At 51.1% G+C, this 55,365-nt stretch carries 57 protein-coding genes and 3 pseudogenes (1 of these 60 only partly in view); 24 read left to right on the plus strand and 36 right to left on the minus strand.

Annotated features, from left to right (window positions below; translation table 11 throughout):
* Positions 1-184: 184 nt before the first annotated feature.
* Positions 185-997 (minus strand): cytochrome C assembly family protein, encoded by an 813-nt coding sequence (gene ccsA, locus HMPREF3139_RS05790; protein ID WP_070461213.1) that lies wholly within the window; start codon positions 995-997, stop codon positions 185-187.
* A gap of 181 nt (positions 998-1,178) precedes the next feature.
* Between ccsA and ffh the strand changes: the two genes are divergently transcribed.
* Entirely contained in the window at positions 1,179-2,549 is a 1,371-nt protein-coding gene (ffh, locus tag HMPREF3139_RS05795) for a signal recognition particle protein (protein ID WP_003684000.1), read from the plus strand.
* A gap of 100 nt (positions 2,550-2,649) precedes the next feature.
* Here the strand turns inward: ffh and HMPREF3139_RS05800 are convergent, their stop codons facing one another.
* The 14 genes and pseudogenes from HMPREF3139_RS05800 to HMPREF3139_RS05865 all read right to left on the minus strand — a co-directional run bounded on the left by HMPREF3139_RS05800 (position 2,650) and on the right by HMPREF3139_RS05865 (position 14,219).
* Positions 2,650-2,949 (minus strand): hypothetical protein, encoded by a 300-nt coding sequence (locus tag HMPREF3139_RS05800; protein ID WP_004520276.1) that lies wholly within the window; start codon positions 2,947-2,949, stop codon positions 2,650-2,652.
* Positions 2,950-3,090: 141 nt separating this feature from the next.
* A pseudogene (locus HMPREF3139_RS05805) lies at positions 3,091-3,785 on the minus strand (thiol:disulfide interchange protein DsbA/DsbL).
* Positions 3,786-3,955: 170 nt separating this feature from the next.
* On the minus strand, positions 3,956-6,064 hold the full coding sequence (locus HMPREF3139_RS05810; protein WP_070461218.1) for a TonB-dependent receptor: 2,109 nt from the start codon (positions 6,062-6,064) through the stop codon (positions 3,956-3,958).
* Positions 6,065-6,229: 165 nt separating this feature from the next.
* Positions 6,230-6,763, minus strand: a complete 534-nt coding sequence (locus HMPREF3139_RS05815; protein ID WP_070461220.1) for an alpha/beta hydrolase — start codon at positions 6,761-6,763, stop codon at positions 6,230-6,232.
* A gap of 10 nt (positions 6,764-6,773) precedes the next feature.
* A complete protein-coding gene (locus HMPREF3139_RS05820; RefSeq protein WP_049330844.1) occupies positions 6,774-7,118 on the minus strand; it encodes a hypothetical protein in 345 nt (114 codons plus the stop codon).
* On the minus strand, positions 7,105-7,884 hold the full coding sequence (locus HMPREF3139_RS05825; RefSeq protein ID WP_070461221.1) for an exodeoxyribonuclease III: 780 nt from the start codon (positions 7,882-7,884) through the stop codon (positions 7,105-7,107). Before HMPREF3139_RS05825 ends, HMPREF3139_RS05820 begins: the two co-directional genes overlap by 14 nt.
* Before the next feature lie 44 nt (positions 7,885-7,928).
* Complete coding sequence (argA, locus tag HMPREF3139_RS05830; RefSeq protein WP_070461223.1) at positions 7,929-9,242, minus strand: amino-acid N-acetyltransferase; 1,314 nt, start codon at positions 9,240-9,242, stop codon at positions 7,929-7,931.
* Positions 9,239-9,634 carry an MJ0042-type zinc finger domain-containing protein gene (locus HMPREF3139_RS05835; RefSeq protein WP_070461225.1) on the minus strand — a complete coding sequence of 132 codons (396 nt, stop codon included), beginning with the start codon at positions 9,632-9,634 and terminating at the stop codon, positions 9,239-9,241. The genes argA and HMPREF3139_RS05835 overlap by 4 nt, the downstream gene beginning before the upstream one ends.
* A 98-nt stretch (positions 9,635-9,732) precedes the next feature.
* A complete protein-coding gene (gene pyrE / locus HMPREF3139_RS05840) occupies positions 9,733-10,374 on the minus strand; it encodes an orotate phosphoribosyltransferase (protein ID WP_003682682.1) in 642 nt (213 codons plus the stop codon).
* Between the two features lie 145 nt (positions 10,375-10,519).
* Positions 10,520-10,990 (minus strand): 23S rRNA (pseudouridine(1915)-N(3))-methyltransferase RlmH, encoded by a 471-nt coding sequence (rlmH, locus tag HMPREF3139_RS05845; RefSeq protein WP_036493712.1) that lies wholly within the window; start codon positions 10,988-10,990, stop codon positions 10,520-10,522.
* Positions 10,991-11,152: 162 nt separating this feature from the next.
* Positions 11,153-11,872 carry a UMP kinase gene (pyrH, locus tag HMPREF3139_RS05850; protein WP_003708812.1) on the minus strand — a complete coding sequence of 240 codons (720 nt, stop codon included), beginning with the start codon at positions 11,870-11,872 and terminating at the stop codon, positions 11,153-11,155.
* 219 nt (positions 11,873-12,091) lie between these two features.
* A complete protein-coding gene (tsf, locus tag HMPREF3139_RS05855) occupies positions 12,092-12,946 on the minus strand; it encodes a translation elongation factor Ts (RefSeq protein WP_070461228.1) in 855 nt (284 codons plus the stop codon).
* Positions 12,947-13,069: 123 nt separating this feature from the next.
* Positions 13,070-13,799: pseudogene (gene rpsB / locus HMPREF3139_RS05860) on the minus strand (30S ribosomal protein S2).
* A gap of 177 nt (positions 13,800-13,976) precedes the next feature.
* Positions 13,977-14,219 carry a hypothetical protein gene (locus HMPREF3139_RS05865; protein WP_070461230.1) on the minus strand — a complete coding sequence of 81 codons (243 nt, stop codon included), beginning with the start codon at positions 14,217-14,219 and terminating at the stop codon, positions 13,977-13,979.
* Positions 14,220-14,297: 78 nt separating this feature from the next.
* Here HMPREF3139_RS05865 and HMPREF3139_RS05870 point away from each other — a divergent pair, with 78 nt between their 5' ends.
* A complete protein-coding gene (locus HMPREF3139_RS05870) occupies positions 14,298-14,891 on the plus strand; it encodes a 5-formyltetrahydrofolate cyclo-ligase (protein WP_070461231.1) in 594 nt (197 codons plus the stop codon).
* 74 nt (positions 14,892-14,965) lie between these two features.
* Here HMPREF3139_RS05870 and HMPREF3139_RS05875 read toward each other — a convergent pair whose 3' ends face one another.
* From HMPREF3139_RS05875 to amgK, 3 genes are all read right to left on the minus strand, one after another.
* Positions 14,966-16,411, minus strand: a complete 1,446-nt coding sequence (locus tag HMPREF3139_RS05875) for a KAP family P-loop NTPase fold protein (RefSeq protein ID WP_070461232.1) — start codon at positions 16,409-16,411, stop codon at positions 14,966-14,968.
* 140 nt (positions 16,412-16,551) lie between these two features.
* Positions 16,552-18,447 (minus strand): tRNA uridine-5-carboxymethylaminomethyl(34) synthesis enzyme MnmG, encoded by a 1,896-nt coding sequence (gene mnmG, locus HMPREF3139_RS05880; protein WP_070461233.1) that lies wholly within the window; start codon positions 18,445-18,447, stop codon positions 16,552-16,554.
* 84 nt (positions 18,448-18,531) lie between these two features.
* Entirely contained in the window at positions 18,532-19,536 is a 1,005-nt protein-coding gene (gene amgK, locus HMPREF3139_RS05885) for an N-acetylmuramate/N-acetylglucosamine kinase AmgK (RefSeq protein ID WP_004520257.1), read from the minus strand.
* A gap of 69 nt (positions 19,537-19,605) precedes the next feature.
* Between amgK and HMPREF3139_RS05890 the strand changes: the two genes are divergently transcribed.
* The 3 genes from HMPREF3139_RS05890 (at position 19,606) to HMPREF3139_RS05900 (ending at position 23,907) form a co-directional block, all read left to right on the plus strand.
* Entirely contained in the window at positions 19,606-22,005 is a 2,400-nt protein-coding gene (locus HMPREF3139_RS05890; protein WP_349267091.1) for an LPS-assembly protein LptD, read from the plus strand.
* The gene (locus tag HMPREF3139_RS05895) at positions 22,002-22,991 is read left to right on the plus strand and encodes a peptidylprolyl isomerase (protein ID WP_070461235.1); all 990 of its coding nucleotides are present in this window, start codon (positions 22,002-22,004) and stop codon (positions 22,989-22,991) included. The genes HMPREF3139_RS05890 and HMPREF3139_RS05895 overlap by 4 nt, the downstream gene beginning before the upstream one ends.
* A gap of 106 nt (positions 22,992-23,097) precedes the next feature.
* Positions 23,098-23,907, plus strand: a complete 810-nt coding sequence (locus HMPREF3139_RS05900) for an alpha/beta hydrolase (protein ID WP_070461236.1) — start codon at positions 23,098-23,100, stop codon at positions 23,905-23,907.
* 257 nt (positions 23,908-24,164) lie between these two features.
* Here the strand turns inward: HMPREF3139_RS05900 and HMPREF3139_RS05905 are convergent, their stop codons facing one another.
* Together HMPREF3139_RS05905 and rsmI are read right to left on the minus strand one after the other, a co-directional pair.
* Positions 24,165-24,785, minus strand: a complete 621-nt coding sequence (locus HMPREF3139_RS05905; RefSeq protein ID WP_070461237.1) for a DUF1269 domain-containing protein — start codon at positions 24,783-24,785, stop codon at positions 24,165-24,167.
* Positions 24,786-25,002: 217 nt separating this feature from the next.
* Positions 25,003-25,890: a 16S rRNA (cytidine(1402)-2'-O)-methyltransferase gene (rsmI, locus tag HMPREF3139_RS05910; RefSeq protein ID WP_070461238.1), complete on the minus strand. Its 888-nt coding sequence runs from the start codon at positions 25,888-25,890 to the stop codon at positions 25,003-25,005.
* A gap of 65 nt (positions 25,891-25,955) precedes the next feature.
* Here rsmI and HMPREF3139_RS05915 point away from each other — a divergent pair, with 65 nt between their 5' ends.
* The 6 genes from HMPREF3139_RS05915 to HMPREF3139_RS05940 all read left to right on the plus strand — a co-directional run bounded on the left by HMPREF3139_RS05915 (position 25,956) and on the right by HMPREF3139_RS05940 (position 29,800).
* Positions 25,956-26,303: a YraN family protein gene (locus HMPREF3139_RS05915; RefSeq protein ID WP_070461239.1), complete on the plus strand. Its 348-nt coding sequence runs from the start codon at positions 25,956-25,958 to the stop codon at positions 26,301-26,303.
* Between the two features lie 4 nt (positions 26,304-26,307).
* Entirely contained in the window at positions 26,308-26,901 is a 594-nt protein-coding gene (locus tag HMPREF3139_RS05920) for a phosphoheptose isomerase (RefSeq protein ID WP_003680645.1), read from the plus strand.
* Between the two features lie 73 nt (positions 26,902-26,974).
* Positions 26,975-27,586 carry a BON domain-containing protein gene (locus HMPREF3139_RS05925; protein ID WP_070461240.1) on the plus strand — a complete coding sequence of 204 codons (612 nt, stop codon included), beginning with the start codon at positions 26,975-26,977 and terminating at the stop codon, positions 27,584-27,586.
* A gap of 67 nt (positions 27,587-27,653) precedes the next feature.
* Positions 27,654-28,259, plus strand: a complete 606-nt coding sequence (locus HMPREF3139_RS05930) for a hypothetical protein (protein ID WP_070461241.1) — start codon at positions 27,654-27,656, stop codon at positions 28,257-28,259.
* Positions 28,260-28,322: 63 nt separating this feature from the next.
* Positions 28,323-29,102 carry a type I methionyl aminopeptidase gene (gene map / locus HMPREF3139_RS05935; protein WP_070461242.1) on the plus strand — a complete coding sequence of 260 codons (780 nt, stop codon included), beginning with the start codon at positions 28,323-28,325 and terminating at the stop codon, positions 29,100-29,102.
* Positions 29,103-29,506: 404 nt separating this feature from the next.
* Positions 29,507-29,800, plus strand: a complete 294-nt coding sequence (locus HMPREF3139_RS05940; protein WP_003684039.1) for a helix-turn-helix domain-containing protein — start codon at positions 29,507-29,509, stop codon at positions 29,798-29,800.
* A 94-nt stretch (positions 29,801-29,894) separates the two neighbouring features.
* Here HMPREF3139_RS05940 and HMPREF3139_RS05945 read toward each other — a convergent pair whose 3' ends face one another.
* From HMPREF3139_RS05945 to HMPREF3139_RS05955, 3 genes are read right to left on the minus strand one after another with little or no spacing between them, the layout of a single operon-like run.
* Positions 29,895-30,845: a YheT family hydrolase gene (locus tag HMPREF3139_RS05945; RefSeq protein ID WP_063076203.1), complete on the minus strand. Its 951-nt coding sequence runs from the start codon at positions 30,843-30,845 to the stop codon at positions 29,895-29,897.
* A 12-nt stretch (positions 30,846-30,857) separates the two neighbouring features.
* Positions 30,858-31,484 (minus strand): phosphatase PAP2 family protein, encoded by a 627-nt coding sequence (locus HMPREF3139_RS05950; protein ID WP_070461243.1) that lies wholly within the window; start codon positions 31,482-31,484, stop codon positions 30,858-30,860.
* Positions 31,484-32,296, minus strand: a complete 813-nt coding sequence (locus HMPREF3139_RS05955) for a competence/damage-inducible protein A (protein WP_070461244.1) — start codon at positions 32,294-32,296, stop codon at positions 31,484-31,486. The genes HMPREF3139_RS05950 and HMPREF3139_RS05955 overlap by 1 nt, the downstream gene beginning before the upstream one ends.
* A gap of 186 nt (positions 32,297-32,482) precedes the next feature.
* On the opposite strand from HMPREF3139_RS05955, the gene HMPREF3139_RS05960 reads away from it, so the two are divergent.
* From HMPREF3139_RS05960 to HMPREF3139_RS05990, 8 genes are all read left to right on the plus strand, one after another.
* Positions 32,483-32,944, plus strand: a complete 462-nt coding sequence (locus HMPREF3139_RS05960) for a hypothetical protein (protein ID WP_004467569.1) — start codon at positions 32,483-32,485, stop codon at positions 32,942-32,944.
* A gap of 144 nt (positions 32,945-33,088) precedes the next feature.
* Positions 33,089-33,205: a hemolysin D gene (locus HMPREF3139_RS10620; protein WP_083290052.1), complete on the plus strand. Its 117-nt coding sequence runs from the start codon at positions 33,089-33,091 to the stop codon at positions 33,203-33,205.
* Positions 33,206-33,214: 9 nt separating this feature from the next.
* Positions 33,215-33,601, plus strand: a complete 387-nt coding sequence (locus HMPREF3139_RS05965) for a hypothetical protein (protein ID WP_070461245.1) — start codon at positions 33,215-33,217, stop codon at positions 33,599-33,601.
* 126 nt (positions 33,602-33,727) lie between these two features.
* The gene (gene argG, locus HMPREF3139_RS05970; protein ID WP_070461246.1) at positions 33,728-35,071 is read left to right on the plus strand and encodes an argininosuccinate synthase; all 1,344 of its coding nucleotides are present in this window, start codon (positions 33,728-33,730) and stop codon (positions 35,069-35,071) included.
* Positions 35,072-35,114: 43 nt separating this feature from the next.
* Positions 35,115-35,330, plus strand: coding sequence for a DUF4177 domain-containing protein (locus HMPREF3139_RS05975; RefSeq protein WP_036493650.1), 216 nt, complete (start codon positions 35,115-35,117; stop codon positions 35,328-35,330).
* Complete coding sequence (locus HMPREF3139_RS05980; RefSeq protein ID WP_070461247.1) at positions 35,323-35,538, plus strand: hypothetical protein; 216 nt, start codon at positions 35,323-35,325, stop codon at positions 35,536-35,538. The genes HMPREF3139_RS05975 and HMPREF3139_RS05980 overlap by 8 nt, the downstream gene beginning before the upstream one ends.
* 120 nt (positions 35,539-35,658) lie before the next feature.
* Positions 35,659-36,108: a DUF3290 domain-containing protein gene (locus HMPREF3139_RS05985; protein ID WP_036493644.1), complete on the plus strand. Its 450-nt coding sequence runs from the start codon at positions 35,659-35,661 to the stop codon at positions 36,106-36,108.
* A 14-nt stretch (positions 36,109-36,122) separates the two neighbouring features.
* On the plus strand, positions 36,123-36,755 hold the full coding sequence (locus tag HMPREF3139_RS05990; RefSeq protein WP_070461248.1) for a DUF421 domain-containing protein: 633 nt from the start codon (positions 36,123-36,125) through the stop codon (positions 36,753-36,755).
* Between the two features lie 72 nt (positions 36,756-36,827).
* Here HMPREF3139_RS05990 and HMPREF3139_RS05995 read toward each other — a convergent pair whose 3' ends face one another.
* From HMPREF3139_RS05995 to HMPREF3139_RS06005, 3 genes are all read right to left on the minus strand, one after another.
* A complete protein-coding gene (locus HMPREF3139_RS05995) occupies positions 36,828-37,199 on the minus strand; it encodes a DUF488 domain-containing protein (RefSeq protein WP_070461249.1) in 372 nt (123 codons plus the stop codon).
* 64 nt (positions 37,200-37,263) lie between these two features.
* Positions 37,264-38,046: an indole-3-glycerol phosphate synthase TrpC gene (trpC, locus tag HMPREF3139_RS06000; protein ID WP_070461250.1), complete on the minus strand. Its 783-nt coding sequence runs from the start codon at positions 38,044-38,046 to the stop codon at positions 37,264-37,266.
* A 141-nt stretch (positions 38,047-38,187) separates the two neighbouring features.
* On the minus strand, positions 38,188-39,660 hold the full coding sequence (locus tag HMPREF3139_RS06005) for a malate:quinone oxidoreductase (protein ID WP_070461251.1): 1,473 nt from the start codon (positions 39,658-39,660) through the stop codon (positions 38,188-38,190).
* Between the two features lie 432 nt (positions 39,661-40,092).
* On the opposite strand from HMPREF3139_RS06005, the gene HMPREF3139_RS06010 reads away from it, so the two are divergent.
* The 3 genes from HMPREF3139_RS06010 to HMPREF3139_RS06020 all read left to right on the plus strand — a co-directional run bounded on the left by HMPREF3139_RS06010 (position 40,093) and on the right by HMPREF3139_RS06020 (position 42,137).
* On the plus strand, positions 40,093-40,587 hold the full coding sequence (locus HMPREF3139_RS06010) for a hypothetical protein (protein ID WP_070461252.1): 495 nt from the start codon (positions 40,093-40,095) through the stop codon (positions 40,585-40,587).
* An 82-nt stretch (positions 40,588-40,669) separates the two neighbouring features.
* Positions 40,670-41,299, plus strand: coding sequence for a 16S rRNA (guanine(527)-N(7))-methyltransferase RsmG (gene rsmG / locus HMPREF3139_RS06015; protein WP_036493627.1), 630 nt, complete (start codon positions 40,670-40,672; stop codon positions 41,297-41,299).
* A gap of 67 nt (positions 41,300-41,366) precedes the next feature.
* Positions 41,367-42,137: a ParA family protein gene (locus tag HMPREF3139_RS06020; protein WP_070461253.1), complete on the plus strand. Its 771-nt coding sequence runs from the start codon at positions 41,367-41,369 to the stop codon at positions 42,135-42,137.
* 283 nt (positions 42,138-42,420) lie between these two features.
* Here HMPREF3139_RS06020 and HMPREF3139_RS06025 read toward each other — a convergent pair.
* From HMPREF3139_RS06025 to HMPREF3139_RS06065, 9 genes and pseudogenes are all read right to left on the minus strand, one after another.
* Positions 42,421-42,654 (minus strand): annotated as a pseudogene (locus HMPREF3139_RS06025) (DNA-formamidopyrimidine glycosylase family protein); the annotation flags it as partial.
* Positions 42,655-42,748: 94 nt separating this feature from the next.
* Positions 42,749-43,657: a retron St85 family RNA-directed DNA polymerase gene (locus HMPREF3139_RS06030; RefSeq protein WP_070461255.1), complete on the minus strand. Its 909-nt coding sequence runs from the start codon at positions 43,655-43,657 to the stop codon at positions 42,749-42,751.
* Between the two features lies 1 nt (position 43,658).
* Positions 43,659-44,513, minus strand: a complete 855-nt coding sequence (locus HMPREF3139_RS06035) for a retron St85 family effector protein (protein WP_070461256.1) — start codon at positions 44,511-44,513, stop codon at positions 43,659-43,661.
* A 211-nt stretch (positions 44,514-44,724) separates the two neighbouring features.
* Complete coding sequence (locus tag HMPREF3139_RS06040; protein WP_070461288.1) at positions 44,725-47,829, minus strand: DUF3418 domain-containing protein; 3,105 nt, start codon at positions 47,827-47,829, stop codon at positions 44,725-44,727.
* Between the two features lie 101 nt (positions 47,830-47,930).
* On the minus strand, positions 47,931-49,508 hold the full coding sequence (gene lpt3, locus HMPREF3139_RS06045) for a lipooligosaccharide phosphoethanolamine transferase (protein ID WP_141743136.1): 1,578 nt from the start codon (positions 49,506-49,508) through the stop codon (positions 47,931-47,933).
* Between the two features lie 138 nt (positions 49,509-49,646).
* Positions 49,647-51,041, minus strand: a complete 1,395-nt coding sequence (hrpA, locus tag HMPREF3139_RS06050; RefSeq protein ID WP_083290053.1) for an ATP-dependent RNA helicase HrpA — start codon at positions 51,039-51,041, stop codon at positions 49,647-49,649.
* 108 nt (positions 51,042-51,149) lie between these two features.
* Positions 51,150-51,536 carry a ribosome silencing factor gene (rsfS, locus tag HMPREF3139_RS06055; RefSeq protein WP_002246503.1) on the minus strand — a complete coding sequence of 129 codons (387 nt, stop codon included), beginning with the start codon at positions 51,534-51,536 and terminating at the stop codon, positions 51,150-51,152.
* Between the two features lie 58 nt (positions 51,537-51,594).
* Complete coding sequence (gene nadD, locus HMPREF3139_RS06060) at positions 51,595-52,200, minus strand: nicotinate-nucleotide adenylyltransferase (RefSeq protein ID WP_070461257.1); 606 nt, start codon at positions 52,198-52,200, stop codon at positions 51,595-51,597.
* An 18-nt stretch (positions 52,201-52,218) separates the two neighbouring features.
* The gene (locus tag HMPREF3139_RS06065) at positions 52,219-52,803 is read right to left on the minus strand and encodes a beta-class carbonic anhydrase (RefSeq protein WP_070461258.1); all 585 of its coding nucleotides are present in this window, start codon (positions 52,801-52,803) and stop codon (positions 52,219-52,221) included.
* Positions 52,804-52,926: 123 nt separating this feature from the next.
* Between HMPREF3139_RS06065 and HMPREF3139_RS06070 the strand changes: the two genes are divergently transcribed.
* Both HMPREF3139_RS06070 and HMPREF3139_RS06075 read left to right on the plus strand, forming a co-directional pair.
* Entirely contained in the window at positions 52,927-53,817 is an 891-nt protein-coding gene (locus HMPREF3139_RS06070; RefSeq protein ID WP_070461259.1) for an NUDIX hydrolase, read from the plus strand.
* A 15-nt stretch (positions 53,818-53,832) separates the two neighbouring features.
* The gene (locus HMPREF3139_RS06075; protein ID WP_070461260.1) at positions 53,833-54,774 is read left to right on the plus strand and encodes an ABC transporter ATP-binding protein; all 942 of its coding nucleotides are present in this window, start codon (positions 53,833-53,835) and stop codon (positions 54,772-54,774) included.
* A gap of 191 nt (positions 54,775-54,965) precedes the next feature.
* Here the strand turns inward: HMPREF3139_RS06075 and HMPREF3139_RS06080 are convergent, their stop codons facing one another.
* On the minus strand, positions 54,966-55,365 hold the 3' end of the coding sequence (locus HMPREF3139_RS06080; protein WP_225905462.1) for an AIPR family protein. 1,109 nt of this gene lie beyond the right edge of the window; 400 of the gene's 1,509 nt are visible here — the last part of the coding sequence; the start codon falls outside the window, past its right edge — the gene reads right to left on this strand; it ends in the stop codon at positions 54,966-54,968.

Consider the following 55,365-nt stretch of genomic DNA (forward strand, 5'->3'; position numbering starts at 1 on the left):
ACAAAACCAGTCAACACCTTTCGCAAAATTATTTCTAGAAATTTAATCACCGCCCTGTTTTAACAGGGTTTTTATTTTATAAAAAAACTCCAGCAACCTTTCTACACTATCCATACATACAAAAAAATACAAAACAAAGGCCGTCTGATATGCTCTTTCAGACGGCCTTTTTTATGATTTCTATTTATCCAATACGTTGAAGGACAATTTCTAGGACAAATTTACTGCCCACATAGGCAAAAATCAGACTGACAAATCCGACAATAGTCCAAACGGCGGCTTTTTTGCCGCGCCATGCGGTCATGCTGTGTTTCAACAATAATGCGCCATAAATCAGCCACGACATAATACTGAAGATGGTTTTATGCGTGAAGGTCATCGGCTTGCCGAAAATGGTTTCTGCAAAAAACGTACCGCTGATTACAGAATAGGTCAATAAAACGAAACCTGCCCACATACCTTGGAACATAAGTTTTTCCAAACTCAATAATGGCGGCAAGAAGCTGACCAATGCGGAAAAACGGCGTTTGTGCAGATTGCGGTCGAGCAAAAGGATCAGGATGGCAAATAAGGTAACGATGCCAAATAGTCCGTATGCGAGCAATGATGATGCGATGTGCGACAGCGGCAATAAGTCTACGATTTGACGACCTGAAAAATCCCCTGGGAAGAGGAAACCCAATAATAAGGTCAATGCGGCGCAGGGATACAATAAGAGTTGCACTCCGCGCAGACAATAAAAGAAGCTGCCCAAGCAGTACATCATCAGCATCAGCCAGACTATCAGACTGAGCGAATAGCCAAAACCGGTAATCAATACCCTATCCTGCAATACTGGGAACATCAATGCTGCGCCATGTACCAATAATGCGCCGCTCAAAATCAGCAGCTCGGTTTTCAGCGGGTAAGACTTATTATTGTGCTTTTTATGTTGCAACCAGGAAAATGCGCCCAATCCGGCATACACCAGCATAAGGCAGATTAAGACAATCGGCATAAATATCTTTCTCAATAGACATGTGAACACTTGACAGACACCCGGCAGGGTTTCAGACGGCCTTGGTGTCGTGTTTGTGTTCTTGAAGCATAACTTCGGACTATCGTGTAAAATAATCCGAATTTTATTTTAACAAAGAATGCCCTGTATTGGGCAGCTATTCTCATTATCAAGGATAAGTATGTTAGACAACCTGACCAACCGCTTCAGCAAGGTACTTAAAAATATTCGCGGCCAATCAACGCTGACCGAAGACAATATTAAAGAAGCCTTGCGCGAGGTTCGTCTTGCCCTGCTGGAAGCCGACGTTGCATTGCCCGTCGTTAAAGAATTCGTCAACACAGTCAAAGAACAGGCCCTTGGCCAAGAAGTCGTCGGCAGCCTGACGCCTGACCAAGCCTTTATTGGTGTGGTTAACCAAGCCTTAGTCGAATTGATGGGCAAGGAAAACAAAACGCTGGATTTGTCGGTTTCACCGCCTGCCATTGTTTTAATGGCCGGTTTGCAGGGTGCCGGTAAGACAACAACCGTCGGCAAACTCGCCCGCCTGCTGAAAAACGATCAGAAGAAAAAAGTCTTAGTGGTATCTGCCGACGTTTACCGCCCTGCCGCGATTGAACAGCTGCGTCTGTTGGCCGAACAGGTCGGCGTGGACTTTTTCCCATCCGATACCAACCAAAAACCGGTTGAGATTGCAACTGCCGCCGTCGATTACGCCAAAAAACATTTTTACGATGTCTTGATGGTCGATACCGCCGGCCGTTTGGCAATCGATGAAGAGATGATGAACGAAATCAAAGCGCTTCATGCTGCGGTCAACCCGGTTGAAACTTTATTCGTCATCGATGCCATGTTGGGTCAGGATGCGGTGAACACTGCTCAGGCATTTAATGAAGCCCTGCCGCTGACCGGCGTCGTATTGACCAAGATGGACGGCGATTCGCGCGGCGGTGCGGCATTGTCCGTACGCCATGTGACTGGCAAACCGATTAAATTTATCGGTGTCGGCGAGAAAATCAACGGCCTCGAGCCTTTCCATCCCGACCGTCTTGCCAGCCGTATCCTCGGCATGGGCGACGTATTGACCCTGATTGAAGATGTTCAAAAAGGCATTGATGAAGAAGCCGCCGCCAAAATGGCGAAAAAGCTGCAAAAAGGCAAAGGCTTCGACCTCAACGACTTTAAAGAACAAATCCAGCAGATGCGCAATATGGGCGGCTTGGAAAACCTGATGTCGAAAATGCCGGGCGAACTGGGTCAAATATCGAAACAAATCCCCGAAGGCACGGCTGAAAAAGCGATGGGCAAAGTGGAAGCCATCATCAACTCGATGACCCCTAAAGAACGCGCCAACCCCGCCCTGCTCAAAGCCAGCCGCAAACGCCGTATTGCAATGGGTGCGGGTACGACCGTGCAGGAAGTGAACAAATTGCTCAAACAGTTTGAACAAATGCAACAAATGATGAAAATGTTCAGCGGCAACGGTTTGGGCAAACTGATGCGTTTGGCCAAAGGCATGAAGGGAATGAAAGGCATGTTCCCGGGTTTGTAAGCTAATTTGACAGAAAACGCCGTCTGAAAAGTTTCAGACGGCGTTTTTTTTACTCTAGCAAGAATTACTGTTCACATAATAACTATGAAATCTATTCCTTTTAAGAATTTTCATAGCGTATCGTTGCCTCTTCCAGCATTTCCCATTGGCCACCACTACCATGGTAGGTTTCGGCACCAAGCCTGAAAACGGCATTGCAGTGCGTACATTGAAAATAATGCACCACGAAATCGTTCCAACCATATATGTCACGATTACCCTGAGAATCTGTATGGGTAATGTAACCGCTGTTAGCGATGGTTTTGGCAACATCAAGGCTGGGACCATAAACTTTGTCGTAGGCTGGGGTAATATCGATAAGCGTGCCGTCTGCTAAACGATCAGAGGCTCGCAGTAACATTTGCGATAATTCTCTCGGAACCCTAATACGAACGGTAGGTTGCAGGTCAGAACAGTAATCACACATTGTTTGGATCTTTCAGCATAGTAAAGGAAAACGAAGTGGAAGGAGCGCGAAATCCTTGCTCATTCAATCCTCAACTTATTGCGGTTTTTTCTGCTCTTCGCGTACTTTGTCCACCAACTGGTCAATCGTGGTCATGCCGGACTGCCAGTCTTTAAATTCAACTTGGTATTTGCCGCCGACGATCACGGTCGGTGTGCCGCTGATTTGGAATTTATTGGTCAATTCTTCCATTTGAGCCGCACGCGCTTGGCTTTCAGGCGCTTCAAATGCAGCCAATACTTTTTTGCCGTCAAACGCTGTTTGTTCGGACAGCCATTTTTTCAGGGTATCGGTATCGGCCAAGTTGATTTTTTGGTTAACCATCGCATCGAAAATATGGCTGTTGGCTTTATCTGATTCACCGGCCATTTCCACTGCGGCCGCCAAACGTGCCAAAGGTTTCATTTCATCACCCCACACGACATGCTCCCGGCGCATATAGGTATCGTCTTAAACGTTTTGATGTGTTCGCTCAAAACCGGCTCCAAATGGGCGCAATGCGGGCAGAAGTAGCCGAAGAATTCCAATACTTCGATTTTGCCGGCCTGCTGTTGCGGAATCGGGTTGGACAAGACGGTGTAATTGACACCTTCGGTCAATGCGGCAGGGGCTGCCGGGGCGGATGTGCTGCTTTGGGCGCTGTCTGCCGGAACACTGGTTTCCGCCTGTTTGCCGCAAGCAGCCAGTGCCAACAGGGTCAATGAAGTCAAGGCTAAGGTTTTCAGTTTCATAGGTATCTCTTTACATTCAAATCAATGGGCGGATTTTATGGCATTTTGTTGGAGGTGTGTTCGATTTGAGTGAAAAAATGTGTTTAGTTTTATTTCAACCTTTATAAAAGGCCGTCTGAAATATGGCTTAGATCATAGCCTTATTTTCAGACGGCCTTTGCCTGGTTTCATCAGAAACGGTAATTTACCCGGGCGGTATAGCCGCGCGGATTACCCGGCATGGCGTCCGAACGCCAATATTTTTGATTGAGCAGATTGGCTGCGGCAAAGGTAACGTTGACGTTTTTATGGTTCCAGCCGAGCATGGCATCAACTCGGGCAAAACCGGGAAGCGTGGTCACTTCTTTGTTTCTTGAATCGTAGCCGTAGCGTTTGCCCGTACCGGTTACGCCGATTTCGCCGTAGAGGTTTTCGGTTGGCGTGTAACGGAAGAACAGGTTGCCGGTAACGTTGCTGGTATTGTCCAAATGAATGCCCACTCGGTCGGGATTTTCCTTGTCTTCAACCACTTTTGCCTGCATCACGCCCAACGATCCGCGCAGGTAGAGTTTTTTGGGGATGATTTGTCCGATGGCTGACAGCTCCACGCCGCGCGAACGGTGTTTGCCGCCGACAGCCCAAGTGTAGGGATCATTTTGCGCGTCGGGACGGTAGCGGATATTGAAGCGTTCGATTTGGTAGGCGGACAATGTGGTGCTGAGGCGGTCGTCCAGCCAACTGCTTTTGACACCGGTTTCGTATTGGCGGGTGTACTCAGGGTCGGCGTTGAACACGGCGGAAGACGACGTATCGATGCTCAAATAGCCGCGTCCGCCATAAGGTGCGAAGCCTTTGTTATACGAGGCGTAGAGCGTGTGGGCGGGCGTTACGTTCCACACTGCGCCGATGTTGGGGCTGAATGAGTGACCGCTGTATTGGCGGCTGCTACCGGTGAGTTTGTTTTCTGAATTGAAGGTGTACTTGTCGTAACGGCCGCCGAGGACGAATTTCAAATCGGGCGTGGCGGAGAAGATGTTTTGCACAAAGATGCCGTAGGAGTCGGCTTTGTGGCGGTTTTGGGTGAGGACGGGCTGCAATCTACCCGAAGCCGGCCAGCTTGCGCGGTCGTAAGGGTCGATGGAGGCAGTAAAGGCGCGGCTGTAACCCAATGTCGGGTTGCGGTGTTCGCGGCTGTAATCCATGCCTACGGTCAGGTGGTTTTCAAAACGGCCGATGTTGTAGTCGCCGTTGAGCGTGAAATTGGACGACAGGGTTTTGTTGTCGGTTTGCTGCCAGGCGTAGTTGCGTTTGATTCGGCTGCCGTTTTCGCTGCCTGCATGAAAATGGTCGAAATCCTGCGCCGCCGTGCGGTGGGCAAGCTGCCATTGGGCGCGCCATTTGTCATTGAAGGCGTATTCAAGGTCGGAACGCCAAACTTGCAGCTTGTCTTTCACAAAATCGTTCGGGTGGGCAAAACCCATGCGGTAAGGCAGTCCGAAGCGGTCGTACACGGACTTGGTCGGGCTGCGGTCGGGCGTGCGCTCCACATTGTCGTAGGTGTATTGCCCCGTCCATTTCAAGCCGTTGTCGAGTTTGACGGTAATGCTGGGCGAAACCATGACGTTTTTGCTGTCTATGCCGCTGCGGAACGAATTGGCGCGCCCGACTTCGCCGGTAAGGCGGATGGCGACGTTTTTGTTCAGCACTTCGTTGATGTCCATATTCAAGCTGCGGTTTGCCCACGAGCCGTAAACCGCTCCGATGTTGCGGCTTTGTTTGAAGTTGGCGTATTTGCTGACCATGTTGATGACGCCACCGCCGTTGGTGCGGCCGTAAAGCACGGAAGACGGGCCTTTCAGAATTTCCACGCGCTCGATGTTGGCGGTGCTGCGGCGGACCTGCCCGCTTTCGCGTACGCCGTCGCGGTAAATATCGGATGCATCAGCTTGAAAACCGCGCAGGAAAATGCTTTCGCCGCGCATATCGTAGGCAGCGTCGATGCCGGCGTTGCCTTCGAGGATGGAACTCAAATCGTTCGTGCCGTAGTTTTTGTTTTTCTGGATGTTGAGCGTATCGACAGTTTGTGGCGTTTCCTTAATGAGCTGGCCGTTGCGGGTAACGGCGGCTTCGTCGTAGTTGATGTAGCCTTTGAGTACGCTGGTGTCGGACTGTCCGACCACGGAAACAGTGGGCAGGGTGGCGGTGTAATGTTCACCATTATCCTGCGTATCGGCGGCAGCAACAGGGAAGGAAGCGATAATCAGCGTGGGTAATAAAGCTAAATGAAATGGTATTTGCATTTTATACTCAATTTAACGAAACAACCGAATTATATTGCCCCATAAAAGAAATGAGAATAGTTTCTTTTAATTATATTTAACATGATATTTGCAAACAAAGGCCGTCTGAAACACATATCGGTTTCAGACGGCCTTCGTTTATTAATATTAATAGATACTGCTACACTACTTACTCAACAACATTTCCTGCATCAGCTTCATGCCCCATTGCCAGCCTCCGAGCGCGCCGTTTAACCGGCCGGAATGCGGCGATTGAAGCAGGCGCGCCTGCCAGCGGTCGGCCTGTTCTTGCGCCCAATCGCGTGGCGTACCGTTTGTTTCGGCGATGACCAACGCCGTACGGCAAGGGCAACGGACGCGTTGGAACGTATGGATTTCGTCTTCGGGAAAAGCCTCGGGACTCGGCGAGACCAAAATAATATTGGTCAGGCGTTTTTGCGTCAGGATGTCGGCTTGATACAGCCATGCCAAAAATGCGGACACACCAACACCATGAGCCACGACGGCAATATTTCTGCTGACGATATGGTCGAAGGCCGTCTGAATAGCGTGTTGCCATTCGGAAATGGTTTGCCGACTATCGGCTTCGGCAGTTTGAACAATCGGATAGCTGACCGCCCAGCGGTCTATCCACATTTCCGCTTCATCTGCATCGCGTATCAGAAACAGTGCCATTTCTTCGAGTTCGAAGCTCTGCATTTCAGACGGCCTATTTGAGCAAGTCGTTGAGTGTAAACGCAATCAGCAATGCGGCAGGCACGCTGAGGATGGCACAAGTCGCCAGGCAAAGTACGATGTTGGCAATCAGCCGCCAGCCCTTCCAAGCAAAGCACTTGGCCGCAATCAGCAGGCAAGGCAGTGAAAACAGCAGCCACACCAACGCCCATGTCGGATTGGCCTTGGTCGGCGCAACCCAGCCGGACATCCGCGCCAGCATAAACACCGCCCACACCAGCATAGGCAGCACAAATGCCGCTACGACCCACGCTGCGCCTACGCCGGTTTTGCCGTTTATATTCCAATCATATTTACCAAAAACCTTATTCGGCAACATAGTCATACTCCACAACTAAAGGGGCGTGATCCGAGAATTTCTCGTCTTTATAAACATGTGCGGAAACGGCTTTGGCGGCCAACTCCGGCGTAACCATCTGATAATCGATGCGCCACCCGACATCTTTCGCATACGCTTGTCCGCGGTTGCTCCACCAGGTATAGCCCGGCACATCGGGATAAAGTGTGCGCCACATATCCGTCCAACCGAGCTTGTGGATGACTTTGCCTATCCATTCGCGCTCTTCAGGCAAGAAGCCCGAATTTTTCTGATTGCCCTTCCAGTTTTTCAAGTCGATGTTTTGGTGGGCAATGTTCCAGTCACCGCAGACGACGATGTCGCGCCCTTCGTTTTTCATGGCTTCGAGCATGGGATAGAACGCGTCCAAAAAGCGGTATTTCACTTGTTGGCGCTCTTCCGCACTGCTGCCGCTGGGCAGATACAGCGAAATTACCGACAAATTGCCGAAATCGCAACGGACAAAACGGCCTTCCCTGTCAAATTCTTCAATGCCCATGCCGATTTGCACATTGTCGGGCTTGCGTTTGCTGTACACCGCCACGCCGCTGTAACCGCGCTTTTCGGCGCAATGCCAGTAGCCGTGCATACCGTGCGGATTTTTCATATCGTCTGACAGGTCGGCTTCTTGAGCTTTCAGTTCCTGCACGCAGACGATGTCGGCACCAGAAGCGGCGATGTATTCATAAAAACCTTTTTTATAGGCGGAGCGGATGCCGTTGACGTTGGCAGAGATGATTTTCAACATAAGATTTGAGTAATTTTTAAAAACGGATAATAGGATTGAAGTTTTCAGACGGCCTGCAAGTCATAAACAAATACTTTGGAATTGCGGCCGTTGGCATTGTATTCCTGCCGGCGTTCGGCAGGCAGGTCATCGGCTGAGGCCGTCTGAAAGCCCCGTTCGACAAACCATTCGCCCGTGTGCGTGGATAAGGCGAAGAGCGTTTTAATATTTAAGGCGCGTGCTTTTTGAAACAGATGTTCCAACAGCAATTCGCCGTAGCCGCCATCGCGCGCTTCGGGCGACACCACCAGGCAGGCCAATTCGCCGCAGTCCGGTTCGGAAAAGGTTTTCAGCGCCACGCAGCCGTAAATGTTTTGATCGTGTTCCAATACGGAAAAACTGGAAATATGGTTTTCCAAATACTCGCGGCTGCGGTGTAACAAGATGCCTTGTTCCGCCAACGGACGGATTAAGGCGATGATGTGCGGAATGTCGTCGCTGCGTGCCTGACGGATGGAAACAAACGGCTCACGGGCAATCGAGGTACCGCTGCCCTCACGGGTAAACAGCTCGCGCAGCAGGCTGCCGTCTTCACGGCCGTTGAGAATCTGCACCCGCGATACGCCGTTTTCCAACGCGCCTACCGCCGCATGGAGTAAATCGGCAGGTGCATCCGGATTGTCACGTATCAGCTCCTGCACTTCGCCGACAGACAAAGTATTGGCCAACGAGCCGTCGGCACGACGGATACCGGCTTCTTCGGTCAAGAAAACCAGTTTCTCCGCCTGCAAAGCCATGGCCACTTCCTGAGCGGTTTCGCACATACTCAGGTTGAAGGTTTTGCCGCTGTACGAATGTCCCAAAGGGCTGATAAGCACCACCGCGCCGCTATCCAAACGCAAACGGATTTCTTCTGCGTCGATTTTGCGGACGGTACCGGTATAGCCCATGTCCACGCCGTCGATAACGCCCAACGGACGAGCGGTAATAAAGTTGCCGCACGCGATAACCGGCGGCTTGCTCCGTTGTTGTGCAGATACACTGCTGAACAAGGCGGCTTCCACATCGCTGCGGATAATTCCCGCCACTTGCTTCACTTCCATCAAAGTCGCTTCATCGGTAATCCGTCGACTGCCGCTGTATTTCGGAACAAAATTCCGACCCGAAGCCAATTTATCAAGCAAATGCCGCGAACCGTGCACCAAGACCAAACGCAAGCCCAAGCTGGCCAACAGATTCAAATCTGCGGCCAAACGAATCAAGGTTTCGCCTTCCAACAGGCTGTCGGTCACGCCGACCACCATGGTTTTGCCGCGCAAATATTGGATATAGGGCGCGGCCTCACGAAAGCTGGCGACAAAATGGGCGATGGTACTCATAGCAGGGCAAGATAAAAGAGTTGCATAATCAAAACCGTCAGCGCAATCAGCGATGCCAACGTCCAGTTGAAACCGTCCTTGCGCGTTTTGACCGCCGCCTGCTCTTCCGCCTTAGGCTCTTCCTTAAGCGCACTGTTGAGCAAATCGGAAATTTCTTTGCGCGAGAGTTTGGAATGCTTGAGGATTTGCGCGCCGATGTTATGCACGAGGCGCACATCCGTTACCGCCACAGGCAGATGGACCGGATCGGCCGGCAGGTTGCCCGACAGATAATCCTTGGCCTTAAACATCCCCGAACAACGCGTGCAGACCACGAAACCCTGCGCCACGTTCAACTGGGCATCTTTCACCCAATGCGGTGTTTTACAATGAGGACAAGAACAAGCAGGCATGAGTATTTCCGTAAGTGTATTGAATCAAAAATATATTTTAGCCAATGCTTCAGGCCGTCTGAAAACTGTTTCAGACGACCTGAGCATGATGTTATGGTTTAAACCGCGCCGTAACGTTCGCGATAGGCTTTGACCGGCTCGAAGAAGCCGCCAAATTCGGCATTGTTTTGCAAGAGCGTGAACAAGTCGTTCAGGTTGGCAATCGAAACCACCGGCAGGCCGTATTGTTTTTCGACTTCCTGCACCGCCGACAATTCGCCCGTACCTTTTTCCATGCGGTCGAGCGCAATGGCCACTGCGGCAGGCGTTGCGCCTTCGGCCTCAATCAGTTTGACCGACTCGCGCACGGATGTACCAGCGGAAATCACATCATCGATAATCAGCACGCGGCCTTTCAAAGGCGCGCCCACCAACACACCCCCCTCGCCGTGGTCTTTGGCTTCTTTGCGGTTGTAGGCAAACGGTACGTTTACGCCTTTTTCCGCCAACATCATCGCTGTTGCCGCCGCCAAAATAATGCCTTTATAGGCCGGGCCGAACAGCATATCGAACTTCACGCCGCTGGCAATAATGGCTTCGGCGTAAAACTTCGCCAGCTGCAAAGTCGATGCGCCGTCATTAAACAAACCGGCATTGAAAAAATAAGGCGACTGACGGCCGGCCTTAGTTGTAAATTCGCCGAATTTCAACACGTTTTGTGCCAAAGCGAATTTGAGGAAGTCTTGACGGAAATCGGACATTTGGGTTCTCCCGAAAGATGTTGATTTATCAAAGAAACGATTATAAAGGATTCATGCGGAAAAATCAGGCCGTCTGAAAACAGGTTCAACCCCGCTTTTAACCGATAAGGCGGCATTACCGTCTTATCCCAGCAATCAAAACAGATTATTCCCGATGATACGGATGGTTGTGCAAAATCGAAACGGCGCGATAAAGCTGCTCGGTCAGCAAAACGCGCACCATGCCGTGCGGCAAGGTCAGGCTGGAAAGGCGCATCATCATGTTTGCCTGCTGTTTCAAACGGTCGGTCATGCCGTCTGCGCCGCCGATAATAAAGCAGACGTGTTCGCCATTTTGCTGCCAGCTTTTCAAATGTTGTGCCAATTCGACCGAAGTCGGCGCTTTGCCGCGCTCGTCCAATACCACCAAAAACGCGCCCTGCGGTATGGCTTCCAGCAGGCGTTTTTCTTCAGCCGCCATACCCTGAGCCGCATTCACACCCGCGCCTCGTTTTTCCGGCTTGATTTCTTTCAGCGCATAATTGACATCGCGCCCGAAGCGTTTGGCGTACTCGCCGACGGCCTCATCGACCCAACGCGGCATTTTCGTGCCGACAGCCAAGACGGTGATATTCATGGGATATCCTTTTGTTGTCGAATTGTCGGTTGGGCATTATGGTCAAGCAGGTTCTTAACCTTTTCAACCCATGAACCAATACCCGCGCAACCAACTGAAAATAAAAGGCCGTCTGAAAGCCGAATGTATCCCGTTCGGCTGTTTCAGACGGCCTTTCAATGATTAGCAGTGAACCAGTGTACCCTCGTTTTCGCCGGTTACCACGCGTTTGAGCGAGCCTTCTTTAGCAATGCCGAATACTACAATATTGAGCTTGCGTTCGCGGCAGAGGGCGAAAGCGGTGGCGTCCATCACTTTGAGGTTTTTCAACAAGGCTTCATCAAAAGTAATGGTTTCGTAGCGTGTTGCAGATGGGTCTTTTTTCGGGTCTGCGGTGTACACGCCGTCAACGTTGGTCGCTTTGAGCATCACGTCGCAGTTCATTTCCGCACCGCGCAATGCGGCGGCAGTGTCGGTCGTGAAGAATGGGTTACCGGTACCGGCGGCGAAAATCACGACTTTGCCTTCTTCCAAATATTGAATGGCTTTAGGACGGGCGTAAGTTTCAGCGATTTGCTGCATAGACAGTGCGGATTGTACGCGCGCTTTGATGCCCAAGGTTTCAAATGCATCTTTGAGTGCCAACGCGTTCATGACGGTTGCCATCATGCCCATGTAGTCGGCAGTGGCGCGGTCCATGCTACCCGCTTGTGCAGATACGCCGCGGAAAATGTTACCGCCGCCGACAACGATACCGACTTGCACGCCCATTCTCACGATTTCGGCAATTTCGCCGACGGTTTGAACGATGGTATCGTGATTGATGCCGAATGGATCAGAGCCCATCAGGGATTCGCCGGAGAGTTTCAGTAATACGCGTTTGTATTTGATTTGCTGTGTCATGGGATACCTTGCTTTCTTGAATGTCGTCGGTCGGAGTTCGGGCCGTCTGAATTTTCAAACGGTCGGAATATTAATGATAGGGTGTGTCGGTTTATTATTGTTTTGTTTTCAGACGGCCTTTATATTCGGTCGTCTTAAAATAGGTACCGTAAACGGTTTTCTCAAAAAAAAGCACCCTGATTCGTTTGGAATCTAGGTGCTTTCTTTTTCATAAGTGCCTTACACTTTAGCAGCGGCAGCAACTTCGGCTGCGTAGTCAACAACGGCTTTCTCGATACCGTCGCCTACTTTGTAGCGTACGAAGCTAACCACTTCAGTGCCGTTTTCTTTAGCGAATTGGGCAACAGTTTGGTCAGGGTTCATCACGAACGCTTGGCCGTTCAGAGTGATTTCAGCCAAGAATTTGCGGATACGGCCTTCAACCATTTTAGCGGCGATGTCGGCAGGTTTGCCGGAAGCGATAGCTTGTTCAGTGTAGATGTGGCGTTCTTTTTCAACGGTTTCAGCATCTACTTCGGCTTCGCTTACGCATTGTGGTTTAGCGGCAACGATGTGCATACCGATTTTGCGTGCTACGTCTTCAGAGCCTTTGTACTCAACCAATACGCCTTCAGTAGCCAAAGCACCGTGGATGTAGGCAACCAGTTGGTTGGCAGTGTCGATCACTTGGAAGCGGCGAACAGACATGTTCTCGCCCAATTTAGCGATGATGGCTTTACGTTCTACTTCAACCAGTTCGCTCAGTTCTTCAACAGAAGCCGGTTTTTTCTCGGCAGCAGTTTTAGCAACGAAGTTGGCAAATTCTACGAAGCCGGCGTCTTTAGCAACGAAGTCGGTTTCGCAGTTTACTTCAACCAATGCGCCGACATTGCCGTTGATTGCATAAGCCAATACGCCTTCGGCAGCAGTACGGCCAGCCAGTTTACCGGCTTTCGCACCAGATTTAATACGCAGGATTTCTTCGGCTTTGTCGAAGTTGCCTTCAGCTTCAACCAAGGCTTTTTTGCATTCCATCATGCCCAGGCCGGTAGCGGCGCGCAGGTCGGCAACCATTTTTGCAGTAATTTCTGCCATTTTGAATCTCCTAGATTTTTGGGAACACGGCCATTGCCGTGTTTGGAAATAGTGGCCGTCTGAAACGGATTTCAGAACGGGATTTGAGAAAAGGGGCATAACGCCCCTCTTCTGTGTACCGAATTACTCGGCAGCAGCTTCTTGGGCAGCGGCTACAGTTTCTTGCAGCGCTTGGTTTTTGCCTTCCAAAACTGCGTCAGCGATGCCGCGGCAGTACAGGCGGATAGCTTTAGCGGAGTCATCGTTACCAGGGATAACGTATTTCACGCCGTCAGGGCTGTTGTTGGTATCGACTACAGCGATAACAGGGATGCCCAGTTTTTCAGCCTCAACCAGAGTACCTTTTTGGTAGCCGGTATCGATAACGAAAATCGCGTCAGGCAGGCCTTTCATGTTTTTGATACCGCCCAAAGAACGTTCCAGTTTTTCAACGTCGCGTTGCATTTCCAGAATTTCTTTTTTGTTGAAACCGCCTTCAGCAGCGTTTTCCAGGGCAGCAGTTTTTTTCTTCCAGGCGTTTGATGGATTGCTTAACGGTTTTGTAGTTAGTCAGCATACCACCCAACCAGCGGTAATCAACGAAAGGCATACCGGCACGGGTAGCTTCTTCGCGGATGATGTCGCGGGCTTGGCGTTTGGTACCTACGAACAATACTGTACCTTTGTTGGCAACCAGACGACGTACGGCTTCTTGCGCCTCTTGGAACATCGGCAGGGTTTTTTCCAAGTTTACGATATGGATTTTGTTGCGCGCACCGAAAATGTATTGAGCCATTTTCGGGTTCCAGAAACGGGTTTGGTGACCGAAGTGAACACCGGCTTCAATCATCTGACGCATAGTAATTTGAGACATGTTATTTCCTTGAAAGGGTTAAAGAGCACACATTCAATCGCATAGAACTTGATAGGCGGCGCCTATTGTCAAGCACCCTTCGGCGAAAGTGGGCATAAGTTTTAAAAAATAAAAGAGTGTTTCCGAAATGGAAAACTGACGGATTATAGCGGATAAGAGGCCGTCTGAAAAGGGATTTTATACCTTTCCGTCCTGTTTTTCATCCGCCTGTACCGCCTTTTGGCGAGCCGCTTCAAACTCCGCCTGCTCCTGCCGTTTCATCAGGCGGTTGCGGCGGCGGATGGTCATGACGAAGACCGTGAACACAGTGGGCAACACTGCCCAAAAAACCAAATAAATCAACGCGCGCGCAATACTCGGCTGCGCGGCGGAAAACATCACGGCAACAAAAAGATAGCCGATGGCGACAATGTGCCACATCGTGTGCGTCCTGTTTGAATGTTAACAAAATCGTTATAATCGCAACATTCTACCGCAATCCCGAAAGGCCGTCTGAAAATGAGGAATCCCGAAAAATCGGCATTACGCAAACAGTTCCGCCGCGCACGCGCCCAAATGAGCGCAGACGAGCGCAACGCCGCCACCGAAACCATCAACCGCCTGCTCAAGCCCTACATCAAAAAAGGACGGAAAATCGGCGTGTATTGGCCGATGGGCAAGGAATTGCGATTGGACGGCTTTGTCCGTGCCGCACAAAAACGCGGCGCAAAACTCTACCTGCCCTATATCGAACCGAACACACGGCGGATGTGGTTTACCCCCTACCCTGCCGACGGCGCCAAACAAGAACGCAAACGCGGCCGCGCCAAATTGAGCGTCCCACAATTTACCGGCAAGAAAATCCGCGTCCACCAACTCAGCCTACTGCTGGTCCCCATCGTCGGCATCGATAAACGCGGCTACCGCCTCGGACAAGCCGGCGGCTATTACGACGCCACCCTCTCCGCCACGAAATACCGCCTGCAAACCCAAACCCTGGGCGTAGGCTTCGGCTGCCAACTGACCGACACACTGCCGACCGAACCCCACGACATCCCCCTAAACGGCTTTGTCTCCGAGCTTGGCGTATTGAAATTCAGACGGCCTCGATAGGACAATTATCGGTTTATTAAAATGATAAAAGGCCGTCTGAAACCTGATTTTTGGGTTTCAGACGGCCTTTTGTTTTATTGTGGCGTTTGTTCAAAACTGAGGACTTGAAAAGTATTTTTCAAAACAGATAAGCCCCAATTTATTGCTTCACTACCAAAATATCTATCTATCAGAGTCTGCCAATAGTGCTTTTCATTAAATTCTAGTAACGTAAAGCGAGGATCTTCGATTTTACTATTTAAAATTAGCATCACAGCAATCATATCTACTATTCCTTTAGGGTCATAAGGATCATCTAGCATATCTGGCCAAGATTGAAGATTAAACAATTGAGCAAATTCTCCAGCATCAGTTCGATTTTTATTGATATCATCCATTAACCTTGGATAAAAGCAGAAGATAAATACACCAACCACACGTAGATATAGGTGAAATGTTTTATTCCTAAACCCAAACCCATGACCCAAAGAGTGATACATCTCCAAAAATCGGACTAATCGTTCCGTCTCCCTAAGCGATAAATTATTCCGTTTAATCATTTCACTTATACAATCCACAACTCTATGCGCATTAAATAAGACCCCTTCTATATCACTACCTTTTATTAACCTCTTAAAATGATGAATTGAAACCAAAACTCGATCTTGCTCCGTTTGAGCCACAACCTGATCCGGCAAGGCAAAGCTATACTTCAAAAACTTATCTAAATATTTCTGCGCATCCACCTCTGCGCCATACCGATGATTAATCGCCGCGCACAGTTGCTTGGTATTCGTAACCAGCACGACTTTGACGTTTTCAATATCAAAGACATGCTTGATAACTTCCAGCATATCGACGGCGTAATCAGGGCGGCAACGGTCGAGTTCGTCGATAAACAGGATAATCGGTTTGCCCGCTGCCAATTCTTTTAGGCAGGCTTTAAGCGTTTCCAGATTTTTTTCTGCTTCAATTTGCTCTTTCAATAAGGCTTCGACGGTTGCATCAATAGTTGCATCAATGGAATGACTGGCAAGTGTGGTGGCAACACCAGCTACAGTTGCCGCAGCATTTTTTGCTTCTTGCCCATCATTTGTAATTTGGCTCATTCCCTCCTCTAAATCTTCCCATTTTTGCTTTAGGACATGACCAACCGCTGCTTTAGCAACGGTTTTCATCGCGAATCCTACTGCTCTTGCGACTTTCCTCGTAATATTTTTGCGCTGTTCAGACGGCTGCTCGCCAGTATCTTCAGGCGTACAGGCTTTGATGATTTCGGCAAGCAATGCCAGCAGAGGCTCTCCGCTGTGGTCTGAACGGAAGGCGTCAATATAGACGGGCTGATAATCGCGATGTTGCTCCTGCATAAGCCGAATCAGCTTTTTGCAAAATTCGGTTTTGCCCGTTCCCCAGCCACCGTCGATGACCATAGGGGAAAGGTCGATATCTGAGGTAAGCAGCCTGATGATGTTTTCGGCTATCGGCTTACGGTTAAATTCGTCATGTGTAGCAAAAGTTTTTTCTAAAGCTTGAGTTTCCATATTATCCCTTTGTCTGTCATAGGTTTTGTGTAACGTATTTTACTCTGTCATCAGTTTTTATGTTTTTATTCTTTTAAGTAATTAAAAATGATCAAAAAGGCCGTCTGAAACTTTCAGACGGCCTTTATTCGGATTAAACCTTACTTGGCATCTTTAAATCCACGTTTCAAATGCACCATCAGTAATGCGACGGCGGCAGGCGTTACGCCGGAGATGCGGCTGGCTTGGCCGACGGTTTCGGGTTTGTGCTGGTTGAGCTTTTGCTGCACTTCTGCCGACAAACCTTTGACTTTGCTGTAATCGATATCCTCGGGCAGCTTTAAGGTTTCGATGTCGCGGCGGCTGTCGATTTCTTCGTTTTGGCGGTCGATATAGCCTTGGTATTTGACTTGGATTTCGACTTGTTCGACCACGCTGTCGGCAAGTGCGGTTTCAGGTTGTGCGTCGGGCAGGGTCATCAGCGCGGCGTAGTCGAGGTTCGGGCGGCGCAGGAGGTCGTGCAGGTTGGCTTCGCGGCTGAGTTTTTGGCCGAATACGCGCAGCTGCTCTTCTTCGGCGAGTTTTTGCGGCGTGTACCACGTTGTTTTCAAACGTTGGATTTCGCGTTCGATGGCTTCGCGTTTTTCGTTGAACATGCGCCATTGTTCTTCACCCACCAAGCCGATTTTGTAGCCGTCTTCGGTCAGGCGCATGTCGGCGTTGTCTTCCCTGAGTTGCAGGCGGTATTCGGCGCGGCTGGTGAACATTCGGTAAGGCTCGTTCACACCTTTGGTGATGAGGTCGTCCACCAATACGCCGAGATAGGCTTGTTCGCGGCGCAGCAGGAGCGGGTCTTGTTCGCGGATGTATTGCACGGCATTTGCGCCAGCGAGCAAGCCTTGCGCGGCGGCTTCTTCGTAGCCGGTGGTGCCGTTGATTTGTCCGGCGAAGAAGAGGCCTTGGATGGTTTTGGTTTCGAGGCTGGCTTTGAGGTTGCGCGGATCGAAGTAGTCGTATTCGATGGCGTAGCCGGGGCGCAGGATATGGGCGTTTTCGAGACCTTTCATGCTGCGCACGAGGGCGATTTGAATGTCGAACGGCAGGCTGGTGGAGATACCGTTTGGATAGTATTCGTGCGTGGTCAGACCTTCGGGTTCGAGGAAAATCTGGTGGCTGTCTTTGTCGGCGAAGCGGTTGATTTTGTCTTCGATAGACGGACAATAACGCGGACCCACGCCTTCAATTTTGCCGGTAAACATTGGGCTGCGGTCGAAGCCTGAGCGGATGATGTCGTGGGTTTGCGTGTTGGTATGCGTAATCCAGCAGGACACTTGGCGCGGGTGCATATCGGCGCTGCCGCGTACAGACATTACAGGAACGGGTGTGTCGCCGGGCTGTTCGGTCAGTTGGGAGAAGTCAATCGTGCGTCCGTCGATACGCGGAGGCGTGCCGGTTTTCAGACGGCCTTGAGGCAGGTTCAATTCGCGCAAGCGGCCGCCCAAGGATTTGGCGGCTGGGTCGCCGGCGCGGCCGCCTTCGTAGTTTTCCAAACCGATGTGGATTTTGCCGGACAAAAACGTGCCTGCGGTCAGTACGACGGCGCGTGCTTTAAACTCCACGCCCATCGCGGTAACCACGCCGCTGATGCGTTCGCCATCAAGCGTTACGTCTTCGACGGCTTGTTGGAAAAGATCGAGGTTTTCTTGGTTTTCCAACATTTCACGGATGGCGGCTTTATATAGGATACGGTCTGCCTGCGCGCGCGTGGCTCGCACTGCCGCGCCTTTGCTGGCATTCAAGCGGCGGAACTGGATACCGGATTTGTCGGTTGCCAACGCCATTGCGCCGCCTAATGCGTCGAGTTCGCGCACGAGGTGGCCTTTGCCGATACCGCCGATGGAGGGATTGCACGACATTTGGCCGAGGGTTTCGATGTTGTGTGAAAGCAGCAGGGTTTGCGCACCCATGCGTGCGGCGGCAAGTGCGGCTTCGGTACCGGCATGGCCGCCACCGACGACAATCACGTCGTAGGTTTTGGGGTAAATCATGTAAGTCATGTTTATGTGTTCTGTAAAGGTTTCAGACGGCCTTTTGTTGATCAGGCCGTCTGAAAAATGGAATCAAATCTTAAAAAACCAAGCTTAGAAGGTATAGCCTGTTTCCAATTCGTCATCACCGACCAATTCGACCAGCAATGCATACAGCGGAGCCAAATCGTTGTAACGGCGGGATACGCGGCGCAAGTAGTTCAAGAAGCGCGGGATTTCAGGGCGGTATTTGTCTTTGCCGTCACGGTAGTACAGACGGGCAAAAATACCGGCTACTTTCAAATGGCGTTGTACGCCCATCCATTCAAACCAGCGGTAGAACTCGTCAAACTCGGCAGGCACAGGCAACTGGGCAGCGCGTGCTTTTTCCCAGTAACGGATGACCAAGTCCAATACAAATTCTTCTTCCCATTCGATAAATGCATCGCGCAGCAGCGATACCAAATCATAGGAAATCGGGCCGTAAAGCGCGTCTTGGAAGTCCAACACGCCCGGGCGGCCTTTTGCCAGCATCAGATTGCGGACGATAAAGTCGCGGTGGACATACACTTTAGGTTGTGCCAACAGGGGCGGCAGCAAAGTATCGACGGTTTGCTGCCACAACTGGCGTTGCTTGAAGGTCAGCTCGCGGCCCAATTCTTTGGCCACAAACCATTCGGGGAACAAGTTAATCTCGCGCAGCATGACTTCGCGGTCGTATTCCGGCAGTTTGCCGGGCTGACTGGCCTTTTGCAGTTCGATCAGTTCGTCGATGGCTTCGAGCAGCAGGGCTTTGTGGGCGGTTTCGCTGTTTTCCTGATTCATGGCGGTCAGGAATGTGGTATTGCCCAAATCGTTCAACACCATAAAGCCCAACGCTTCATCCACATGAAGCACTTGCGGCACATTGACCATGTTAAACAGTTTTTGCACTTTCAAATAAGGCGCAACACTCATCTTCTCAGGAGGCGCGTCCATACAGATAACGGTTTGGCCGTCTGAAAACGTCGCGCGGAAATAGCGGCGGAAGTCGGCATCGGCTGCCGCAAAGCTCAATTCGAACGGCTGGTTCGGATAAACAGACTCCAGCCAGTTTTGTAATTCGGTTTGTCGTTGCATAGCGGTATCGCAGAATTTCAGGTTACAATAACCGCTATTCTAACTGGCAAACCGATTTAAGGGGCGATTTTGGCTCGTTTATTTTCACTCAAACCCTTGGTACTCGCCTTAATTATGGGCTTTGGCGCAACAGCCGTACGCGCGGAAGATGCTTCTGTTCCGCAGGCGGAAGACTATACCCCTGCCCACACCGCCGCATCCAAACCGGTAAAAACCAGCCAAAGCGAAGCCGATCCGCTTTCCTTGGGCAGCACTTGCCTGTTTTGCGACCACGAAGATGCCAAGCCGGCCGAAACCGCCGAAATCAAACGCAGCGGCGAGCCTGCACTGCCTGCCGATTACACCCGCGTCAACGCCGATAAAATAGAAGGTCAGACCCAAGTCGGCGTCCGTGCCGAAGGCGACGTCATTGTCGAGCGCAATGCCGATGTTCTCAATGCCGATTGGGCGCAATACGACCAAGCCACCGATACCGTTACCGCCGGCGACCGCTTCACCCTGTATCAAAACGGTTCGACCGTATCCGGCGATCAATTGGTTTACAACCTCAAAGACCAAACCGGTTCCGGCACTGCCGTACGCCTCAATACCGAACAAGGCGGCCGCCGCCTTCAAAGTGTCAGCGAAAAAGCCGAACTCAAAGGCAAAGGCCTCTACAAGCTCATCAATACCAAATTCAACACCTGTTCACCCGGCGATGCCAGCTGGTATATCCAAGCGCAAAGCATTGAAGCCGATGAGTCGACAGGTATCGGCGTGGCCAAACACGCTTCGCTGGTATTCGGCGGTGTACCCGTCCTCTACACGCCTTGGGCGGACTTCCCCATCAACGGCAACCGCAAAAGTGGCCTGCTCGTTCCGACCATTGCCACAGGTTCAGACGGCCTTGAGCTGAGCCTGCCCTACTATTTCAACCTTGCGCCGAATTTGGATGCCACCATCCGCCCGGGCATTATCAGCAAACGCGGCGTGCAACTGGGCGGCCAAGTCCGTTATCTGCAACCGAATTACAGCGGCGAAGTCGATGGCGACTGGATGCTCAACGACCAAAAAAGCGTCTACAACAACCGCTACCAGTTTAAATGGAAACACCAGCAGCAGCTGAACAGCAAAATCAGCGGCGGCATCAACTACAACCAAGTTTCCGACGACGATTACTACCGCGACTTCTACGGCCGCGAAGACATCGCACGCAACGTCAACCTCGACCGTCAGGCATGGCTCAATTACAGCGACAAACTGTTGGGCGGCAGCTTCGACGGCTCGTTGCGCGTACAAAAATATCAAACGCTGGCCAACCAAGACGGTTATAAAGACGAGCCTTATGCCATCATGCCCCGTCTGACCGGCCGTTGGCAAAGCCATCTCGGCAAAGCGCAACTCAACGTGTTCGGCCAATTTACCCGTTTTGATCACGATACCAAGCAAGACGGCAGCCGCGTGGTGCTCTACCCGAGCGTTAAATGGGACTTCCACAACCAATGGGGCTACATTCGACCTAAAGTCGGCGTACACGCCACTTATTACAGCCTCAACAGCTTCAACGGCCAAAGCAGCCGCAATGTCAGCCGCGTCCTGCCGATTATCAACGTCGACAGCGGCCTGACTTTCGAGCGCAGGGCCCGGCTCTTCGGCGGGGAATACCTGCAAACGCTTGAACCGCGCCTGTTTTACAACTACATTCCGACCAAGTCCCAAAACGACCTGCCTAATTTCGACAGCTCTGAAAACAGCTTTACCTATTCGCAGCTGTTCCGCGAAAACCTGTATTCGGGCAACGACCGCATCAATTCGGCCAACAGCCTGACGCTGGCCACACAAAGCCGTATCCTCAACCCCAACACCGGTGCGGAACTCTTCCGTGCAGGTATCGGCCAGAAGTTTTACTTCAAAAACGACAACGTCCTGCCTGACGGCAACGTCAGCAATTATCCGCGCAGCCAATCCGACTGGGTAGCCTTTGCACACGGCAACCTTACCCCGAGCACCCGCATTGATTTGGATATCCACTACAACCAAAACCTAAGCCGTGCCGAAAGCTACGCCGCAGGGATTACCTACAACCCCGAACCCGGCAAAGTCTTAAGCGCGCGCTACAAATACGGACGCAACGAGCGCATTTATCTGCAAGCCAACGGCGACTATTTCTACGACAGGCTCAGCCAAGTCGACCTTGCCGCCCAATGGCCGTTGAGTAAAAACCTGTACGCCGTTGCCCGTTACAATTACGAAATCGAAGCCAAAAAACCGCTGGAAATGCTCATCGGTGCAGAATACAAAAGCAACTGCGGCTGCTGGAGCGCAAGCTTGGTCGGCCAACGCTATGTTACCGGCGAAAACAGCCACAAAAACGCCGTATTCTTCAACCTCCAACTCAAAGACTTGAGCAATATCGGCAACAACCCATTCGAAAAACTCCGCTTAGCCATCCCCGGTTACAGCAAAACCAACGAGGTAGTCAAACAATGAACTTCAAACCCCTGATTCTCGTCGCCGCACTCACTCTCGCAGTAGGCGCACACGCCGCTCCTAAAGCCAAAGCGACCAAAGCGCGTGCCAACAAAACTCCAGTCGTCAGCGCCACTACCATGCCTGCCGTACAAAGCGGCGTACATCTTTCAGACGGCATTGCCGCGGTTGTCGACAACGAAGTCATTACCCACCGCCAAGTAGCACAAGCCGTAGCGCAAGCGCGTCAAACCATGCCTAAAGGCACACAAATGGACGACAACGAGCTGCGCCAACAAGTTTTGGCACAAATGATCAATCAATCCCTGATCCTCCAAGCAGGCAAACGCCGCAACATCCAAGCGACCGATAGCGAAATCGAAGCCGTTATCGCGCACAACCCCAACATCAAAAACCCGTCTGCCGCTGTCCGTCAAGACATCGCCGACAGCATTATTGTTGAAAAAGTGCGCCAACAAGCCATCATGCAAAACAGCCGCGTCAACGACTCCGAAGTGGCACGTTACATCGAGCAGGCCAAACAACAAGGCGTAACCCTGCCTGAAGCAGACCCTGTGCGCCAATACCATGCCCAACACATCCTCATTAAAGCCGACAACGATAACGCCGCCGTCGGCGCAGAAAGCACCATCCGCAAAATCTACTCACAAGCCCGCAGCGGCGCAGATTTCGGCGGTTTGGCACGCCAATACTCGCAAGACAGCAGCGCCGGCAATGGCGGCGATTTGGGCTGGTTTGCCGACGGCATGATGGTTGCCCCATTTGAAGAAGCCGTCCACAAACTCAAACCCGGCCAAATCAGCGCCCCTGTCCGCACCCAATTCGGCTGGCACATCATCAAGCTGAACGACGTCCGCGAAGCAGGTACGCCTGAAGAGCGCCAACAAAATGCCGTCCGCCAATACCTGTCCCAACAAAAAGCGCAACAGGCGACCACCAACCTCCTACGCGAACTGCACAGCAGCTCCTACGTTGACGTACGCTAATCGCGCGTATTGTTAAAAAGGCAGAAATCCGTACAATAAGGCCGTCTGAAAACCATTATTCAGACGGCCTTTTCCCTTAAGCAACCATTGATTAAAGCACCCCATCATGTCCATCCGTCCTAACTGGCAAGCCGCCACCCTGCTGCAAGCCGAAGAAACCGCCCTTACTTCCGCACACACCGGCCGCACCTACCGCATTCAAGCCGCGGCACTCGGCGAGCGTCCGGCAGGCGGCTATCCTGTGCTGTATATTCTTGACGGAGATGCCTTTTTCCCCGCCATCCTCAATATGGCGCAATCCCTGCTCATCAACCCCATCACCAAAAGCCATGCCGCCTGCCTGATTATCGGCATCGGCTACACCGGCGGCACCATCCGCGACTTAAGCCAACGCGCCCTCGACTACACGCCGCCGCTGCCCGGCAACGCGCCCGAATCCGAACGCAAACAATACGGCCAAGCCGACCGCTTCAGCCGCTTTATCGATGACGAACTCTCCGCCCTGCTCAACAGCAAATACCGCATCGATACCCAAAACCAAGCCGTCTTCGGCCATTCGTTCGGCGCCTTGTACGGCCTCTATTCCCTGTTCACCCGCCCCGAACGATTCCGCCATTATTTGCTGGTTTCGCCGTCTATCTGGTGGCAAGACCGCCGCGTACTCGATTGGCTGCCCGACACTTTGCCGCAAGGAATCGGCATCCGCCTCGGCGCAGGCGAACATGAGGGCAAAAACAACCGCCCCGACCAAACCAGCCGCGGCATGGTTGCACAAGCCAAAATTCTTGCCGGCACTTTGCACCACCTCGGCGCGGATGTCCGCTTTACCCTCTACCCCAACGCCAATCACGGCAACGCCCCGTTTTACGCCCTGACCGACTGTATCGAATATTTGCGCAGCGCATGGCAGCGTTAAAACAGGTTTGTCAAACATTGAGGCCGTCTGAAACGCAAACTTAGAAGCGTATTGAACCTATTGGATCGATCTAAAATCCAATTATAAAAAGGCCGAGACCTTTGCAATAACATAGGTTGAGACCTTTGCAAAGGTCTCGGGGCATGAAAAAGGGAGAGGCTACCTGAAAAATAGATTTTCAGGTAGCCTCAAACCGGTTTGGCATGCATCCGAAACGGAAAATTTGAGCGGTTACATACCTTGGGTTGGTGGCAGTGTTATTTCAACTTGGCTGCCAATTTGTCGAATTTTTGTTTGATGTCGGCCTTGAAGGCTTCCACTTTCTCTTTGCGCTCGGCTTTGCGCTGTTTTTTCCAAGCTTCGTGTGCCTGACGTGCCACTTCTTCCTGCGCTTCTATTGCTGCCAATACGTCCTGTTGGGCAACGGCTACATCTTGTCGGAGAATAACGGTTTTGAAACGGTGGAAGAAAGCATCCAATACAGCTTCGTTGGATTCTTGCGCCAAAATAATGATCGCAGTACTGCCGTTATCCAGTTTTTTGGCTGTATTTTCTAGCAACGCCCCCTCTCCCAATGTTTGGGCAGTGCCTACATCACTGCCGATGAGTGCGCCAGTAGCTCCACCCAACAGAACACCGATAGGACCGCCGAGGATGCCGACCAGCGAACCAATGAGGCCGCCCGTCCATGTGCCTTCGACCGTATTGGCGGTAAAGTCGGTGCTTTCTGCTGGGATAATCAGACCATTTTCCTTTTTAACCAAAACGGCTTGTGCCACCAAAGCATCTGTTGTCTGCGAGTAAGCTTTCAATTCAGAAAAGGCTTGATAAGCTTCGCTGGAGATGTTGAATAAGGCAACGATGATGTTTTGTTTCATAAGTCCACTCCCGTAGATTGAAAGATTTAAGAACATACTAGTTGTATGCAGTGTCATTGTAAATTACAAGGGGGGGGGGAGCAATGCGGCAAACAGAACTTTACCTATATAAAGCCTGTAGAACCGGCAAACGGATAACGAACAATACCCAGCCTTGCCTGTAGGAAATCGTCGCATCGTTCACACCACAGGTTGAGAGAAATAAGCCTGCAAGACCTCAAGCGTCGTCTGAAATCCGTTTCCACTCCAACGCTAAATCGTACAAGGCTTTTTTGCTTTCGCCGGTAATCTTGGCGGCAAGCTCGGCGGCCTGTTTGGTCGGCAACTCGGCCGCAAGGATTTTCATCGTGTTTTGCGCCGCCTCGGGCAAATCGCTGTGTTTCTCTTTCACCGCAGGGTGCAACACCAGCACCATCTCGCCACGCGTTTGGTTGCTGTCGTTTTTAAGGGCGGCTTGGATTTCGGCAACCGTGCCGCTGAGGAAGGTTTCAAACGTTTTGGTGATTTCGCGCGCCAAAGTCAAACGGCGTTCGGGGAACTGCGCGGCCATATCCGCAAGGCTTGCCTCGATGCGGTGCGGCGTTTCAAACATCACAATCGGAAAATCGGATTCCGCCCATTTAGCCAGCAGCTTTTGGCGTTCGCCGGCCTTAGGCGGCAGGAAACCGTTGAAGTAAAAATTGGATTCCGTCACACCGGCCACGCTCAACGCCCCCATGACCGCGCTTGCGCCGACCACGGGCACCACTTTAAATCCGGCTTCGCGCACGCGGGCGGCAAGTTTTGCACCGGGATCGCAAACCGCAGGCGTGCCTGCATCCGAAACTTGGGCGACGCTCAGGCCGTCTGAAAGATGGGCGATGATTTTATCGGCCATTTGCTGCTCGTTGTGTTCACGCACGCTCACGAGTTTGCCCTGAATGCCGTACGCACTCAAAAGCTGGGCGGTAACACGGGTGTCCTCGGCGCAGATAATGTCGGCCTTTTGCAGCACGGCCAGCGCGCGCAGCGTTATGTCGGCTAAATTGCCGATGGGTGTGGCGACAACGTATAATGTCTGTTTTTCGATGCTGTCGATGGCTTTTTGCAGGTGTTTTGTGTACATAGATTCAAGGCCGTCTGAAACGGCGTCTCTTTAAAAACAATAATTATATAACGGGTAAACTTTTCATGCGCTTAAACCACAAACAGGGGGCGGCGGCCGAAGATGCGGCACTGGCATTCCTGCTGGATAAAGGCTACTCGCTGCTGGCGCGGAATTGGCATTGCGCCTACGGCGAAATCGATTTAATCGTCAAAAACGGCGGTACGATTGTGTTTGTTGAAGTAAAATACCGCAAAAACCGAGGTTTCGGTGGTGCCGCATACAGCATCTCGCCGTCCAAATTATTGAAATTTCAACGAAGTGTAGAGTATTATCTGCAAAAGCACGGGTTAAACCATGCGCCCTGCCGCCTGGACGCGGTACTGATCGAGGGCGACGGTCCGCCCGAATGGATTCAAAATATTACAGGTTAACCTCATGACAACATTACAAGAACGCGTTTCCGCACATTTTGCCGAGAGCATCCGTGCCAAGCAGGAAGCTGAAAAAGTACTGGTCGAGCCGACCGTACAGGCCGCCGAGCTGATGCTGCAATGCCTGATGAACGACGGCAAAATCCTGGCCTGTGGCAACGGCGGTTCAGCTGCCGACGCGCAGCACTTCGCCGCTGAAATGACCGGCCGTTTTGAAAAAGAACGCATGGAATTGGCCGCTGTCGCGCTGACGACGGACACTTCCGCCCTGACCGCCATCGGCAACGACTACGGTTTCGACCATGTATTCAGCAAACAAGTGCGCGCGCTCGGACGTGCAGGCGACGTATTGGTCGGCATCTCCACCTCCGGCAATTCCGCCAACGTCATCGAAGCCATCAAAGCGGCACACGAACGCGACATGCACGTCATCGCCATGACCGGCCGCGACGGCGGAAAAATCGCCGCCATGCTCAAAGATACCGACGTTCTGCTCAACGTCCCTTATCCGCGTACTGCCCGCATTCAGGAAAACCATATTTTGCTGATTCACGCCATGTGCGACTGCATCGACTCCGTCCTGCTTGAAGGCATGTAACCCTTTCTTTTCAGACGGCCCATTCCTTAAAGGCCGTCTGAACACCCAACCGTCCATACCCAAGGAAAAGGATATGAAGAATATCAAACGCTACGCCCTCCCCGTTCTGACTGCGACCCTCTTGAGCTTGAGTCTGAGCGGCTGCGTCGGCGCACTGATCGGCGGTGCAGCCGTCGGCACCAAATCCGCCGTCGACCGCCGCACCACCGGTGCGCAAACCGACGACAACGTTATGGCACTGCGCGTCGAAACCACCGCACGCTCCTATCTGCGCCAAAACAACCAAGTCCAAGGCTACAAGCCCAAACTGAACGTTGTCGGCTACAACCGCCACCTGCTCCTGCTCGGCCAAGTGGCTACTGAAGGCGAAAAACAATTTGTTGAACGCATCGCCCGCTCCGAACAAGCCGCAGAAGGCGTGTACAACTACATTACCGTTGCCTCACAAGCGCGTTCGTTCGGTGATGTGACCAACGATACTTGGGGTACATCCAAAGTCCGCGCCACCCTGTTGGGCCTCAGCCCGGCCACCCAAGCACGCGTCAAAATCGTGACTTACGGCAACGTGACCTATGTGATGGGCATCCTCACGCCTGACGAACAAGCCCGCGTGACCCAAAAAGTCAGCACGACCGTAGGCGTACAAAAAGTCGTCACCCTCTATCAAAACTACGTTGCCAACTGATTCACAGGCAACCCGGGGCCGTCTGAATATTCAGACGGCCATTCCTCCAACGATTACCCGCCCCATCATGTCCAAGAATAATAAAACCCCTTTCCAACTTAAGCCCAAACACCTAATCCGCGCTTTATTCCTTGTCAGCTTTATCGCCGTCGCAGCCCTTGTTGCCGGTGTATTCAGCACCCTAAACTCCGGTAAAACCGACGTACCCGAAAAAAGCCCCGCCGAACAAACCGACACACGCATTGAAGTTTGGCGCCCCAACGGCACTGTCGAACCTGAAACCGTTCAGCCTACCAAAGACGGCGACGCAAAAACCGCCTCCGGCAACCCGATTGTTCCCCAAACCGAAAAAAGCGACAACGCCGAAGAAGGTGCAAAAAACGACCGTCCTGCCGCACACCGCAGCAAACGCACAGAAAACAAACGCGCTGAAGCCGACAAATCAGAAAACACACAATCCGACAACAGCAGCCCTGCCGCTCAAAACATACCTCAAGCAGACAGCCAGCCGGTAGCAAACAAAGCCGCAGACAGCAAACCTGCCGCACAAGCGGTAGAAAACAAACCGGCAAAAGCCAAAGTCCCCGAGTCCAAACCGACTCCGAAAGCCGAGCCTGAGGCCAAACCACAAGCCAAACCGCGCAATAAAGACAATCTCGACAACCTGTTTTAAACAGACGGCACACCCGTCCCGTTCAGACGGCCTCTATGCCGTCTGAAACAAGAAGGAAACCTCATGGACAAAGTCATCATCAAAACCCCCGAAGAAATCGAAAAAATGCGCGAACTCGGCCGCTTGGTCGCCGAAGCCCTCGATTACATCGGCCAATTCGTCAAACCCGGCGTAACCACCAACGAAATCGACAAACTCGTTTACGACTACCACGTCAACGTTCAAGGTGGTTATCCAGCCCCCCTCAACTACGGCAACCCGCCTTACCCGAAATCCTGCTGCCCCTCCGTCAACCACGTCATCTGCCACGGCATTCCCGATGACAAGCCGCTGAAAGAAGGCGACATCGTCAACATCGACCTGACCATTAAAAAAGACGGTTTCCACGGCGACTCCAGCCGTATGTTTACCGTCGGCAAAGTCTCCCCGATTGCCCAACGCCTGATCGACGTGACCCACGCCTCCATGATGGCGGGTATCGAAGCGGTCAAACCTGGCGCCACCCTCGGCGACGTCGGCTATGCCTGCCAACAGGTTGCCGAAAATGCCGGCTATTCCGTCGTACAGGAATTCTGCGGACACGGCATCGGCCGCGGTTTCCACGAAGCGCCGCAAGTGGTCCACTACGGCCGCAAAGGTGAGGGCCTCGTCCTCAAACCGGGCATGATTTTCACCATCGAGCCGATGATCAACCAAGGCAAACGCCATCTGCGCATCCTGAACGACGGTTGGACAGTGGTCACCAAAGACCGCTCCCTCTCCGCCCAATGGGAACACGAAGTTTTGGTTACCGAAACCGGCTACGAAATCCTCACCGTCAGCCCTGCCAGCGGTAAGCCTTAACCTTGAAAAAACCTTCAGGCCGTCTGAAAACATAGATTCAGACGGCCTAAAATTTATTCGCATTCTCAATCCAGAAAACCGAATAAAAACTCGAAATTAAGTTTTTACCCATATTGAATTGTTTAATTATGTAAAAATTTGCTTATGCCATATCTAAGATAAACGCATAATTTAATGATTTATATAACAAAATTTTACTGAAATAATGAATTAAGAAATATTTACACAAATTATGGCAGACAGCAGAAAACTTCTTTCGAATATACTGTCTAATTATCTAGATCAGCCATTTGCAATACGCCCACATATCACCCCAAAAAACAATAGGGAAAAGGATGCCGGCATTCTTGCAGACCTTTTTTATGCCTAATGGCATACACTAAATACCACAATAAGGAAGATTCATGAAATCGTTCGAAAAAATTGAAAATATCCGCGATATCCGTAAAAAACTCGGCCTGAACCAAATGGACTTCTGGAGTCGCATTGGTGTGACTCAATCCGGTGGTTCCCGTTACGAGTCCGGCCGCAATATGCCTAAACCTGTACGCGAATTGCTGCGTTTGGTACACATCGAGCGCGTAGATTTGGCTAAAGTAAACCGTGATGACTTGGCCGTTGCGTCCTTACTGAAAAACCGCGACCCTGAGTTGTACGCTTCTCTGAAAAAAGAAGCCAAAGCCGACAAAGGCAAATAATCAAGCTATTCAAAAGGCCGTCTGAAACTCGTTTTCAGACGGCCTTTTTACTTTCTTCACTCTAAGGGCATGTCACATACATGCCCTTTTTCATTTACGGCTGATACTGTTTGAAATAGTCCAACACCGTTTGCGGCAGCCATTGCAGATTCAGACGGCCTTGATCGCGGCTGACAAAGCCGACATGACCGCCGTATGCCGGTTGCAGCAGCGTAACGGCTGAGGACACGTCCCGCCCGGTCGGCAAGGCTTCTGGCGGCAGGAAGGGGTCGTTGACGGCATTGAGCAGCAGCAACGGCGTATCTACGCCTTTCAGAAACGGTTTGCAGGAATTGCGGCGGTAGTAATCATGACGGTCGGCAAAACCGTGTAACGGCGCGGTAAAGCGGTCGTCAAAATCGCCAAGCGTTTTGCAGTTTTGCTGGCTTAAGGCCGTCTGAAACTGAGGAATCGCCTGGGCTTTCGGCAACAGCGAATTTAAAAAATAGCGCGTGTAAATCAAGCGCGTCATGCCCTGATCAAAACGTGTACCGGCGGCCACGGCATCAACCGGCGCGGAAACGACGGCAGATGCGCGCGGAACGGCATTACTGCCCTGCTCGCCCAAATATTTGGCCAGGGCATTCCCCCCCAAAGAAACGCCGACAGCGTAGATGGTTGAATAGCGTTGTGCCAGCGTGTTGAGCATAAAAGCGATTTCGGGCGTATCGCCGAGATGGTAGAACACGGGCGCGGTGTTTTCTATGCCGCCGCAACTGCGGAAATGGGCAACCACGCCGTTCCAACCGCGCTGCTGTACGGCTTTCATCAACTCGACCGCGTAATGGCTCTCGCTGCTGCCTTCCAGTCCGTGGAACAAAACCACCAACGGCGCATCGGGGTCGGCGCTGTCGACAAAATCGTAGGCAACTTGGGTTTTGCCGGTGCTGTCGGGCAGAAGCTCGCGGCGGTAGTCAGGCGCTTTGCCTTGCAGCAGCTTGGCAAACAGGGTGTCGGCATGGCCGTTTCTGAGCCAATAAGGCGTGTTGGGTGAACGTGTATTCATGATTCGTTTCTTCTATTTTTCAGACGGCCTGAAGATGAGCATATACACCAGCAAGGCAGTCAGCGTGCCGTTTGTCCAGCCTGCCCAAACGTCGGTGGGATAATGCACGCCCAAATAAATGCGTGAAAACCCGGTCAGCAGGGCAAAGGAAATACCGCCTATCCAAGCGGCGCGGCGGTAGCGCGTGCGGCGGCAAAGCAATATCAGCATGACGGCAATGGCGGCGGAAAACGTACTGTGGCCGCTGGGAAAGGAAAAATTGCTCTCTTCAATCAGGCGCGGCCAAAGCAGCGGACGTTCGCGGGCAAACCAAACCTTCACAATCAGCATGTTCAAAGTCGGCATCAATGCCGCCAACACGCAAAACAGTGCTTCGCGCTTCTTATCGGCAAAATACAGGGCTGCGGCGACTGCGCCGATCAGCGGCACGGCAATCTCGGTTTTGCCCAGATAGTGCAACACGGTGGCAATCGGGTCAAACCATGTGCCCGCATGGGCATGGACGGCGTGCATCAGCGGCGGTTCAAAAGCGAAGCCGCCATATTGCGCCAGCCAAATGCCGATGATGAGGGTCGGCGGCAAAAACAGCAAAGAGGCAAAAATCAGTGCGCGTCTGGATTGGGCCGGGGATAAGTGCATTATTCCACCGTTTCTTTCAAAGTCGCGCCAATCGCCTGCAAACCCTGCAACGCATCTTCCCACGCCGTATCCAACAAGCGGCAGGCCTCACCTTCCGCTTTGATGCCGAACTCGATATGCGGCGGAGTGTAACGGCCGTCTGAATCGGTACGGCCCACGGTGGGCAGGCTGTAAGAACGGACACCGGCGTAGGTACGCTCAAGATGTTCCATAATCGGCGTAATGCGCGACTCGGGTTGGTCGAACACATACACGCTGCGGCTGCCGCGTTCAGTTTGGTTGAAACGGTTGGCGTAATAAGTTTCCAATACCCATTCCGCCATCGGGTGCGCCATCACGGGGAAACCGGGGAAGAAATAATGCTCGCGGATGGAAAATCCGGCGATATTATTAAACGGATTGGGCACAAGTTCCGCGCCTTCGGGAAAATCCGCCATTTTCAGGCGTTGGGCGTGTTCCGGCGAATCGAGCGGCTCGCCGCGTTTCAGGGTTACGCCTTCGATAAACTTGGCGGCTTCAGGATGGCGGACAACGGGCAAATCCAAAGCAGCCGCTGCGGCTTGGCGCGTGTGGTCGTCAGGCGTAGAGCCGATACCGCCGGTAACGAAAGTCGGCAGGCCGTCTGAAAAACTGCGGCGCAGTTGTTTGACCAGCAATTCGGGTTCATCGGGCAGATATTGCACCTGATTGAGTTTCAGCCCGCGCGATTCCAATAAAGATTTGAAAAAGGCGAAATGCTTGTCTTGGCGGCTGCCGTGCAGGATTTCATCGCCGATGATGATGAGGTTGAACAAATGCTGTCGGTCTTTCATAATCTTTCCTTCTGCCTAAAGGCTATTCATGATTTCCCATGATTACTGTTCCAATATTGCTTATTAGGTAAATCAAATGGGAAATACGTTGTTATTGTTGTTGCAAAAGATGGGCCGTATAAGGATAAAGTCATTGCAAGCTTTATACCAGATAATAATCAATTAAACCTAATTAGTGGTAACTAAATGAAAATAATAGATTTTTTAAAAAATTGTGGTACTGACCAGTTTTCTATATTGTGTTATGGTATTTTTTTAAAAGAAGACAGAAATCATGAAAATATAAAGCAATGGGAATCTAGATCACGTTGCATTAAATCTGAAAAATATATTCTTGAAAATAATGAGTGGAAATATGATATTTTTTTAACAGAATCTTATTTTTTATATTCCAAAAATATTGATTTATTTAATGTAATTAAAGATGAAATACTAAATATCAATCAGCTTAATCCAATAGCTATAATATGCATGTTTGATGGTGCTTTCTCAGATTTTAATTATCTGAAGAATATAGATATAATTCAACAAACTTATGCATTCTGGTCAAAAGATATTGGTTTGTATATTGCTGAAGATACAGATACCCTACAATCAAATGAATGGAGTGAAAAAATTATATATCTATATAACCATATAGATATATAACAAGCATAGCCAGCGTAGCCAGTCTGTCTGATAGCAAGCGTGGGTGCTCGCACTCACGCGTTCTCTTTTTCGCTGTTAATCCGCTTTCAGGCAGCCTTAAAACCACTTACACTTACCTTTTTTGTTTTACCCCCCCTCTAAACTATGCCCACCATCACAACCCTAAACATCATCTCCCCTAAACTCTACCCCAATGAACAATGGAACGAAAGCGAAGCACTCGGTGCCATCACTTGGCTATGGTATAGGTGCAACGGATAGGAGAGGCTCATGTTTGTAATCGGCATTTTTGCGTTTTTCATGTTCATTATCAGCCTTTTTGTGTGTACGTTTGTGCTGATTGTTCAGTATTTGATTATTCGCCGTAAAATTCATCAAGACAAACGGGCAGTCAATTTTCGCGCCAAATATGCTACGCTTTCCACATTTTTTATACAATGGGTTGTTCTGAACGCATTCAGCCTCTTGCCTGCAAACCGTATGATTTTTTCACTGGCAGTCTTTACGGATATTTTACTTGGTTTTTTGTGGTTGTTTTTTGTTGCAACCAATGCAGATGAAATGTGGCGTTTGACCGGGCAAAAAGGCTACTTGTTGTGGCCTTTGGCAGCTGCTTCGGTTTGGGCAGTATGCTTCATTGCATTCAGCGTCAGATAGCACCATCAATAATTGCGGACAAATGCCGTCTGAAAACCTGAATGCTTTTTCAGACGGCATCAAAGTAGATTATCTTATCCATTTATAAGATAATGGTTTCAACTTTTCAAGTCTGGAGGAATCCCAATGAGCCAAAACCATACCATTTTACAAAATCTCCCCGTCGGTCAAAAAGTCGGCATCGCCTTCTCCGGCGGTCTTGATACCTCTGCCGCGCTGTTGTGGATGAAACTCAAAGGCGCACTGCCTTACGCCTACACCGCCAACCTCGGCCAACCTGACGAAGACGATTACAACGCTATTCCTAAAAAAGCGATGGAATACGGCGCAGAAAATGCCCGCCTGATTGACTGCCGCGCGCAGTTGGCACACGAGGGCATCGCCGCCATCCAATGCGGCGCATTCCACGTTTCCACCGGCGGCATCGCCTACTTCAACACCACGCCTCTGGGCCGCGCCGTTACCGGCACCATGCTCGTTTCCGCCATGAAGGAAGACGACGTCAATATTTGGGGCGAAGGCAGCACCTACAAAGGTAACGACATCGAGCGTTTCTACCGCTACGGCCTCTTGACCAATCCCGCGCTGAAAATCTACAAACCTTGGCTCGACCAACAATTTATCGACGAACTTGGCGGCCGCCACGAAATGAGCGAATTTCTGATTGCCAACGGCTTCAACTACAAAATGTCGGTGGAGAAAGCCTACTCCACCGACTCCAATATGCTCGGCGCGACGCACGAAGCCAAAGACTTGGAATTTCTCAACAGCGGCATCAAAATCGTTAAGCCTATCATGGGCGTTGCCTTCTGGGACGAAAACGTCGAAGTCAAACCCGAAGAAGTCAGCGTGCGCTTTGAAGAAGGCGTGCCGGTTGCATTAAACGGCAAAGAATACGCCGATCCTGTCGAACTCTTCCTCGAAGCCAACCGCATCGGCGGCCGTCACGGCTTGGGCATGAGCGACCAAATCGAAAACCGCATCATCGAAGCCAAATCGCGCGGCATCTACGAAGCCCCGGGCATGGCGTTGTTCCACATCGCCTACGAACGCTTGGTAACCGGTATCCACAACGAGGACACCATCGAACAATACCGCATCAACGGCCTGCGTCTCGGCCGCCTGCTCTACCAAGGCCGCTGGTTTGACAGCCAAGCCCTCATGTTGCGCGAAACCGCCCAACGCTGGGTTGCCAAAGCCATCACCGGCGAAGTTACCCTCGAACTGCGCCGCGGCAACGACTATTCGATTCTGAACACCGAATCGCCCAACCTGACCTACCAACCCGAACGCCTGAGCATGGAAAAAGTCGAAGACGCAGCGTTCACACCGCTCGACCGCATCGGCCAACTGACCATGCGCAACCTCGACATCACCGACACCCGCGCCAAACTGGGTATTTACTCGCAAAGCGGTTTGTTGTCCTTGGGCGAAGGCTCCGTATTACCGCAATTGAATAATAAGGAGTAGAATCAGGGGGCTTTAAAGCCCCCTTATTTTTCAAAGGAATAAAATGAAAGAATATAAAGCCGTCATTTATCAAGAGAACCTGCTTTCCAGCTTGATTTTCGGCAGCGCCAAAATCAATCCGGTCAAATTCAGCGATTTTCTCAACAGCCACGCCTCACAAGGCTGGAAGGTTGTTACCATGGAAAAAGACCAGCGCCGCATGCTGCTGTTTTTCGTGCGTGAAGCCTACGTCGTCATTTTGGAAAAAGAACGTGTTTAAACTCGGCGTCTATGCCTGTCTCGGATTGTTCGTCAGCTGGGTGTTGCTCTTGATTTTGCAACTGTGGTTTGCCTTTATCGACGCCGATTTGTTTTTCAAAATCTCCCTGACCATGGCCGGTCTTTTCATTATCATTCTGGCCAGCTTGCTGGTGATCAGCCAGTATTTTGCCGAAAAGAAAATGAAAGACGACGGATTTATCAACTGATACCGCTTTAAAAACACCCTATTTTGAAAACTTAACGCAACATCCTTGTTTAATAGACGAGGCCGTCTGAAATTTAAGTTTCAGACGGCCTTATTACCCTTCCCAAATTTATTAAATACCATGAAATTCTTTTCTCACTTTTATCTTGAAAATCATATGTATTTCAACGACTACTTGAAATACATCCTGATTTTCGCCGCCCTCGTCATCCTCCTGCTCGCCGTATCGCAATACCTGCGCCACCGCATGGACACCAAATACCGCGACCTGAGCATTATTGCGCTGCTGTTGCTCATCCTCATCTGCGGCACGCAATATCTTTCGTACAGCGAGCGTCAAAACTTTGCCGCCGACACTTCGCGCATGGTGGGTTTTCTCAATGCTTTGATTGAAAACCAAAAAGTTGAAAAACAAGACATCATCGTCAACAGCACGCGCCTGTTCAACGGCATGATTATCGGCATTAAAAACCAATACTACGAAGTCCATTTCAATCAAGACTTCTCCGCCTACACGCTGACGCCCATCAATTTGGTCAACAACAATATCGAACTCATCGATAAAGAATAACAGGATACACACACATGGAAGCATACTCCCTGCTCGCCCTCAAACTGCTGATGGGTATTTTAGGTTTGATTTTGCAAATCAACCTCTTAGGTAAAGGCAACCTCGCGCCGACCTCCGCCATGGACCAAGTGCAAAACTATGTACTCGGCGGCATCATCGGCGGCGTGATTTACAGCGACAGCGTCGGCCTGCTGCAATTTTTCCTCGTGCTGATTTTGTGGACGCTGTTGGTCTTGAGCCTGAAATTCATCAAAAACCACAACCGCTGGGTCAAATCCATCATTGACGGCAAATCCGTCTGGGTCATCGTCAACGGCAAAATCCAAACCGATGAATGCATGAAAAACGGCATCAGCGCACACGACCTCATGTTCAAACTCCGCGCCGCCGGCATCTACGAAATCTCTGCCGTCAAACGCGCCGTGATGGAACAAAACGGCCAGCTCACCGTCATCCAGTACGGCGACGAGAGCCTGCGCTATCCGCTGATTACAGACGGCCAAGTCGACCCCGACATCCTCGAAATCATTAAGCGTGACGAAGAATGGCTGAAACAAGAACTCGACCGCCTCCACCTTGAAGCCTCACAAGTCTATATCGGTGAATACATAGACGGAAAATTGGTGGCACACCCTTATCCTTCTTGATTTGAAAATAGCAGGCCGTCTGAAACCTTGATTTCAGACGGCCTTTTTGCATTCAGCCCAAACACTGATTTTTTAATCGCGATATTCAAACGTTGCGCCCAAAAATTGAGCCAGCGCGGAAACGTGGGAATGTCGGGGGTCTTTGACGGCGGTCAGCAACAAGATATTGCCGTGCTGTTTTTCCAAATCCAGCAGCCGCTTGATGGCGGCCTGCTCGACATCGCCTTGCAGCTCTTCGTGATAACGGCTGACAAAACCGTCAAAATTTTGAGCCGGATTTTCATGATACCAGCGGCGTAGGTTTGCACTGGGCGTAATGTCTTTCAACCAAAGTGCCGTAGCGAAAACTTCTTTATGAACGCCGCGCGGATAGAGGCGGTCGATAAAGACAGCAGCCTGTTCGGGATTGGGCTGATAAGCGTAAATGCGTTGTACGGTAAACATTTTTTCTCGTCTCCAATGGATTCAGGCCGTCTGAAAATTCAGACGGCCTGATGTTTTTTAGGGTTTAGAACAGTTTTTTGACTTCGGCTTCGATGTCGTCGGCACGCATAAAGGTTTCGCCGATCAGGAAAGTATGCACGCCGTGGCCGCGCATGAAATCGACGTCTTCTTTGTTGCGGATGCCGCTTTCGGTGACAACGGTTTTGCCGTTTAATTCGGGCAAAAGGTCGAGGGTTTGTTGCAAGGTTACTTCAAACGTACGCAGGTTGCGGTTGTTGACGCCCCACAACGGCGTGGTCATGTTGCGGCATTTTTCCAGCTCGGACGCATCGTGCAACTCCAACAAGACAGTCATGCCCAATTCGTGGGCAACGGCTTCAAAACGCTCAAGCTGCCCGGCTTCCAGTGCGGCGGCAATCAGAAGAATCGCATCCGCACCCCACGCGCGCGCCTGATAGATTTGGTATTCGTCGATGATGAAATCTTTACGCAAGACCGGCAGCGCCACGGCCGCACGCGCCTGTTTCAAATACTCGGGCGAGCCTTGGAAATAAGGTTCGTCCGTCAACACGGACAAACAGGCCGCGCCGGCTTTTTCATAGGCGGCGGCGATTTCGGCAGGATGAAAATCAGGGCGGATCAGACCTTTGCTCGGGCTGGCTTTTTTGACTTCGGCAATAATGGCGGGCAGATTCTGCGCGTGTTTTGCACGGATCGAGCCGATAAAGCTGCGAACCGGCGCGGCTGCCTGCGCTTGGGCTTTGATGTCTTCCAAGGAAACGGCGGCTTTTTGGGCGGCCACTTCTTCTGCTTTGGTGGCAAGGATTTTGTTGAGAATATCGGTCATGGCGTTTTTCTACTGAGCTGATTTTCGGGTTTGAATCGTGCAACATGCCGTTGCCGATTAGGTTTCAGACGGCCTGAATGCCGTTATTTTAATGGTTTGAAAAAAGGCGGGCAAGAATGCCCGCCTTTGTGCTTGCTTCAATTAGTGGTGGATGCCCAAAACGGTCGCGTTGTGGCTGATGATTTCGTCTGCCAAAGACGGATTGTCGTTCAGCTTGATGCCGTAGCCGGGCACCAATTCTTTCAGACGGCCTGACCATGATTCGGCATGATCGGGGAAGCATTGGTGGACGAGTCTGATCATCAGCGGAACTGCTGTCGATGCACCGGGAGACGCGCCCAGCAATGCGGCCAGCGAGCCGTCGGCATGGGCGACGATTTCGGTACCGAATTGGAGTACGCCGCCTTTTTTCGGGTCTTTTTTGATGATTTGCACACGCTGACCGGCGGTAATCAGTTCCCAATCGTCAGGGTTGGCTTCGGGATAGTAGTCGAGCAGCGAGGCGAAGCGTTCTTCTTTGGTTTTGCGCAATTCGCCCAAGAGGTATTTGGTCAGCGGCATATTGTCCCAACCGGCGCGGAGCATGGGGTAGAGGTTGTCCATGTGGATGGACATCGGCAAATCCATGAGCGAGCCTTGTTTGAGGAAGTTGGGGCGGAAGCCTGCATATGGGCCGAACATCAAATGGCGTTGGCCGTCCACGTTGCGGGTATCCAAATGCGGAACGGACATAGGGGGCGCGCCAACGGAGGCTTGGCCGTACACTTTGGCGTTGTGTTGCGCGGCCGTTTCGGGATTGCTGTTGCGGAAGAAGAGGCCGGAAACCGGAAAGCCACCGTAACCTTTGCCTTCGGGGATACCGGATTTTTGCAGCAGGGTCAGTGCGCCGCCGCCTGCGCCGAGGAAGACGAAACGGGTGCGGAGTGTCAACGGGTCGTCATCGTCTTTGGTGCTGCTGGTTTTCAGCACCCATGCGCCGTCCGATTCGCGGTTGAGGTCATCGACATGGCGGTTAAATTTGATTTTTACGCCTTTGTCGCTCAAGTATTTGACCATTTGGCGGGTCAGGCTGCCGAAATCGACGTCTGTGCCTTCGGCGGAGTAGTTGGCGGCGATGGATTGGTTTTCATCACGGCCGTTGACAACCAGCGGCGCCCATTCGGCAATTTTGGCGCGGTCGGTAGAAAACTCCATTTTTTCAAAGAGTTTTTGGTTTTTGAACACGTCGAAACGTTTTTGCAGATAACTGCAATGGTCGGCGTTCATCACCAGCGACATATGGGGGACGGAATTGATGAAAGTGCGGTCGGTCAGTTTGCCTTCTTCGACCAAAGTCGCCCAAAATTGGCGGCTGATATGGAATTGTTCGGCAATATTGAGGGCGCGGGTCGGATCGATCGTGCCGTCGGCAGTCAGGGGCGCATAGTTCAATTCACACAGCGCAGAGTGTCCCGTACCGGCATTATTCCATGCATTTGATGATTCCAACGCTACATCTTCCAAGCGTTCGATCAGGGTGATTTCCCAAGATGGTTCGAGTTCTTTGAGCAATACGCCCAAAGTGGCGCTCATAATGCCGCCGCCTACTAATACGACATCGGTTGCTTCAGCCATGGTTTTACTCCTACTAAAGTCAGGCATGGTTTGCCTTGTGGTTATCTATCATTATAAACAACTGATTTCAGAGGAATTGCTTTGTTTTTGTAGTGTGTGAAACTTTTGTTGCCTGCTGAGTTTCCGAGCGTAAATAGCGGGAGGCAGTTTCGGTTTGGGTTCCAGATTTCAGGTCTTTATAATATGTTATTGAGAATTTAGTAGATTTTACGGAGAAATGCAAAGATTTTCTGTTCGGTTCATATAAAAATAAGAGATTAGGCCGTCTGAAAACGTTTTCTTAACCTTTATCTACCAACGTTTGCCAAGAAAAAAGAATTTTTCATTTCTTTTTTAATTGACCGTTTTTGTCAGCAATTTCAGCGCTAACAAACGTGAATCAACCGCCAATCTGCTATCATTTCGACTTATCCCACAACAAGGCAAGCCGCCATGTACCTGACTCAAGAAAAGCCCTACCGCCCCCTATTGGTCGCACTGATGTTCCTCACTCTGCCGCTGGCGATGATATTGCACAATATCGTGCAAATCGCCTTTTCAGACGGCCAAGGCCTGCTGATAACGGTCAAAGATGGCGCGTGGGCATGGCAAAGCGGTTGGCAGGACTCCGTCGCATGGTTTGTCTGCGGCATGTTTGCCTTCCTCAACCTGCCGATTGCCGGCGGACTGACTAAGCTGGCGTATAAAAAAATGATGCGCCGGCATTCGCGTTACGCCCTATTCCTTGCCGGTGTCGCAGCGTGTGCCTCAGCGGCGGCAGGCTTGATTTTTGAAGCCATCTTAGGCAATGCCGCATTGGCCGGTATGCTCGGGCAAGGCGTGTTTTACTACACCCTCTCCGTATGGATCATCGCCATGCTGACCCTGCCCAAACAGCTCACGCGCGCGCCGGAACAGCCCATCGTCTTTCACAAGATGAAACGTTGATTCAACAAGCACAAACATTTTCAGACGGCATGCTTTCCGTTACCATTACATCCAACGCGTTTTAACCAATAAGGAATAACAAATGAATCAGGCGCAACAGCTCCGCGACGGCATACAGGCACTGGGTTTGGACATCGACGAAGCCAAACAGGCCAAACTGCTAGACTATGCCGCCCTGCTGCAAAAGTGGAATAAAACCTACAACCTGACCGCCCTGCGCGATCCCGCCCAAACCGTCAGCCATCACCTGCTCGACAGCCTGACCCTCCTGCCCTATATCGAACACGCCCAAACCATGCTCGACGTCGGCTCCGGCGGCGGACAGCCCGGCATACCCACCGCCATCTGCCGCCCCGACCTTGACATCACCCTCCTCGATGCCAACACCAAAAAAACCGCCTTTTTACAACAAGCCGTGATCGAACTCGGCCTTAAAAACGTCCGCGTCATCAGCGGCCGCGTAGAAGCCGCCGCCGACTGCCGCGCCGACGTCATCACCAGCCGTGCCTTTGCCGAACTCGCCGACTTCGTCAACTGGACCGAACACCTCCTCAAAGACGGCGGCTACTGGGCGGCCATGAAAGGCGTATATCCGCAAGAAGAAATCGACAAACTGCCCGAAAGCGTCGCCGTCGAAAAAGTCGAAGCATTGCACGTCCCCCAACTCAATGCCGAACGCCATATCGTCATCATCCGCAAAAAGGCCGTCTGAAAACAACCCAAGCATACCGAATAACGGTACAATCCAGCCATCCACACTTAACACGACAGCAAAGCACATGAGCGCACAAATCCTCGCCGTCGCCAACCAAAAAGGCGGAGTCGGCAAAACCACCACCACCGTCAACCTAGCCGCCTCCCTGGCCTCAAAAGGCCGCCGCGTCCTCGTCGTCGACCTCGACCCCCAAGGCAACGCCACCACAGGCAGCGGCATCAACAAAGCCACCATCGAAAACGGCGTATATCAAGTTGTCCTCGGCGAAACCGACATCCTTAACGCCGTCGTCCGCAGCAAAGAAGGCGGCTACGACGTATTGGGCGCCAACCGCACACTGGCCGGCGCAGAAGTCGAACTCGTCCAAGAAATCGCACGCGAAATCCGCCTCAAAAACGCCCTGCAGCTTGTTGCCGACGACTACGACTACGTCCTCATCGACTGCCCCCCGTCCCTGACCCTGCTCACCCTCAACGGCCTGGTCGCCGCCAACGGCGTCATCGTCCCCATGCTTTGCGAATACTACGCCCTCGAAGGCATCTCCGACCTCGTGGCCACCGTCCGCAAAATCCGCCAAGCCATCAACCCCGACCTCGACGTAACCGGCATCGTCCGCACCATGTATGACAGCCGCAGCCGCCTCGTCGTCGAAGTCAGCGAGCAGCTTAAACAACACTTCGGCAACCTGCTCTTCGACACCGTCATCCCCCGCAACATCCGCCTCGCCGAAGCCCCCAGCCACGGCCTCCCCGCCCTCGCCTACGACGCCCACGCCAAAGGCACCCAAGCTTATCTTGACTTGGCCGATGAACTGATTGCACGGTTGGAAAAATAAACAGGGATAGGGATATAAGAAGGCCGTCTGAAAGGTAGAAAGTGCTTTCAGACGGCCTTTGGTTTGATTGGAAAGAACATTTTTAAAAAAGACCGCGTGCGTGCGTACCGCACACACCCTACACACGGGGTTTGTGGGATTGCAGGTAGGGTGTGTGCCCAAAGGCACGCACGCGGTTTGATGCAGGCTACAGCTTGCTACACACGGATTCCAAGTTTGGCGTGATTTGTAGGTGGAATGTGTTTCAAAAGGCACGCATGCGGTTTGATGCAGGCTACTACTTGCTGCCCGACATACCCAAATGAACCAGCGGCACGCCTGTGTCAAAACGAATCAGCAGGTATTTGGCATGGCGGCGGCATTCACGCACCACCAACCCGCGCAGGGTTTCAGGCAGCGCAGGCGGGATTTGCCAGCGCAGCTTGGGCTCACGGACGGTTATGGCGGAGACGGTTTGGTTGAGGATATGCGGGGCGATGCCGCGCAGGGTGGTTTCTACTTCGGGGAGTTCGGGCATGGTTGGGGATTAGGTATGTTTTTTTAAGGGATGGAATTATAAAGTTAAAAAAACTGTTTTAAAGCACTATATGCGTTTTGGCACAATTACTTGCTTATAGATTTGCAGACTGCAATTCTTGTTCAAGTTTAATTGCAAATTCCTTATCAATACCTTTTAGGAAGGCAATTCTTCCTTTTAACGTTTGTATTTCTTCATCAGTTAATTTGCCGTGTATTGCATTATGAATTGCAGCTCTCAATTTTCTTTTTTTATCTCTGCCAATACTAATTTTTCCTGTATTTGAAATGACCAATCCTGTTAATGTTCTATTATGTTTTCTTGATAAGAATACTGTTTTTTCTTGATTTAATTTTAAATTTTTTGGATATTCTAAATTAGACAAGATATGTTCAATATCACACAGAATTCCCTTTAAGATATGAGGTATATTGGTTGAAAATGCTAAATCGTCGGCATACCTTGTATAAACTACACCTTTCTTAGAACATATCTCTTGAATTAAGCAATCAAATTTATAAAGGATAATATTTGATACATGGGGAGAGCTTGGTGCACCTATTGATAAATAATAATTGTCATCTTTATTTTTGCAAAACAGTAATAAACCCAAAATATCTCTATCTTCTTCACTAAACTGGGGCATTGACCGATTTATAAATTCATAAAAATCTTGAATATTTATTGAATTAAAAAAATTTTTAAAGTCAAGTTTAAGTAAATACTTATTTGACTTATGCTGTTCTGCATGATCTAAAATGCCTTTTCCTTTAATGTAAGCAGTTGCTGCTTTATGAATTGGGCTGTTTTGAAAATATTGGTTGATAACCCAACGTTGTACAATTTTTAAACTTTTGGTGGGTTGGGCAATTTCTCTTTCCCCACCATGCCTTTTTTGGATAGTATGAAATTTATATCTATTTGGTGCAGTTTGGATAAAAATAATTGCACTAACCGTTGAGAAAGAGAAAGTCTTCTTAAAATTTTCTAAAACAGATAACATATTATCTACCCATTTCTATTTTGAACAAATTTCTATCAAATGTTTTACCATTTTTTTTCATATAGTAGTTTACACATGGCATGTATTTAATATTGTCATTAATAAAGTATAGTGTATTATTCCCTGATCTCTTACTTCCAATAACTTCCAAAACCTGAAGTAATCGGAAAAATTTTTTTAGATTAAACTTATTTATATCAATAGAAAAATTTACAAGTAAATCTTTATAGAAGCTTATTGTATTATTTGGAAATAAATCCATTAAATCAACTAATAAAATTATTATATCTTTTTCTAATTCAATATTTAGCAAATCTTTTTTTGGACTAGTAATAATTTCCAAAAAATGATCTGATATTTCTTTACATTCTTCCTTAAAAAAATCTTTCGTACTATCTAATGCCCAAATATTTTTTGATTCCTCGTCATTATTTTTAATTTTCAAAATTGGACCATAATTTAAAAAACTAGCATGATTTTCATTAATGTATTTTTCTTCTGATACAATTAATAAATTTCTATACAAAAAAGGAAAACATGAAAAAATACCTATTTCAGCATAAGAACCTACACTTTCCGAGAAAATAATAGCCCCTTGTGAAATAGATACAACATCTTTTTCAAAATCCACAAGATTTTTGTAATAGTTGTTAAAATTAAACCAATCAGGATAATCCTCCGGTCTGCTGATTTGATATTTAGCAATATCATGTTTAATATTCCAGTGATATTTTAGGAAAAGATTGCGAAATGAATTTTCTTTACTAGAACCAAAAACCCATATAAAAGGTAATGCATCTTTTATATGGGTTTGATGAATTTGAATTAATGATAGGAACGATTTAACAGCGGTCATAAAAAGCTAACTACCTAAATTAAGCGAGAATTCGGGCTTTCTCCCGACTTCTCTAACGAGAAGGCGGGAGAAAGCCCGAATTCTCGCGGAGATGTAGTCAATTAATATTCAGTCTAGCGAAACGCCTGACTATGAACGACTAAATTTAAATTCAATCATCCAAAAACGCGTAATTAGCAAACTGGATTTTAGCCCGAAGCACGCGAAAAGTCTAGCCTTTATAGCTATCCCATTCCCTCAACAACCTCTTCACCGACACCGGATACGGCGTCTTCAACTCCTGCGCAAACAGCGACACCCTCAATTCTTCAATCATCCATCTAAACGCGGCTAGGTCGTCTGAAACGGGCAATCCTTGTTTCACCAAGCCGTCGGTTTTTTCCTGCCACATTTGTTCCAGTTCTTGAATATCGGCTTCGCGGGCGGCGTCTCGCGCTGGGTTGCTGCTGTATTTTTCGAGGCGCAGGGTCATGGCTTTGAGGTAGATAGGCAGGCGCGGCCATTGTGTCCACGGGGTGCGGGTGGCGAAGCCGGCGGCGAGCAGGGTTTGCAGGCGTTGGCGTATGAGGTGGGTGAGCGGGTGTTTGCCGAGTTTGCCGTTCAGTTCGGCGTAGGCGGCGGCGGTTTCCTGCAAGTAGCGGCTGAGGGCTTCTTTGACGGCGGGCAGGCGGCTGCGGGCGCGTTTGATTTGCTCTTTAAAGGCTTTTTCGTTGCGCGGCAGCTCGTCTTCGCCGATAAAGGCGCGGTCGCAGACGGCTTGGGTGAGGTCGTCGCGCAGGGTGTCGGCGTTGATGTGTTTGAGCAGCATAGCGGCTTGGGTGAAGCCTTGGATGCCTTTGTTCAGGTCTTTAACTTGTTCTTTTAGTTGTAGTTTCATGAGTTCGATCACGCCTTGACGGTGTGCCTGTTCGGCGGCGTCGGACGTGTCGAACAGGCGCAGGGCGATACGGCCGTCTTTTTCTTTTTGCAGGCCGAGGTAGCCGGTGAGCTGCTGTTTGCCGCGGGCGAATTTGATGGATTCGGGCAGGGTGCCGATGTCCCATGCGGTAACGTTGTCGCGCTCGAATTCTTGCGTGTTGTCGCGGAAGGTGACGGCGGCGGCTTGGCCGAGTTGTTGTTGCAATTCGTGCAGTTTGCGGCCGCCGGCAAGCTCTTGTCCGCCGTCGTCGATAATGCGCAGATTCAGATAGCAGTGTTCGGGCAATTTTTGCGCCGCCCATGCGTCTTGGTCGATTTGCTCGAGAATCCGCATATCGCCGGCGCTTTTGGCGATAAAGTGCGCCAACTGGGGAATAATGGCCGTTTGGCGGTCGGGATTGCTTTCGAGGAATTTGGTAATGAAATCGGGTACGGGCACGCAAATGCGGCGGATTTGCTTCGGCAGTGCTTTAATCAGCAGCTGGATTTTTTCGCGCAACATACCGGGCACCAGCCATTCGAGTGACGGCGCATGCAGGCGGTTGAGGACGGTCAGCGGCACGGTCATGGTCACGCCGTCGAGCGGATGGTGCGGCTCGAAGCGGTAGGAAAGTTTGAACTTGCCGTCTGCGGTTTGCCAGAATTTGGGGAACTGCTCTTCGGTAATGTGCGCAGCGGCGTGTTGCATCAGATCGTCGCGGCTGAGGAACAGCAGACGCGGATTGTCGCGCTCGGCGGTTTTGAGCCAGGCTTCAAAGGTGCGAATATCGGCAAGGGGCAAAGGTTTCAGACGGCCTTTTGGGAGTGCAGGCTGCTTTTTGGGTTTGGGGTCGTCTGGAACTGTTGAAGCTGCGGCACTCTGTCCCCTCTCCTGTGGGAGAGGGCTAGGGAGAGGGTTTGTTGAGGTTGCGGAAAAGTTGGTTTGGGTGGCAACTGTTTTGCCCTCTCCCCGACCCTCCCCTGCGGGGGAGGGGGTGGGTTGCTGGGTAGCGTAGGTTGGGTTGTCAAACCCAACAGTTTTTGCAGTTGCGGCTGATGTTGGGTTTTCAACCCAACCTACGGTGTAGCCGTGATTTTCATTTTGGCGAGACCCATTACGCTTGTTTTTACGAAACTCGTTGCGCTCATTTTCAGACGACCTTTCGGCTTTGTCGGATTCAATAAGCCGTACGGATTCTTCGCTTCCCCAAACGCCGCCTTTCGCGTCTTTCCACACCAGCTCGGGCAGGCGTTCGTTATAAAACGCAAACAGGGCTTCGTCATCGACCAATACGTCTTGCTTACGAGACTTGTGTTCGAGTTCGGTAATTTCTTTAATCAGCTTTTTATTGTGGGCAAAAAAGGCCGTCTGAAGATTGCTTTCCTGCGCCACCAATGCGCCGCGGATAAAGATTTCGCGTGCTTCTTCGGGCGCAACTTTGCCGTAAGACACGGGGCGGCGCGGCAATACGGTCAGGCCGTAAAGCGTCACGCGTTCGCTGGCGACGACTTCGCCGCGTTTTTGTTCCCAGTGCGGCTCGAAATAATGGTAGCGGACGAGGTGCGGCGCCTCCTGCTCGATCCATTCGGGCTGGATAACGGCGACGTCGCGCGCGTAAAGGCGCGTGGTTTCAACCAATTCTGCCGCCATCACCCATTTGGGCTTGGCTTTGAACAGGGCTGATGCAGGGAAAAGGTGGAAACGGCTGCCGCGCGCGCCAGTATAGTCGTTGCCGTCGGGCGATTTCATGCCAACGTTGGCGATAAGGCCGGTCAGCAGGGCGCGGTGGATTTGTTCGTAGCCGGCTTCTTTGGCGGCACGGATTTGTGCGCGATGTTGTTTCTTATCCAGTTGTTTTTGTTTGAGTTTGGCCGCCAAATCTTGGTCGCCTTGGCTTTCAGACGGCCTTAATTGCTCTTGGGTAGAAGGTTGTCGAAACGCTGCTTCTTTAGTGGTCAAACCCATTTCAATCGCGGTTTGGGCAAGCTGGTGATGCAGCTCGCGCCATTCGCGCATACGCAGGTGTGACAGGAAATATTGGCGACACCACTGCACCAGCTGCTTGTTGGACAAGCCTTTATCGCGCTCGCGCTGGAAGCTGTCCCAAATATTCAGATAGGCAAGGAAGTCGGATTGCTTGTCGGTAAAGCGTTCATGCGCCTTGGCCGCGGCATCGCGCGCTTCCAGCGGCCGCTCGCGCGGGTCTTGAATCGACAGCGCGGACGCGATCACCAATATTTCCGCCATGCAGTCGTGTTTCTTCGCCGCCAGCAAAATGCGCGCGATTTTCGGGTCGATAGGCAGGCGCGCCATTTGTTCGCCGAGTTTGGTCAGGCGGTAGCGCGTGTTGGCACCGATATGGCCCGAACTATTTTGCAGGCCGTCTGAAACATTGACTGGATTGGATCGTGCATCCATGCCTGATCCGCGTACTTGGTTTTTCATATTTTGCATAGTCTTGTCGGTCGGGCATCTTCCCCGACATCATCTAAATTTGTCTTTATTGGTTTTCACGCCGCTTATTGCGGATAAACATATTCCGCCTTGCCATCGCGAATGTTCAAGCTGCCTGCATCGCCCGTAATCAGATTGCCCGTTACCGAGCCTTCGCGACAACCTGAAACCGGCATATCGTAGCCCAGCGTATGAATCAGAAACGTTGAAAGCTGCTGATGGAAGGCAATCTCGCAAGGCGCAAAAGCCTGGTTGGCAGCCTGTTGCACGGCCTTATCCGGGCTGTACAACACCAGCGGCACGAGATAGCTGTCGGGCTGCACCGTGCCTTGATTGTAGGTATCTTTGCGCACATACTGGCCATGATCGGAGGTATAGGCAAACAGCCAGTTGCCGTCAGGCTGCTTTTGCAGCTGCTCGAATACGGTTTGAATCATTTGGTCGGTTTTGTGGATGGTGTTGTCGTACTTATCCACAATATTGGCTTCGCCGAATACTTTATCTTGCGGCTGCAACAATGCGCCGTATGGGACGTGCGAACCGCGTTGGTGCAACACAATAAAATGCTTGCCCTGCTGCAAATTGATTTTGTCAAACAGCGGCAGCAGTTTCTCATCGGGCATATTGTCGCCGTTGCCGTAGCCAAGCTGCGTCGGCTGAATCAGATGGTCTATCCATTTCTTACCGATTAAGTTCAAAATTGCCATCTCGTTTTCCGCCTGCGCGCTATAAAAATACGTTTCATAGCCCTGCTCTTTAGCGAGGCGGAACATATTGGTATCGCCGCTGCTGATTTGCTCATAGCCGTTGGCATGCGGTATCGCATTGAAAAAGCTGGGCAGGGACACAGCCGTCATCAAAGCGGCGGAATAGCTTTGTTTCACAATCGGCTTAAAGTCGGCTTGTGACAGCTGGGTCAAAAACGGCGAAGTCTCGCGCCCGTAGCCAAACAGTTTCAAATGCGTCGCGCTTTCGCTTTCGCCCATAATCAGGATGATATTTTGAACATTGCCCTGCCCAATTTTGCTTGGCGCAGACTGTTTGAACACAGGAATCTTGCTTAAATCAAACAACTGATACGGCAACACGCGTCCGACAAAATAGCCGAAGCTGAAATAATTGGCTTTGATACGGCTATATGTCGGCTTGGGCGAAATACCGTGTTCCTGCGTCGTACTGAATGAACGTCCAAAAATCAGCAACATCGCTGCAATAAACAAAATATCGGCGGCAAAGTGCGTCTTACGGCGGAACTTGGCAAGGCTGCAAAACAGCACGACTTCCAACACGCCCCACAACGCAGGCAGCCACAACTTATCCAACATCGACGCCCCCGCGCTGCCGACTTCGGTAACCTCTTTCAGCATCAGCCAATAATTAATGCCCGTCATCCAGCTTTGATAAACCGCATAATGCACATTGTTGGCAATGATGCTGAACGCAAAAAACACCGCAATCAACAAACGCGTCGCCTTATAACGCGCAAACAGATAAAGCGCAGCAATCACAAATGTCAGCGCAAACGTTTCCGCAATTTTCGCAGCCGGTAAGGTTTCAATTCCGAATACAAAACGATAGGCAATTTCGCTGGCAGTCAGTAAAGATGAATACAGAACAAGTGTGAGGAAAGATTTTTTCATCATTAATATTTCACAATAAAAAATTTACCGATTGGGTTTTAAAACCCAATATTCCCTTTTCAATAGTTTTTAGTTTCTCAATGATTTAGGCCGTCTGAAAATGAAACATGGCCTGCCTTTTTATGAAGAAAGTTTTTATTTTCAGACGGCCTCCACCGCCCCCAATTCCAGCAATACCTGAAAACCGTCATTGATATACCTCGAATCGGGCATTTCTAAAAATGGGAATGCTGCTACGTCGCCCAGGTTCAGCGATGCCATGCGCAGGATGACGGCGGCGAGGTTGCTGCGGACGATTTCTGGGTCGGTGAATTCGGGGCGGCTGTTGAAATCTTCTTCTGAAAACAGTCGGATACATACGCCTGCGGAGACGCGGCCGCAGCGGCCGGAGCGTTGGCGGGCGGCGGCTTGGGAGATTTTCTCTACATGAAGCTGTTCCACTTTCGCCCGTGCGGAATAGCGTTTGACGCGTGCAAGGCCGGTGTCGATGACGTATTTGATTCCCGGTACGGTGAGCGAAGTTTCGGCGACGTTGGTTGCTAACACGATGCGGCGTTTCGCGCCTGAAGGGTGGAAGATTTTGTGCTGCTCGGCGTGTGACAGGCGTGCGAACAGGGGCAGGATTTCGTCGTTGCGGCGCAGCGTGGATTTGCGCAGGGCTTCGGCGGCTTCGCGGATTTCGCGCTCGCCCGGCAGGAACACCAAGATATCGCCCTCGCCGTAGCGCGCCAATTCGTCGGCTGCATCGACAATCGCGTCGGTCAGCTCGACTTCTGCATCGTCTTCGTCTTTGCTGGTCAGCGGTCGGTAGAGGATTTCGACGGGATAGGTACGTCCGCTTACTTCCAGTACAGGCGCGCCGTTGAAGTGTTGGGAGAAGCGTTCTGCGTCTATGGTTGCCGAGGTGATGATGACTTTTAAATCGGGGCGGCGCGGCAGAAGCTGTTTCAGGTAGCCCAAGAGGAAGTCGATATTCAGGCTGCGCTCGTGCGCTTCGTCGATGATAATCGTGTCGTAGGCGGCGAGATAACGGTCGGTCTGGGTTTCTGCCAACAGGATGCCGTCGGTCATCAGCTTGACGCAGGCATCGCGCGAGGTGTGGTCGGTAAAGCGCACTTTATAGCCGACCGCGCTGCCGATTTCTGATTTCAACTCTTCGGCAATCCGCTCTGCCACGGAGCGCGCGGCCAAACGGCGCGGCTGGGTATGCCCGATCAACCCTGCCGCCCCGCGCCCGAGTTCCAAACAAATCTTGGGCAACTGTGTGGTTTTGCCCGAACCGGTTTCGCCGCAAATAATTGTTACCTGATTCTCGGCAATGGCTTTTTTGATTTCGTCGAGTTTTTCGTGAACGGGCAGCGTGTTGTCGAATTCGGGCTTGGGCAGTTTGGACAGGCGTTGCAGATAGAGGTCGTGCGATTTTTTGTATTTTTCCTCAACCTTGGCTAAGCCGCCGTATTTATTGGGGTTTTTAAAGGCAGATCGCAGAAAATGGCGGTCTTTGGAGAGGGTTTGGGCGAAATCGGGTTTCGGCATGATGGTGCAATAAATTGAATATTGTGAAAAGAATGAAATTATAGCAAAAGGCCGTCTGAAACTTGCTTGCTTTCAAGTTTCAGACGGCCTTTGTATGGATAAACCGTTTTAGTCGGCGGCGTGCCAAGGTTTTTGCATACCGGCGTGGAAACTCGGTTTTTCTCCACCCCACAAGGTGTCGATGTCGTAGAAGTCGCGCACGGCAGGGAGCATGACGTGGACAACGAGGTCGCCTGCGTCGACGAGCGTCCATTCGCCACTGTCGCCTTCGGTGCTGAGGATTTCAAAACCGGCTTCTTTCAAATCGACGGCAACGTTGTTCGCCAGTGCTTTGACTTGGCGTGTGCTGTCGCCGCTGGCAATAATCATGCGGGCGAACAGGGAGGTTTTGTCTTGGGTTTCCAAAACAGAGATGTCTTTGGCTTTAATGTCTTCGAGGGCGTTTACGGCCACTTCGACCATTTTTTGCAGGTCTTGCAATTCTTGTTCGTTCATTATTTTCCTAGTTGAAATGTTTTCAGACGGCATTATAGCTTATCTGCCTGAATAAACGCTATTTTTCATAGAGTTTGTGTTGGCGGATGTACTGGGCGACAGGTTGCGGCAGGCCGTCTGAATGGTGCATTTTGACGAGATCGGCACGGATTTGGGTGGAGCTGGTGTTGTGCAGCGGCGCGTTGAGGATGCGGACGCTGCCGTTTTGCAGGGCTTCACCGAGCCATGCGTGCAATTCGCGCGGGGTTTTGTTGAGGTTGTCGCCTTGGCGCATGGCGATGGCGATATGGGTCTGGCGCACGAGGGTTTGCCATTTTTTCCATGTGTGCAGCTGCATCAGGCTGTCGCTGCCCATCAGCCACCACAGTTGCGCGCCGGGAAACTGCTGGCGGAAGATTTGGACAGTGTCAAACGTATAGGTCGCGCCGTCACGGACAATGTCGCAGTCGCTGGCGGCGAATTTTGGCTCGTCGGCGATGGCGAGTTCGACCATATTGAGGCGCTCTTGTGCCGGCGTGCGCGTGCTGTCTTTGTGGTACGGGTCGCCTGCCGGCAGGAAGACGACAAGGTCCAAACCGATTTCGTCGGCAAAGGCGCGGGCGATGTGGAGGTGGCCGTTGTGGATGGGGTCAAACGTGCCGCCGAATAATCCGATGTTTTTCATTTCGTGGTGGTGTCTGCGTTAGATGTTTTGGCCGTCTGAAGCAGGCAGGCTGCCGTCAACAATCAGGTTGAGCTTGCCTGTGGTCGGGTGGATGACCAGGCCGTGGATGGCGATGTTGTCGGGCATCAGCGGATGTTTGCGAATCAGCTCGACGGTATGGCGCACGCTGTCTTCGACGTTGTCAAAACCGGTAAGCCAGCCGTCCAAATCGATACCGGCATTGCGCAGGGTTTCGATGCGGTCGTCGGGGATATTGCTGTCGTGTACGCGTTGGAGGAACTCTTCGGCGTGCAATCCGCGCATACCGCAGTCGTGGTGGGCAATGACCATGATTTCTTTGACTTTGAGTTCAAATACGGCAACCAACAAACTGCGCATCACCGAACCCCAAGGGTGGGTCACCAGCGCACCGGCGTTTTTGATGAGCTTGGCGTCACCATTTTTCAATCCTAAAGCATTGGGCAGCAATTCGATAATGCGTGCGTCCATGCAGGAAAGAATGGCCAGCTCGCGGCCGGGGTATTTGTTGGTGAAATATTTTTCGTACTCTCCCGATTCAACGAAACGTTGGTTGTAGGAAAGGATATCGGTCAATTCACTCATGATGATGTGCTCGTTTCGGATGATTTACTCTATTATAGCGGTTTTCAGGGGGTATGGTTGTTTTGCAAATTCGCCGTAAACGGCTAAAATCGACGTATCTTTAGTTCTTTTGGAGGATGCGCCATGTCTCAGTCTTTCCGTTTTGAACAAGTATTCACACCCGATATCCACGACGCATTGTGGGATTGGGCGCAAACAAGCTATGGCGCATCCGACGATTGGTGCATTCTGTATCTCAACGGCCTGCCTTTAGGCCGTCTGAACCCGTTATGGCGCGAACGCCTCGGGCGCGATTGGACAGGCAGGCAGTCGACCCTTTCAGACAGCCTGAATTTGGAAACAGACAGCTGGCCGGAAATGGGCGACAGTTTGCAAACGCTGGCGCAACAATGGCGAGAGTGCGGTTGGCTCAAAGGTTGGCGCGGTGAAAAGTTTGACATCTGCAACCAGTCGGGCAAGCCTTTATGCGCACTAGAACGCGCCGCCTTCCGTCCGTTCGGCCTGATGAGTCAGGCTGTGCATTTGAACGGATTGGTCGAAACAGAAAACGGTTTGCGCTTTTGGATAGGCCGCCGTAGTCCGCACAAAGCCGTTGATCCAAACAAACTCGACAACCTGACCGGAGGCGGCATCAGCAGCGGCGAGAGGCCGTCTGAAGCTGTCTGTCGCGAAGGTGAAGAAGAAGCAGGCATTCCCGCTTCCTTAACCCCCCATATCCGACCGACTGCCCAAATATATAGTTTGCGCCCCGTTAACCGCGGTGTCCACAACGAAACCCTGTATATCTTCGACATCGTCCTGCCCGAAGGCTTCCAACCTGCCAACCAAGACGGCGAAGTCGCCGGTTTTGAACTGATGGACATCCCCACCCTGCTTGATGCCATGTTGGGCGGACACATGATGCACGATGCCCAACTGGTTACGATCGAAGCCTGCCGTCGATACGGCTTAATCGACCCCAAACATCCGCTGTCCGCATGGCTCGACAGCATCCGTTGCCGACCCCATTTTTAAAGGCCGTCTGAAACCATGTTGCAACTCAAAAACATCAACAAACGCTTCGGCAGCAAAACCGTTGCCCAAAACATCAACCTAAACGTCGACGCAGGCGAAATCCTCGCCGTACTCGGCCGCTCCGGCTGCGGCAAATCCACCCTGCTCAAAACCATCGTCGGCCTGGTGCGTCCCGACAGCGGCGAAGTCTGGCTCAACGGCGACAACATCACCGACATGCCGTCTGAAAAGCGCAATATCTCGCTGATGTTTCAAGACTACGCCCTTTTGCCGCATTTAACCGCCCTCGACAACGTCGGTTTCGGCCTCAAAATGCGCCGTCTGCCCAAAGCCGAAATCGAAGAACAATCCATGCAGGCCTTGCGCGACATCAGTTTGGAACACGAAGCCCAACGCAAACCCGAAAGCCTCTCCGGCGGCGAACAGCAACGCCTCGCCATCGCACGCGCCCTCATCACGCGCCCGTCGCTGTTGCTCTTGGACGAAGCCTTCTCCAGCCTCGACACCCACCTGCGCCACCACCTGCGCACCCTGACCGCCGAACGCATCCGCAGTCAAAACATCCCCGCCATCCTCGTGACCCACTCCGCCGAGGAAGCCTGCACCATGGCCGACACCATCGCCATCATGCACGAAGGCCGCATCCTCCAACACGGCACGCCGGAAACCCTTATCCGCCGCCCCGTCAACGCCCAAGCCGCCCTACTGCTCGGTTTGGCCAACACCGGCGACACACGCTACATCCCCCAACACGCCATCCGATTCGACCCGAACGGCACAGCCGTCCGCATCAGCGAAGCCATTCCTCTCGCCGAAGGCATACGCCTCACCCTCACCCATCCGCAATACGGCGATTTAATTTGGTATCCCCATGCCGACCACGATACGGACAAACCGCAAACCGGACAGGAAATCAGCATCAGCGTGGATGAAAATCAGATTGTTTGGTTTGATTGAATGTGATGGATTAAAAAAAAGAAAAAGGCCGTCTGAAAAGCAACAAACACCGTCATTCCCGCGCAGGCGGGAATGACGGCGGATGGGTTTGGGGCGGGGGAAAGGTTTCAGGCTGACTTGGGAAGGGCAGCCTGAAAATGGGGAGGCCGTCTGAAAGACGGATTCAGACGGCCTCCCCATTGGTTAGTCGGTTACTTCAAGTAATTAATTAAATCTCCACGTCTAAACGTGGCGGCAAGTTGTTGTAAAGAAATTTCTGAGCTATCGTTGTAAAGTGCAGCAAGTGCCTGCCGGATGTCCTGTATTGCTGCTTGAAGGTAAGCTTCGCCCTTTTCATCCAGCCGTGCCTGCAAAGAAACGAAATTTTGATGATTAACCAAATCAAATGATGCCAATCCTGAATCTGCAAGAAGTTTCCTGCCAATCTGCATGGCAATAAAACAGGAAGCATAACGGACAAAGTCGGGATCATTTTCCTGCGGGCGTTTTCTTCTGTTCTCTGCCATACGGTAAATCAATACGGACAATACCGCCTGCGCCCCGTTCAAATTATCGAAAATTTCGCCATACAATTTACCAAAATGCTCCTTG

This window comes from Neisseria sp. HMSC15G01 (assembly GCF_001808255.1).
Taxonomy (GTDB): domain Bacteria; phylum Pseudomonadota; class Gammaproteobacteria; order Burkholderiales; family Neisseriaceae; genus Neisseria; species Neisseria subflava_A.

Excerpts from the sequence above, each read along its gene's own strand:
- HMPREF3139_RS05995 (WP_070461249.1), bottom strand. The coding sequence starts at position 37,199 with ATGTTTACCGTACAACGCATTTACGCTTATCAGCCCAATCCCGAACAG.
- HMPREF3139_RS05905 (WP_070461237.1), bottom strand. The coding sequence starts at position 24,785 with ATGAAACAAAACATCATCGTTGCCTTATTCAACATCTCCAGCGAAGCT.
- HMPREF3139_RS06020 (WP_070461253.1), top strand. The coding sequence starts at position 41,367 with ATGAGCGCACAAATCCTCGCCGTCGCCAACCAAAAAGGCGGAGTCGGC.
- HMPREF3139_RS06075 (WP_070461260.1), top strand. The coding sequence starts at position 53,833 with ATGTTGCAACTCAAAAACATCAACAAACGCTTCGGCAGCAAAACCGTT.
- HMPREF3139_RS05815 (WP_070461220.1), bottom strand. The coding sequence starts at position 6,763 with ATGCAGAGCTTCGAACTCGAAGAAATGGCACTGTTTCTGATACGCGAT.
- HMPREF3139_RS05965 (WP_070461245.1), top strand. The coding sequence starts at position 33,215 with ATGTTTGTAATCGGCATTTTTGCGTTTTTCATGTTCATTATCAGCCTT.
- HMPREF3139_RS05975 (WP_036493650.1), top strand. The coding sequence starts at position 35,115 with ATGAAAGAATATAAAGCCGTCATTTATCAAGAGAACCTGCTTTCCAGC.
- HMPREF3139_RS05940 (WP_003684039.1), top strand. The coding sequence starts at position 29,507 with ATGAAATCGTTCGAAAAAATTGAAAATATCCGCGATATCCGTAAAAAA.
- HMPREF3139_RS10620 (WP_083290052.1), top strand. The coding sequence starts at position 33,089 with ATGCCCACCATCACAACCCTAAACATCATCTCCCCTAAACTCTACCCC.
- HMPREF3139_RS05960 (WP_004467569.1), top strand. The coding sequence starts at position 32,483 with ATGAAAATAATAGATTTTTTAAAAAATTGTGGTACTGACCAGTTTTCT.
- lpt3 (WP_141743136.1), bottom strand. The coding sequence starts at position 49,508 with ATGATGAAAAAATCTTTCCTCACACTTGTTCTGTATTCATCTTTACTG.
- HMPREF3139_RS05950 (WP_070461243.1), bottom strand. The coding sequence starts at position 31,484 with ATGCACTTATCCCCGGCCCAATCCAGACGCGCACTGATTTTTGCCTCT.
- HMPREF3139_RS06065 (WP_070461258.1), bottom strand. The coding sequence starts at position 52,803 with ATGAGTGAATTGACCGATATCCTTTCCTACAACCAACGTTTCGTTGAA.
- HMPREF3139_RS05870 (WP_070461231.1), top strand. The coding sequence starts at position 14,298 with ATGAGGAATCCCGAAAAATCGGCATTACGCAAACAGTTCCGCCGCGCA.
- pyrH (WP_003708812.1), bottom strand. The coding sequence starts at position 11,872 with ATGACACAGCAAATCAAATACAAACGCGTATTACTGAAACTCTCCGGC.
- HMPREF3139_RS05820 (WP_049330844.1), bottom strand. The coding sequence starts at position 7,118 with ATGTTGCCGAATAAGGTTTTTGGTAAATATGATTGGAATATAAACGGC.
- trpC (WP_070461250.1), bottom strand. The coding sequence starts at position 38,046 with ATGACCGATATTCTCAACAAAATCCTTGCCACCAAAGCAGAAGAAGTG.
- HMPREF3139_RS06030 (WP_070461255.1), bottom strand. The coding sequence starts at position 43,657 with ATGTTATCTGTTTTAGAAAATTTTAAGAAGACTTTCTCTTTCTCAACG.
- HMPREF3139_RS05900 (WP_070461236.1), top strand. The coding sequence starts at position 23,098 with ATGTCCATCCGTCCTAACTGGCAAGCCGCCACCCTGCTGCAAGCCGAA.
- HMPREF3139_RS06040 (WP_070461288.1), bottom strand. The coding sequence starts at position 47,829 with ATGGATGCACGATCCAATCCAGTCAATGTTTCAGACGGCCTGCAAAAT.
- HMPREF3139_RS06005 (WP_070461251.1), bottom strand. The coding sequence starts at position 39,660 with ATGGCTGAAGCAACCGATGTCGTATTAGTAGGCGGCGGCATTATGAGC.
- HMPREF3139_RS05925 (WP_070461240.1), top strand. The coding sequence starts at position 26,975 with ATGAAGAATATCAAACGCTACGCCCTCCCCGTTCTGACTGCGACCCTC.
- HMPREF3139_RS05945 (WP_063076203.1), bottom strand. The coding sequence starts at position 30,845 with ATGAATACACGTTCACCCAACACGCCTTATTGGCTCAGAAACGGCCAT.
- HMPREF3139_RS06010 (WP_070461252.1), top strand. The coding sequence starts at position 40,093 with ATGTACCTGACTCAAGAAAAGCCCTACCGCCCCCTATTGGTCGCACTG.
- HMPREF3139_RS06070 (WP_070461259.1), top strand. The coding sequence starts at position 52,927 with ATGTCTCAGTCTTTCCGTTTTGAACAAGTATTCACACCCGATATCCAC.
- amgK (WP_004520257.1), bottom strand. The coding sequence starts at position 19,536 with ATGCAACGACAAACCGAATTACAAAACTGGCTGGAGTCTGTTTATCCG.
- map (WP_070461242.1), top strand. The coding sequence starts at position 28,323 with ATGGACAAAGTCATCATCAAAACCCCCGAAGAAATCGAAAAAATGCGC.
- HMPREF3139_RS05955 (WP_070461244.1), bottom strand. The coding sequence starts at position 32,296 with ATGAAAGACCGACAGCATTTGTTCAACCTCATCATCATCGGCGATGAA.
- pyrE (WP_003682682.1), bottom strand. The coding sequence starts at position 10,374 with ATGTCCGATTTCCGTCAAGACTTCCTCAAATTCGCTTTGGCACAAAAC.
- HMPREF3139_RS05990 (WP_070461248.1), top strand. The coding sequence starts at position 36,123 with ATGGAAGCATACTCCCTGCTCGCCCTCAAACTGCTGATGGGTATTTTA.
- HMPREF3139_RS05835 (WP_070461225.1), bottom strand. The coding sequence starts at position 9,634 with ATGCCTGCTTGTTCTTGTCCTCATTGTAAAACACCGCATTGGGTGAAA.
- HMPREF3139_RS05810 (WP_070461218.1), bottom strand. The coding sequence starts at position 6,064 with ATGCAAATACCATTTCATTTAGCTTTATTACCCACGCTGATTATCGCT.
- HMPREF3139_RS05895 (WP_070461235.1), top strand. The coding sequence starts at position 22,002 with ATGAACTTCAAACCCCTGATTCTCGTCGCCGCACTCACTCTCGCAGTA.
- ccsA (WP_070461213.1), bottom strand. The coding sequence starts at position 997 with ATGCCGATTGTCTTAATCTGCCTTATGCTGGTGTATGCCGGATTGGGC.
- mnmG (WP_070461233.1), bottom strand. The coding sequence starts at position 18,447 with ATGACTTACATGATTTACCCCAAAACCTACGACGTGATTGTCGTCGGT.
- HMPREF3139_RS05920 (WP_003680645.1), top strand. The coding sequence starts at position 26,308 with ATGACAACATTACAAGAACGCGTTTCCGCACATTTTGCCGAGAGCATC.
- rsmI (WP_070461238.1), bottom strand. The coding sequence starts at position 25,890 with ATGTACACAAAACACCTGCAAAAAGCCATCGACAGCATCGAAAAACAG.
- HMPREF3139_RS06035 (WP_070461256.1), bottom strand. The coding sequence starts at position 44,513 with ATGACCGCTGTTAAATCGTTCCTATCATTAATTCAAATTCATCAAACC.
- rsmG (WP_036493627.1), top strand. The coding sequence starts at position 40,670 with ATGAATCAGGCGCAACAGCTCCGCGACGGCATACAGGCACTGGGTTTG.
- rlmH (WP_036493712.1), bottom strand. The coding sequence starts at position 10,990 with ATGAATATCACCGTCTTGGCTGTCGGCACGAAAATGCCGCGTTGGGTC.
- HMPREF3139_RS05915 (WP_070461239.1), top strand. The coding sequence starts at position 25,956 with ATGCGCTTAAACCACAAACAGGGGGCGGCGGCCGAAGATGCGGCACTG.
- HMPREF3139_RS05930 (WP_070461241.1), top strand. The coding sequence starts at position 27,654 with ATGTCCAAGAATAATAAAACCCCTTTCCAACTTAAGCCCAAACACCTA.
- nadD (WP_070461257.1), bottom strand. The coding sequence starts at position 52,200 with ATGAAAAACATCGGATTATTCGGCGGCACGTTTGACCCCATCCACAAC.
- ffh (WP_003684000.1), top strand. The coding sequence starts at position 1,179 with ATGTTAGACAACCTGACCAACCGCTTCAGCAAGGTACTTAAAAATATT.
- HMPREF3139_RS05800 (WP_004520276.1), bottom strand. The coding sequence starts at position 2,949 with ATGTTACTGCGAGCCTCTGATCGTTTAGCAGACGGCACGCTTATCGAT.
- rsfS (WP_002246503.1), bottom strand. The coding sequence starts at position 51,536 with ATGAACGAACAAGAATTGCAAGACCTGCAAAAAATGGTCGAAGTGGCC.
- argA (WP_070461223.1), bottom strand. The coding sequence starts at position 9,242 with ATGAGTACCATCGCCCATTTTGTCGCCAGCTTTCGTGAGGCCGCGCCC.
- tsf (WP_070461228.1), bottom strand. The coding sequence starts at position 12,946 with ATGGCAGAAATTACTGCAAAAATGGTTGCCGACCTGCGCGCCGCTACC.
- argG (WP_070461246.1), top strand. The coding sequence starts at position 33,728 with ATGAGCCAAAACCATACCATTTTACAAAATCTCCCCGTCGGTCAAAAA.
- HMPREF3139_RS05875 (WP_070461232.1), bottom strand. The coding sequence starts at position 16,411 with ATGGAAACTCAAGCTTTAGAAAAAACTTTTGCTACACATGACGAATTT.
- hrpA (WP_083290053.1), bottom strand. The coding sequence starts at position 51,041 with ATGCCGAAACCCGATTTCGCCCAAACCCTCTCCAAAGACCGCCATTTT.
- HMPREF3139_RS05865 (WP_070461230.1), bottom strand. The coding sequence starts at position 14,219 with ATGTGGCACATTGTCGCCATCGGCTATCTTTTTGTTGCCGTGATGTTT.
- HMPREF3139_RS05985 (WP_036493644.1), top strand. The coding sequence starts at position 35,659 with ATGAAATTCTTTTCTCACTTTTATCTTGAAAATCATATGTATTTCAAC.
- HMPREF3139_RS05825 (WP_070461221.1), bottom strand. The coding sequence starts at position 7,884 with ATGTTGAAAATCATCTCTGCCAACGTCAACGGCATCCGCTCCGCCTAT.